The sequence below is a fragment of the Nocardia sp. NPDC049707 genome, from assembly GCF_040674855.1.
Classification (GTDB): Bacteria; Actinomycetota; Actinomycetes; order Mycobacteriales; family Mycobacteriaceae; genus Nocardia.
Window position 1 is genome coordinate 1 of the sequence record NZ_JBFANN010000019.1, and the last position, 54,849, is coordinate 54,849.

Annotated in this window: 61 protein-coding genes and 1 pseudogene (1 of these 62 only partly in view); 35 read left to right on the forward strand and 27 right to left on the reverse strand. The window is 65.2% G+C overall.

Annotation, left to right across the window (positions count from 1 at the left end):
* Positions 1-720 precede the first annotated feature (720 nt).
* Both AB0J29_RS18260 and AB0J29_RS18265 read left to right on the forward strand, forming a co-directional pair.
* Complete coding sequence (locus tag AB0J29_RS18260) at positions 721-1,416, forward strand: nuclease-related domain-containing protein (RefSeq protein ID WP_364786958.1); 696 nt, start codon at positions 721-723, stop codon at positions 1,414-1,416.
* Positions 1,417-1,885: 469 nt separating this feature from the next.
* Complete coding sequence (locus AB0J29_RS18265; protein WP_364786961.1) at positions 1,886-2,767, forward strand: aminoglycoside phosphotransferase family protein; 882 nt, start codon at positions 1,886-1,888, stop codon at positions 2,765-2,767.
* A 414-nt stretch (positions 2,768-3,181) separates the two neighbouring features.
* On the opposite strand, the gene AB0J29_RS18270 is transcribed toward AB0J29_RS18265, so the two are convergent.
* Entirely contained in the window at positions 3,182-4,537 is a 1,356-nt protein-coding gene (locus AB0J29_RS18270) for a DUF2252 domain-containing protein (protein WP_364786964.1), read from the reverse strand.
* 337 nt (positions 4,538-4,874) lie between these two features.
* Here AB0J29_RS18270 and AB0J29_RS18275 point away from each other — a divergent pair, with 337 nt between their 5' ends.
* Positions 4,875-5,237 (forward strand): IPT/TIG domain-containing protein, encoded by a 363-nt coding sequence (locus AB0J29_RS18275; protein WP_364786967.1) that lies wholly within the window; start codon positions 4,875-4,877, stop codon positions 5,235-5,237.
* Between the two features lie 102 nt (positions 5,238-5,339).
* On the opposite strand, the gene AB0J29_RS18280 is transcribed toward AB0J29_RS18275, so the two are convergent.
* Together AB0J29_RS18280 and AB0J29_RS18285 are read right to left on the reverse strand one after the other, a co-directional pair.
* Entirely contained in the window at positions 5,340-5,642 is a 303-nt protein-coding gene (locus AB0J29_RS18280) for a hypothetical protein (protein WP_364786970.1), read from the reverse strand.
* Positions 5,643-6,259: 617 nt separating this feature from the next.
* On the reverse strand, positions 6,260-6,445 hold the full coding sequence (locus tag AB0J29_RS18285; protein WP_364786973.1) for a hypothetical protein: 186 nt from the start codon (positions 6,443-6,445) through the stop codon (positions 6,260-6,262).
* A gap of 265 nt (positions 6,446-6,710) precedes the next feature.
* On the opposite strand from AB0J29_RS18285, the gene AB0J29_RS18290 reads away from it, so the two are divergent.
* The 6 genes from AB0J29_RS18290 to AB0J29_RS18315 all read left to right on the forward strand — a co-directional run bounded on the left by AB0J29_RS18290 (position 6,711) and on the right by AB0J29_RS18315 (position 10,928).
* Positions 6,711-7,601 (forward strand): helix-turn-helix transcriptional regulator, encoded by an 891-nt coding sequence (locus tag AB0J29_RS18290; protein WP_364786976.1) that lies wholly within the window; start codon positions 6,711-6,713, stop codon positions 7,599-7,601.
* Positions 7,598-7,804 carry a DUF397 domain-containing protein gene (locus tag AB0J29_RS18295; protein WP_364786979.1) on the forward strand — a complete coding sequence of 69 codons (207 nt, stop codon included), beginning with the start codon at positions 7,598-7,600 and terminating at the stop codon, positions 7,802-7,804. Before AB0J29_RS18290 ends, AB0J29_RS18295 begins: the two co-directional genes overlap by 4 nt.
* A 195-nt stretch (positions 7,805-7,999) precedes the next feature.
* Positions 8,000-8,164, forward strand: coding sequence for a hypothetical protein (locus AB0J29_RS18300; protein ID WP_364786982.1), 165 nt, complete (start codon positions 8,000-8,002; stop codon positions 8,162-8,164).
* Entirely contained in the window at positions 8,161-9,351 is a 1,191-nt protein-coding gene (locus AB0J29_RS18305) for a hypothetical protein (protein WP_364786985.1), read from the forward strand. The genes AB0J29_RS18300 and AB0J29_RS18305 overlap by 4 nt, the downstream gene beginning before the upstream one ends.
* A gap of 140 nt (positions 9,352-9,491) precedes the next feature.
* Complete coding sequence (locus AB0J29_RS18310) at positions 9,492-10,259, forward strand: ESX secretion-associated protein EspG (RefSeq protein WP_364786988.1); 768 nt, start codon at positions 9,492-9,494, stop codon at positions 10,257-10,259.
* 126 nt (positions 10,260-10,385) lie between these two features.
* On the forward strand, positions 10,386-10,928 hold the full coding sequence (locus tag AB0J29_RS18315) for an AAA family ATPase (protein ID WP_364786991.1): 543 nt from the start codon (positions 10,386-10,388) through the stop codon (positions 10,926-10,928).
* Positions 10,929-11,047: 119 nt separating this feature from the next.
* Here the strand turns inward: AB0J29_RS18315 and AB0J29_RS18320 are convergent, their stop codons facing one another.
* Positions 11,048-11,689, reverse strand: coding sequence for a TetR/AcrR family transcriptional regulator (locus AB0J29_RS18320; RefSeq protein ID WP_364786994.1), 642 nt, complete (start codon positions 11,687-11,689; stop codon positions 11,048-11,050).
* 126 nt (positions 11,690-11,815) lie between these two features.
* Here AB0J29_RS18320 and AB0J29_RS18325 point away from each other — a divergent pair, with 126 nt between their 5' ends.
* Positions 11,816-12,277: a cupin domain-containing protein gene (locus tag AB0J29_RS18325; protein ID WP_364786997.1), complete on the forward strand. Its 462-nt coding sequence runs from the start codon at positions 11,816-11,818 to the stop codon at positions 12,275-12,277.
* A gap of 221 nt (positions 12,278-12,498) precedes the next feature.
* Positions 12,499-13,428, forward strand: a complete 930-nt coding sequence (locus AB0J29_RS18330) for a MaoC family dehydratase N-terminal domain-containing protein (RefSeq protein ID WP_364787000.1) — start codon at positions 12,499-12,501, stop codon at positions 13,426-13,428.
* Between the two features lie 432 nt (positions 13,429-13,860).
* On the opposite strand, the gene AB0J29_RS18335 is transcribed toward AB0J29_RS18330, so the two are convergent.
* From AB0J29_RS18335 to AB0J29_RS18360, 6 genes and pseudogenes are all read right to left on the reverse strand, one after another.
* The gene (locus tag AB0J29_RS18335) at positions 13,861-15,087 is read right to left on the reverse strand and encodes an ABC transporter ATP-binding protein (RefSeq protein WP_364787003.1); all 1,227 of its coding nucleotides are present in this window, start codon (positions 15,085-15,087) and stop codon (positions 13,861-13,863) included.
* Positions 15,088-15,173: 86 nt separating this feature from the next.
* Positions 15,174-15,362 (reverse strand): annotated as a pseudogene (locus AB0J29_RS18340) (ATP-binding cassette domain-containing protein); the annotation flags it as partial.
* Positions 15,341-16,111, reverse strand: a complete 771-nt coding sequence (locus AB0J29_RS18345) for an energy-coupling factor transporter transmembrane component T (protein WP_364787006.1) — start codon at positions 16,109-16,111, stop codon at positions 15,341-15,343. The pseudogene AB0J29_RS18340 and the gene AB0J29_RS18345, both read right to left, overlap by 22 nt.
* Positions 16,108-16,734, reverse strand: a complete 627-nt coding sequence (locus AB0J29_RS18350) for an MptD family putative ECF transporter S component (RefSeq protein WP_364787009.1) — start codon at positions 16,732-16,734, stop codon at positions 16,108-16,110. Before AB0J29_RS18350 ends, AB0J29_RS18345 begins: the two co-directional genes overlap by 4 nt.
* Positions 16,727-18,442, reverse strand: a complete 1,716-nt coding sequence (locus tag AB0J29_RS18355; protein ID WP_364787011.1) for an ABC transporter ATP-binding protein — start codon at positions 18,440-18,442, stop codon at positions 16,727-16,729. The genes AB0J29_RS18350 and AB0J29_RS18355 overlap by 8 nt, the downstream gene beginning before the upstream one ends.
* Positions 18,439-20,226 carry an ABC transporter ATP-binding protein gene (locus tag AB0J29_RS18360; RefSeq protein WP_364787015.1) on the reverse strand — a complete coding sequence of 596 codons (1,788 nt, stop codon included), beginning with the start codon at positions 20,224-20,226 and terminating at the stop codon, positions 18,439-18,441. Before AB0J29_RS18360 ends, AB0J29_RS18355 begins: the two co-directional genes overlap by 4 nt.
* 162 nt (positions 20,227-20,388) lie before the next feature.
* Here AB0J29_RS18360 and AB0J29_RS18365 point away from each other — a divergent pair, with 162 nt between their 5' ends.
* Complete coding sequence (locus AB0J29_RS18365; protein ID WP_364787018.1) at positions 20,389-21,090, forward strand: TetR/AcrR family transcriptional regulator; 702 nt, start codon at positions 20,389-20,391, stop codon at positions 21,088-21,090.
* Positions 21,091-21,296: 206 nt separating this feature from the next.
* On the opposite strand, the gene AB0J29_RS18370 is transcribed toward AB0J29_RS18365, so the two are convergent.
* Positions 21,297-24,185 (reverse strand): aminotransferase class I/II-fold pyridoxal phosphate-dependent enzyme, encoded by a 2,889-nt coding sequence (locus AB0J29_RS18370; protein ID WP_364787021.1) that lies wholly within the window; start codon positions 24,183-24,185, stop codon positions 21,297-21,299.
* Between the two features lie 363 nt (positions 24,186-24,548).
* Between AB0J29_RS18370 and AB0J29_RS18375 the strand changes: the two genes are divergently transcribed.
* From AB0J29_RS18375 to AB0J29_RS18400, 6 genes are all read left to right on the forward strand, one after another.
* On the forward strand, positions 24,549-25,049 hold the full coding sequence (locus AB0J29_RS18375; protein ID WP_364787024.1) for a DUF6328 family protein: 501 nt from the start codon (positions 24,549-24,551) through the stop codon (positions 25,047-25,049).
* Between the two features lie 299 nt (positions 25,050-25,348).
* A complete protein-coding gene (locus tag AB0J29_RS18380) occupies positions 25,349-25,666 on the forward strand; it encodes an STAS domain-containing protein (protein WP_364787027.1) in 318 nt (105 codons plus the stop codon).
* Between the two features lie 109 nt (positions 25,667-25,775).
* The gene (locus tag AB0J29_RS18385) at positions 25,776-26,102 is read left to right on the forward strand and encodes an ANTAR domain-containing protein (protein ID WP_364787301.1); all 327 of its coding nucleotides are present in this window, start codon (positions 25,776-25,778) and stop codon (positions 26,100-26,102) included.
* A 115-nt stretch (positions 26,103-26,217) separates the two neighbouring features.
* Positions 26,218-26,649 carry an anti-sigma factor gene (locus AB0J29_RS18390; protein WP_364787031.1) on the forward strand — a complete coding sequence of 144 codons (432 nt, stop codon included), beginning with the start codon at positions 26,218-26,220 and terminating at the stop codon, positions 26,647-26,649.
* Entirely contained in the window at positions 26,639-27,424 is a 786-nt protein-coding gene (locus tag AB0J29_RS18395; protein ID WP_364787034.1) for an RNA polymerase sigma factor SigF, read from the forward strand. The genes AB0J29_RS18390 and AB0J29_RS18395 overlap by 11 nt, the downstream gene beginning before the upstream one ends.
* A 125-nt stretch (positions 27,425-27,549) precedes the next feature.
* Positions 27,550-27,948: a hypothetical protein gene (locus AB0J29_RS18400; protein WP_364787037.1), complete on the forward strand. Its 399-nt coding sequence runs from the start codon at positions 27,550-27,552 to the stop codon at positions 27,946-27,948.
* Positions 27,949-28,067: 119 nt separating this feature from the next.
* On the opposite strand, the gene AB0J29_RS18405 is transcribed toward AB0J29_RS18400, so the two are convergent.
* Positions 28,068-29,219, reverse strand: a complete 1,152-nt coding sequence (locus AB0J29_RS18405; protein WP_364787040.1) for an alpha/beta fold hydrolase — start codon at positions 29,217-29,219, stop codon at positions 28,068-28,070.
* Between AB0J29_RS18405 and AB0J29_RS18410 the strand changes: the two genes are divergently transcribed.
* The 7 genes from AB0J29_RS18410 to thpD all read left to right on the forward strand — a co-directional run bounded on the left by AB0J29_RS18410 (position 29,210) and on the right by thpD (position 34,800).
* Positions 29,210-29,680, forward strand: coding sequence for a MarR family transcriptional regulator (locus AB0J29_RS18410; protein WP_364787043.1), 471 nt, complete (start codon positions 29,210-29,212; stop codon positions 29,678-29,680). The genes AB0J29_RS18405 and AB0J29_RS18410 overlap by 10 nt on opposite strands.
* A gap of 262 nt (positions 29,681-29,942) precedes the next feature.
* The gene (locus AB0J29_RS18415) at positions 29,943-30,341 is read left to right on the forward strand and encodes a nitroreductase family deazaflavin-dependent oxidoreductase (RefSeq protein WP_364787046.1); all 399 of its coding nucleotides are present in this window, start codon (positions 29,943-29,945) and stop codon (positions 30,339-30,341) included.
* 467 nt (positions 30,342-30,808) lie between these two features.
* Positions 30,809-31,519 (forward strand): response regulator transcription factor, encoded by a 711-nt coding sequence (locus AB0J29_RS18420; protein ID WP_364787049.1) that lies wholly within the window; start codon positions 30,809-30,811, stop codon positions 31,517-31,519.
* Positions 31,520-31,666: 147 nt separating this feature from the next.
* Positions 31,667-32,251 carry a diaminobutyrate acetyltransferase gene (gene ectA / locus AB0J29_RS18425; protein ID WP_364787052.1) on the forward strand — a complete coding sequence of 195 codons (585 nt, stop codon included), beginning with the start codon at positions 31,667-31,669 and terminating at the stop codon, positions 32,249-32,251.
* Positions 32,248-33,516: a diaminobutyrate--2-oxoglutarate transaminase gene (gene ectB / locus AB0J29_RS18430; RefSeq protein ID WP_364787055.1), complete on the forward strand. Its 1,269-nt coding sequence runs from the start codon at positions 32,248-32,250 to the stop codon at positions 33,514-33,516. Before ectA ends, ectB begins: the two co-directional genes overlap by 4 nt.
* Position 33,517: 1 nt before the next feature.
* Positions 33,518-33,916 carry an ectoine synthase gene (locus AB0J29_RS18435; protein ID WP_364787058.1) on the forward strand — a complete coding sequence of 133 codons (399 nt, stop codon included), beginning with the start codon at positions 33,518-33,520 and terminating at the stop codon, positions 33,914-33,916.
* 8 nt (positions 33,917-33,924) lie between these two features.
* Entirely contained in the window at positions 33,925-34,800 is an 876-nt protein-coding gene (gene thpD / locus AB0J29_RS18440) for an ectoine hydroxylase (protein WP_364787061.1), read from the forward strand.
* A gap of 314 nt (positions 34,801-35,114) precedes the next feature.
* On the opposite strand, the gene AB0J29_RS18445 is transcribed toward thpD, so the two are convergent.
* Positions 35,115-36,011: an aldo/keto reductase gene (locus tag AB0J29_RS18445; protein ID WP_364787064.1), complete on the reverse strand. Its 897-nt coding sequence runs from the start codon at positions 36,009-36,011 to the stop codon at positions 35,115-35,117.
* Between the two features lie 58 nt (positions 36,012-36,069).
* On the opposite strand from AB0J29_RS18445, the gene AB0J29_RS18450 reads away from it, so the two are divergent.
* Complete coding sequence (locus AB0J29_RS18450) at positions 36,070-36,417, forward strand: MerR family transcriptional regulator (RefSeq protein ID WP_364787067.1); 348 nt, start codon at positions 36,070-36,072, stop codon at positions 36,415-36,417.
* A 158-nt stretch (positions 36,418-36,575) separates the two neighbouring features.
* Here AB0J29_RS18450 and erm read toward each other — a convergent pair whose 3' ends face one another.
* Together erm and AB0J29_RS18460 are read right to left on the reverse strand one after the other, a co-directional pair.
* Positions 36,576-37,376: a 23S ribosomal RNA methyltransferase Erm gene (erm, locus tag AB0J29_RS18455; protein ID WP_364787070.1), complete on the reverse strand. Its 801-nt coding sequence runs from the start codon at positions 37,374-37,376 to the stop codon at positions 36,576-36,578.
* Between the two features lie 428 nt (positions 37,377-37,804).
* The gene (locus tag AB0J29_RS18460) at positions 37,805-39,046 is read right to left on the reverse strand and encodes a tetratricopeptide repeat protein (RefSeq protein WP_364787073.1); all 1,242 of its coding nucleotides are present in this window, start codon (positions 39,044-39,046) and stop codon (positions 37,805-37,807) included.
* Positions 39,047-39,542: 496 nt separating this feature from the next.
* Between AB0J29_RS18460 and AB0J29_RS18465 the strand changes: the two genes are divergently transcribed.
* The 3 genes from AB0J29_RS18465 to AB0J29_RS18475 all read left to right on the forward strand — a co-directional run bounded on the left by AB0J29_RS18465 (position 39,543) and on the right by AB0J29_RS18475 (position 41,653).
* Positions 39,543-40,622: a dihydrodipicolinate reductase gene (locus tag AB0J29_RS18465; RefSeq protein ID WP_364787076.1), complete on the forward strand. Its 1,080-nt coding sequence runs from the start codon at positions 39,543-39,545 to the stop codon at positions 40,620-40,622.
* Positions 40,619-41,104 carry a carboxymuconolactone decarboxylase family protein gene (locus AB0J29_RS18470; protein ID WP_364787079.1) on the forward strand — a complete coding sequence of 162 codons (486 nt, stop codon included), beginning with the start codon at positions 40,619-40,621 and terminating at the stop codon, positions 41,102-41,104. The genes AB0J29_RS18465 and AB0J29_RS18470 overlap by 4 nt, the downstream gene beginning before the upstream one ends.
* A gap of 174 nt (positions 41,105-41,278) precedes the next feature.
* A complete protein-coding gene (locus AB0J29_RS18475) occupies positions 41,279-41,653 on the forward strand; it encodes a hypothetical protein (RefSeq protein WP_364787082.1) in 375 nt (124 codons plus the stop codon).
* Between the two features lie 294 nt (positions 41,654-41,947).
* Here the strand turns inward: AB0J29_RS18475 and AB0J29_RS18480 are convergent, their stop codons facing one another.
* The 3 genes from AB0J29_RS18480 to AB0J29_RS18490 all read right to left on the reverse strand — a co-directional run bounded on the left by AB0J29_RS18480 (position 41,948) and on the right by AB0J29_RS18490 (position 45,149).
* The gene (locus AB0J29_RS18480) at positions 41,948-43,240 is read right to left on the reverse strand and encodes an MFS transporter (protein WP_364787085.1); all 1,293 of its coding nucleotides are present in this window, start codon (positions 43,238-43,240) and stop codon (positions 41,948-41,950) included.
* Positions 43,230-43,886, reverse strand: a complete 657-nt coding sequence (locus AB0J29_RS18485) for a metalloregulator ArsR/SmtB family transcription factor (RefSeq protein WP_364787088.1) — start codon at positions 43,884-43,886, stop codon at positions 43,230-43,232. The genes AB0J29_RS18480 and AB0J29_RS18485 overlap by 11 nt, the downstream gene beginning before the upstream one ends.
* Before the next feature lie 576 nt (positions 43,887-44,462).
* Positions 44,463-45,149 carry a hypothetical protein gene (locus tag AB0J29_RS18490; protein ID WP_364787091.1) on the reverse strand — a complete coding sequence of 229 codons (687 nt, stop codon included), beginning with the start codon at positions 45,147-45,149 and terminating at the stop codon, positions 44,463-44,465.
* 98 nt (positions 45,150-45,247) lie between these two features.
* On the opposite strand from AB0J29_RS18490, the gene AB0J29_RS18495 reads away from it, so the two are divergent.
* Together AB0J29_RS18495 and AB0J29_RS18500 are read left to right on the forward strand one after the other, a co-directional pair.
* The gene (locus AB0J29_RS18495; RefSeq protein ID WP_364787094.1) at positions 45,248-45,523 is read left to right on the forward strand and encodes a metalloregulator ArsR/SmtB family transcription factor; all 276 of its coding nucleotides are present in this window, start codon (positions 45,248-45,250) and stop codon (positions 45,521-45,523) included.
* Between the two features lie 2 nt (positions 45,524-45,525).
* Positions 45,526-45,915: a VOC family protein gene (locus AB0J29_RS18500; RefSeq protein WP_364787304.1), complete on the forward strand. Its 390-nt coding sequence runs from the start codon at positions 45,526-45,528 to the stop codon at positions 45,913-45,915.
* A gap of 3 nt (positions 45,916-45,918) precedes the next feature.
* Here AB0J29_RS18500 and AB0J29_RS18505 read toward each other — a convergent pair whose 3' ends face one another.
* On the reverse strand, positions 45,919-46,848 hold the full coding sequence (locus AB0J29_RS18505; protein WP_364787097.1) for an LLM class flavin-dependent oxidoreductase: 930 nt from the start codon (positions 46,846-46,848) through the stop codon (positions 45,919-45,921).
* Between the two features lie 57 nt (positions 46,849-46,905).
* A complete protein-coding gene (locus AB0J29_RS18510; RefSeq protein ID WP_364787100.1) occupies positions 46,906-47,415 on the reverse strand; it encodes a GtrA family protein in 510 nt (169 codons plus the stop codon).
* A 179-nt stretch (positions 47,416-47,594) separates the two neighbouring features.
* On the opposite strand from AB0J29_RS18510, the gene AB0J29_RS18515 reads away from it, so the two are divergent.
* Positions 47,595-48,398: an aldose 1-epimerase gene (locus AB0J29_RS18515; RefSeq protein ID WP_364787103.1), complete on the forward strand. Its 804-nt coding sequence runs from the start codon at positions 47,595-47,597 to the stop codon at positions 48,396-48,398.
* Here the strand turns inward: AB0J29_RS18515 and AB0J29_RS18520 are convergent.
* Positions 48,387-49,154 carry a TetR/AcrR family transcriptional regulator gene (locus AB0J29_RS18520; protein WP_364787106.1) on the reverse strand — a complete coding sequence of 256 codons (768 nt, stop codon included), beginning with the start codon at positions 49,152-49,154 and terminating at the stop codon, positions 48,387-48,389. The two genes, AB0J29_RS18515 and AB0J29_RS18520, sit on opposite strands and share 12 nt — an antisense overlap.
* A 105-nt stretch (positions 49,155-49,259) precedes the next feature.
* Here AB0J29_RS18520 and AB0J29_RS18525 point away from each other — a divergent pair, with 105 nt between their 5' ends.
* Entirely contained in the window at positions 49,260-50,459 is a 1,200-nt protein-coding gene (locus AB0J29_RS18525; RefSeq protein WP_364787109.1) for a DUF418 domain-containing protein, read from the forward strand.
* A 307-nt stretch (positions 50,460-50,766) separates the two neighbouring features.
* Positions 50,767-51,348 carry a hypothetical protein gene (locus tag AB0J29_RS18530; RefSeq protein ID WP_364787112.1) on the forward strand — a complete coding sequence of 194 codons (582 nt, stop codon included), beginning with the start codon at positions 50,767-50,769 and terminating at the stop codon, positions 51,346-51,348.
* A 105-nt stretch (positions 51,349-51,453) separates the two neighbouring features.
* Here the strand turns inward: AB0J29_RS18530 and AB0J29_RS18535 are convergent, their stop codons facing one another.
* The 5 genes from AB0J29_RS18535 to AB0J29_RS18555 form a co-directional block, all read right to left on the reverse strand.
* Positions 51,454-51,765, reverse strand: a complete 312-nt coding sequence (locus tag AB0J29_RS18535; protein ID WP_364787115.1) for a hypothetical protein — start codon at positions 51,763-51,765, stop codon at positions 51,454-51,456.
* Between the two features lie 148 nt (positions 51,766-51,913).
* A complete protein-coding gene (locus AB0J29_RS18540) occupies positions 51,914-52,132 on the reverse strand; it encodes a hypothetical protein (protein WP_364787118.1) in 219 nt (72 codons plus the stop codon).
* A complete protein-coding gene (locus AB0J29_RS18545; protein WP_364787121.1) occupies positions 52,129-52,539 on the reverse strand; it encodes a hypothetical protein in 411 nt (136 codons plus the stop codon). Before AB0J29_RS18545 ends, AB0J29_RS18540 begins: the two co-directional genes overlap by 4 nt.
* Positions 52,524-52,793, reverse strand: a complete 270-nt coding sequence (locus tag AB0J29_RS18550; RefSeq protein WP_364787124.1) for a hypothetical protein — start codon at positions 52,791-52,793, stop codon at positions 52,524-52,526. Before AB0J29_RS18550 ends, AB0J29_RS18545 begins: the two co-directional genes overlap by 16 nt.
* Positions 52,790-53,113: a hypothetical protein gene (locus AB0J29_RS18555; protein WP_364787127.1), complete on the reverse strand. Its 324-nt coding sequence runs from the start codon at positions 53,111-53,113 to the stop codon at positions 52,790-52,792. Before AB0J29_RS18555 ends, AB0J29_RS18550 begins: the two co-directional genes overlap by 4 nt.
* Before the next feature lie 192 nt (positions 53,114-53,305).
* Here AB0J29_RS18555 and AB0J29_RS18560 point away from each other — a divergent pair, with 192 nt between their 5' ends.
* On the forward strand, positions 53,306-54,643 hold the full coding sequence (locus AB0J29_RS18560) for a hypothetical protein (protein ID WP_364787130.1): 1,338 nt from the start codon (positions 53,306-53,308) through the stop codon (positions 54,641-54,643).
* On the opposite strand, the gene AB0J29_RS18565 is transcribed toward AB0J29_RS18560, so the two are convergent.
* Positions 54,640-54,849, reverse strand: partial view of a 2'-5' RNA ligase family protein gene (locus tag AB0J29_RS18565; protein WP_364787133.1) — the 3' portion only. 498 nt of this gene lie beyond the right edge of the window; 210 of the gene's 708 nt are visible here — the last part of the coding sequence; its start codon lies beyond the right edge, outside the window; it ends in the stop codon at positions 54,640-54,642. The two genes, AB0J29_RS18560 and AB0J29_RS18565, sit on opposite strands and share 4 nt — an antisense overlap.

Here is a 54,849-nt window from a genome sequence, read left to right on the forward strand (position 1 = left end):
TCGATTACCTGAGAGGTAAACGACCCCGGCACCCGGCGGGGCAGGTTGTCCTACCGGCGAGCCCTGGAACTGTTCGAGCGCCACACCGCCGACTTCCCGCGGGAACCCTTCACGTTGCTTCAGCTTCGTCATTCGAAGCTCACGCACGCTGCCGAGGACGGGGCCTCGACGCCGATGCTGATGCGGATGAGCGGGCACACCTGGGGTTGGGCATGGATTTCGGCCAGTGTGAAGTGGGGTACCGACAGGATCGGCGCTGATCATGACAGCAGGCGTGACACTGTCACGGCTACGCGCCATGATCACAAACTTTTTTCGCGCTTGCGGCGGCGATAGTCGCGTTGCCGACAGGTCGGTGAGCAGTGACGAGCATCGGCGCGCAGGTCCCGCCCGCCTGGGTAGATCCACCATCCGCACCCGGGACAGCGGATCCCGACCTCGGGCTCCTGGGCGGCGACCAGGCGTGGGCCGGCGGCGAGTACCTGCTCGTACACCGCACCGAACCGTTTGCGGGCCCGGTAGGCGCGGGCGACGCAGGCCGGGAAGCAGTAGCGGCGCCGGGGATGAGCGTCGCGGGGAAGTGCCGTTCGGCAGCAAGGACACCGGCGGCGGGCTCGGTGGCGGCCCATACCTCCATTGTTCGTGAACCCTCCTCGCCGGGCGACAGTTTCGTTCGGATTCTGAAACATCAACGCGCAGAGAGTGGTTCGCGGGATACGCTTGAGTTTCGCGCGAGGTGGGGAGGTCGCTGTGCTGCTGTTGATCAACGACGGTTCGGAGCTCTCGCCCGCCGAGAAGCGGCTTGCGCAATGGGTGCAGTGGAGTCCCGGACAGCCGGGGGTGGCGTTGCTGAACATCGAGGTCCCCGACCGCGGCTACAGTCGCCAGCTCGACGCGCTGATCTGGACACCCCAGCGGTGTATCGCGGTGGAGGTCAAGGGATTCCGCACCCGCCAGGACGGAGTGCTCGTCGTGCCGCCGAACGGGCCGTGGCGGATGGACGACGGGCGGATCGCCGACATCTACGGCAACGACGTCGACCACAACCCGATGAACCAGGTACGCGCGAACACCCTGGCCGCGAAGAACTGGATCGGTGAGACAACCAGGCGCCGCTTCTACATCCACGGCCTGGTGCTCGTCATGCTGCTGCCCGGCCAGGACATACCGGCTCTGCGGGCGCAGAACACCCCGAATCTCACCGACATCGTCGTCGAAGACTTCGACGTGTTCCGCTACTACCTGCACTTGGACGCGAACGACCCCGCACGGTGGACCGCCGACCTGGTCGACAAGGTGATCACCAGACTCGGCCTATCCGGCCTCTACGGCGACGACCGCGACCAGTTGGCGGCAGCCCTCGGCGAAATTGGTGCCCGTCGCAGCCACTACGACACCAGCGACTCGCCCTTCTAACGACCAAGAGGGCCCGCTTATCGGAGGTCAGAATTCGAACATCCGTTCCCCGGAAATTCCACCGAACCGGCCCGTACTCTTGCCGCGTGACGTACGACCCGGACGAGAAACTCGAGCTCACCGACGATGGCTATCTGCCCAATAGCGCGGACGTCGACGGCATGATCAGCCCCGGAATCCTGAAGCTGGCCCGAGCCGCAAAGTAGAGTTCATGTGCTCGTGACCAGTTGAGGAGCCTCCGGATACGTGGTCGCCAGAGCTGCTGAGTTTTCATTGACTATGTCGGCTGATGTCGGCGGCATTGGTGGTCCAGTCTCCTGCGGTGGGGCGTTGCCATCGGATGGCGGCTTCGAGTTGATTCCGAGGGTGCGGGCGAGGCGTTGCGATACTAGAGCAGAAGGGCCTGAACGGACGCCGAGCCGGATATCGAAATGCACTGTGTCGGAAGGAAATCAGGAGATGGCAACTGATGTGGGAAACCGGTGAGCAGCAGGCCGCCGCGATGCTGCCACGGCTGGAACAGGAGCACGGCCTGCGGCTGCACCTGATTCGGCGATTCGAACGTGGCGACGAGGGCGCCTATCTGGTCGAGGATTCCGCGGGGCGCAGGCTCGTCCTCAAGCGGCGACCGTGGCACGAAGACGCCGCCGAGGCGAGCGGGCCGACAGCTCGCCGACTGGCACGTATGCGGCAGCGTGGCTGCCCCATACCGGAGGAAGTCGCGGCCGGGCGAGTCGGCGAATCCCTGTTCGAACTACAGGAATTCGCCGAGGGTAGCCCCGTCGACGAACTCACCGAAGACACGCTGCGGCAGCTGATCGATGTCGTGCGGACGCAGCGCGGTGCGGGCCTGGGCGCCGGCTGGGACTGGTGGGAGTTCCTCACCGACGGCCTATTGCGGGACCGTAGCCCGCTGTGCCGCCCGTCGGTGCTCGACGGATGCACGGGCCCGGCCGAGCGGCTGCTGACGCGACTACGCGAGCAGGCACTGGATGCCGCGGTGCCGCAGCAAATCCCGAATGATGTGGTGCACTTCGACTTCGGGCCCGCCAACCTCCTGACGGTCGACGGGCGGATCACTGCCGTACTGGATTGGCAGGCCTGCCGAGACGGCGACGCGAGCTACGATCTGGTCACCACCGACTGGGATCTCATGGCATGGCCCAAGGCCGAGTCCGAAATCGGCGAGCAGCTGCGGCACGAGATCGGCAGAACCACAGCCCCGGGTGCGACCCTCGTCTATGCCGCCCATACCGTTCTACGCAATCTCACCTGGTCCCATGGCACGGAGTGGGAGGGGCACATCGTGAGCAGCGGGCACGCCTTCCTCGATCGCTGGGCGACCGACTGAACGCAGAGCGGATTGGTCATCATCCCGGCACGTGGTTGGCCGGGATGTCCGCGAGCAGCTCCGCCAGTCCCGCGAGCACCCCATCAGGCCCCGAAACTACTTTGCGGCTCAGGCCAGCACTTGCAGCGCATCGATATTCATCGGCATCACGATAGGCCAGATCGCCACTGGTCCAATCGAATTCAATCCGATCGGAACCGGCGAAGCCCGCCGGCCACTGCCCCTTTGAACGCAGGCACCCCCTCGGCCGGTTGTGTGCCCGGAACCCACGACCAGCGCCGTCTGTGCGAGATGGGGTCTCGTCCGACGACGCCGGTCAAGCGGTATCCTCAATTCGAGGTTCCGTCGAGGCGTCACGCATATCCATGCCGATGAATTGTCCGGGTGACGGTCTGCGCAGCGGACCGCGTCGGATCACCAGCCGGGCGCGGTCTCGATCTGGCCGTTGGCTATGGCGGTGACCAGGTCGGCGTGGTCGGCGCGGGTTTGTCTCGCGTATGCACGCGCGAATTCCCCGATTCCGCGGGCAAAGGCACGGCCCTTACCGATGTAGGCGGTGATGGCCACCGGATCGCCGGTGCGCGCGTGGGCCTTTGCCAACGCATGCGCGCAAGACCCGGCGAATTCGGTCAGGTAGGGCGCGATCTGGCGACCATCCGGGATGATCTTCATGTCGCGGAACTGTCGTACGTAGTAGTCCTGCCCTTCCAATCGGGTCCACCCGGTGAACAGGTCGGTCGCCGACTGCATCAAGTGCTGGCCGAGCACTACGCGGTGCCCGTGGTTGTCCTGCGCGCTCGGTCCCAGGTGCGGCTCGTAGACCGCGGTTCCGGCCTGCTTGACCTGGAGGAACAACGGCGCTTCGCCGCTGCGGCCTTCTGCCAGTAGCAGATACACGCGCATGCCGACACTGCCGACACCGACGACCTGTCGCACCACATCCGACATTGTGAAGCGGCTGAGTAGCCGGGTGAGCTGTTCGGGAACTGAAGCGGTGTAGGTTTCGAACACCTGCCGGGCGATCTCGGCTTCGTCGCGGTTCTCGGGCCGGTCCAAATGCGCTCGGAAGGGCGGCTTCTCGGTGATCCGCCGCCGGCCGTCGCGGACTTCGGTCATCTTCTGGAATGCGCCTACGCTGGTGCGATTTTTGGCCTGTTTCGCGATCAGGGCGCGCACTTCTTTTTGGTCACGAGGAGCCAGCGAGGCCAACGGCGTGGCCGCGTCGATGCGGTCGTACCAGATGTCGAGTTCCGACATCTTTGCGTAGTCGCGCATATGTGTTCGGTATGAGGTGGTCGCGGCGGTGACGGCCGCGTCGGCCGTTTCGTCGGGCAGCGCGTTCTCCTGCGCGCACACCACCAGGCTCGCAGCCAGCCGTTTGACGTCCCACTCGAACGGACCAGGCAGCGTCTCGTCGAAATCGCGGAGGTCGAATGTCAGATTCCGTTCGGGCGAAGCCCACAGCCCGTAGTTGAGCACATGTGCGTCACCACACAACTGCACGGTCAATCCGGTGTTGGGCGACCGGGCGAGATCGGCCGCCATCACCGCCGCCGCGCCGCGCAAATAGGTCCACGGCGAGGCGCTCATCCGGCCGTAACGGATCGGCAGCAGATCCGGGTCCCGCTCCGCATGCTGGGATAACAGGATCTCCAGCGCGCTGCACGAACGGTGGGACGGATCCGATTCAGCTAGCGTGTGACGCGGCACGATCTCACGTGCTGCACGTCCGACCGCGACGCTCTCCTCGATTGTCGCGCTGCCTGGCATAGGTCCTCCTTCACACGGTTGGAGACGCCTGCGCGCCAGCGGGCGCGGATTACCAATCTTAGGCCGGGTCATATGGGTTCGGCTCGGATTGTCAGATCATCCGTTATATCCCGTCCCAAGAGATGTCACCGCCTTTGGGCGAAAACGCCGGCCGCAGACTTCATGGTCACGGATCGGGCCGCGTGCACGGATTCCGGCCCGGCCGGGTAGCGAAGCTGCTCTACTTGATTGCTGAAGATTAGCTATGCGTCGATTTCGGCACCGCGCAGCGCTACCCCGCAGTAGTAGGGCTTGGTGGCGGTCGCGCTCACAGTCAATTCGGAGGAGGGGTAGGACGATGGCTGTAATCACAGGGCTGAGTCCCAGCACAGTTAAGAACTGGGGCGGCACTCAGATCACCGTGACCGGGTCGGGTCTGCAAGGGGCCAGCGAGCTGTACTTCAGAGATATGAACGGCAAAAGATATGACGTGGTGGAGTACACGGTCAACAGTGATAGCCAGATCACCCTGACCAGTCCTGCGACAGGGAAGATCGGCAGGTTCGACCTCTATGTCATCGTCGACGGACGAGCGGCGACGAATCCGCTGGAGAACACCACGGTCTGGGATGGAGATCGCCTGGGGGCCACCGGAACGGCTGGCGGCACCGTGGTGGCGGCGCAAAACAATGCCAACCGGATTTGGATGGAAGATCGTTGACCGCTTCCTGAACCGGCACCGCAGGATGACCGCCGCGGGCATACGGACTACTTGAATACGAGCCTTTACCAGTGGCAACCCCGGTCCCATCCCTACCCTCGGCTACAGCGCGAGATCCTCCGTGTTCATCAGTGCGGCCCAGTAGTCATCGCGAAGCGCGTCCCACAGGTCGTCGTGCTTCGGGAGTAACTCCCGAGCGGCCGCCAGATCGGGATATGGATCGAACACAACCGTTCCGGGTCGCGCTGTCGAAAGCGATGTGCGCGCGGGCAGGTGATACGCAGTGAACGACTCGGCAGTGAATTGCACACGCAAGATGCGGGCCGAGATCCCTGCCAACTGCCATACGGCGACCTTGCGATCGTACTGGGTTCGGGTGGTCCGCAACCTGTCTCGGCGCATCACGCCCCCTCCTGGTTGGCACGCCCGATGCCGGGGGACTCGACACCCCGGCACCGGGACGACTCGGTGGGCACCGGCTGATCTGCCCACTCGCGGACCGCGTCCGCGAACAGCTCGACCACATCGGCTGGCGCCCCGCTGTGGGTGGCTGGTGGTCCGATGAACGGATCACGTTGCGGCAGTGGCGAATCGCGGTCTGTAGTCGGTGATTGGCGGCGGTTTGGCTCTTTGGCAGTCATCGGCCGGCCTGACCGGCGTTCGTCACGCCCACATCGGCGTGGAGTTTCCTCACTGCGTAGGCCAGCCACACCCTGTAAGAGAGGGGGGTGAGCAGGACGATCATCGCGGTGATCTGAGCAGGCATTGGACAGCACCCTTTTGGTTGTTCAGTAGTGGAGATCTGTTGTCAGGCAGACGATCTGGTGCCGGTGGGGGAGTCGGCTGCCGAATCGGTGGGGTGCGGATGTCCCATCTCGATCAGGCATGTCCAACAGCCGCGCAACATTTCACACGTCCGCACCGTGCAGTCGGCGTGCCTGTCGCGGGCGATCTCCCTATGCATCTGGGCCGGTGGCGTCGCGTGGTTCGGATACCGGCGCTGGACGGGATCGGCGGCCATATCAGAACCCGATGTGCGGAATATCGGCCGGAACGAATCGGCCGGCGTCGATGAGCCGCTTCTTCGCCTGCGCCTTGACCGGGCATATCGACGCCGGACAGTCCATGTGGCTCTGCATGATTACATGCGCGTATTCGATTGCCATCACAGGCAATTCGCTATGGTTTGTTTCCGGCAGGCCGTGCATGCGGATACTCCGAACGTGGGTGTGATGGTCTGGAATGCCCGGTGGGAAACCTGAACTGCCTGTGATACAAAGGGATTCGCTTAGGCATTAGGTGCTTCCCCGCTACCGGGGTGATGTAAGTACACACCCGACTTTCGGAAAAAGGCATCCCCAATCGCCCGCTTCCGTCGTAATATCGCCAAACTTTCTCCGCGGATACCGCCACGTGAGCGCCACCTGCTGACGGCTTCCAAAATTCCGGTCAATACCTAGTGAGGCTAACGATATGAGCGTTGCCGGCAGTACCCTTGCGCGTCGTGCCCTCGGTCGTGAACTGCGCCGATTGCGGACGGTCAAGGGCATGTATCAAGCCGAAGCGGCCAGGCTGGCCGAAACCTCCCCGCAATCGATCGGCCGCATCGAGGAAGGGCGATCGACTCGGATCACCAGCTTTCAGGTCAACGCTCTGTGTGATGCCTACGGGACCACCGATGAGGAACGGCGAATCCTGTTGGGGCTGGCTCAGGAGGTGCGGGCCGCGCGGGAACGCGGTGGGGGCTGGTGGCGTTCGTACGCCGATCAGATCACTGGGGATTTCGACCACTACCTGGCCTTGGAGGAGGCGGCCAGTCGCCTGACGGCGTGGAAGTTGGCTGTACTTCCGGGTCTGCTCCAGACCCCGGACTACCGCCGTGCGATAGCTTGGATCGAGTCTCCCGATCTGCCTTCTGAACTGATAGAGAAGAGAATTGAGTGGGCAATACGCAGGCAGAGACGCTTGGAGGATCCGGGGTTTACTGTCGAGATATTGCTGTCGGAAGCTGTTCTGCGCGAGGAGATGGGCGGTCCGGCGGTGATGAGTGAACAGTTAGGGCATCTGGCCGAAGTCGGTGCCCTGCCAAACGTTTCGATACGAGTTGTCCCGTTCAATGCCCGCAACCATCTCGGTGTGCTCGTCGGATCGTGCTCACTCATGGAGTTTCCGCGCTTGCCGCAGTCCAAGCTCACGGAACCGCCGATCGTCTACGTGGAGGAATACAGGGGTGACTTGTACCTGGAACGTGAAGCGGAGGTAGAACCTTATCGGACTGCGCTCGCCGAGATCGGACGTGTAGCGTTGGATGAGAGCAAGTCCAGGCGAAAGATCCTGGCTGTGGCGAAGGAGCACAGAGCGTGAGTGTCGATCTGTCCGGGGCGAAGTGGTACAAGAGCAGCCGCAGCAGCTCGACGAAAGACTGCGTGGAGGTTGCACATTTCGATGGGGGCATGGTCGGAGTACGGGACTCGAAGAACCCCACAGGCCCGGCTCTTGTGTTCAGTCCCGCCGAGTGGGATGCGTTCACGGCGGGTGTGCAGGGCGGGGAGTTCGAGCCGTCCTGAGTAGCTTGTGAGTGTGAAATCATAGGAACCCCAGGCGCTTCTGGGGTTCTCTTGATTCAACGTTCCTTCAGGACGGCAGCCGCGGTGAATGCTTTGCGCGCTGGTGACCTGGCCGGTACGGTCTAGACGAGCTTGCGGGGGCGGGGAAGCCGGTCCGACCCCAGGTCTGGGATGGCACCGGTGCGGGAGGACAAGATGGCCAGCTGGAGTGGTGTGGTCCGGGGTGTGGTTCTCGCTGAGCAGGATCAAGAATTCGCCGCTCGCTACAACGAGTTGAAGGCGAATGTCGAAGACAGCCAGATCGGCCACTTGACCCAACTCGGCGTGACAACACCCCCGGCCGTCGGTGCCTCGAAATGACCGATTCGAATGAGCCATCGAAAATTCCCGGCGGCGGTGAAAATGTCGACAGCTGGAATCACTGGAAGATCTACAACGCGTTCACTCCGCTGAATACAACCGAGGCGAACAACGGTTCCGGTGAGTATGCCCAGATCGCCACGCGATGGGCTTCGGCGGCGGAACTTTTCGCCAACCGGATCAATCATTCGAGTTCGGCGGCTTGGGACGGTGCTGCCGCGAAGAGTTCACGGGACGCGATCAGCAAATACGCCAAGAGCGCATTGGACTTGACGACCCCGTTGCAGAACCTCGCGGATCGGGTGTCTGCGGCGGCCAAGGGAGTCAACGACACCCAAAACGCCGCGGACAAACCACCGGACGGGGGATCGTGGTACAACCCGAAGAGTTGGAATCTGGGTATCTACCACGGCCCCAATTCTGCTGCGGTGCGCAACGATTGCGAGAGTACCGCCCGGGAAGCCATGCGCAGTCATTACGTCGATACATTTGTATCCGCGGATAAGCAGATTCCGGTGCTGCCAGTGCCGAACAGCCCGACCGATCCGTTGTACCAGCCGCCCGAAACCAACAACAACGGCTACACCCCGGGGACAACTGGAAACGGTGGCGGTAACCCGACGTCCGGAACCGGCGACCAGGGCAGTGGCGACCAGGGCACCGGCGACCAGAAGGAAGATTCGGAGCCCGCCACCGATCCGACGACGAGCGATTCGCAGGATCCGTCGTCGACTACTCCCACGAGTACCGATTCGTCGCCGCAGACCCCGTCGAGCACCTCGGCTACCCAGCCGAGTTCGGTGACCCCCACGACGAGCACTTCGACGACGCCGAGCAGCTACCCGGGCGGACCAGGCAGCAACAGCAGCTACCCGGGCGGACCCGGCAGCAACAGCAGCGGCCTGGGCGGTACCTCGGGCAAGCCCGGCAGCACCGTGTCCGGCACACCGAACGGTACCGGCACGACAGCCAACGTGGCACGTGCGGGGACCACCGGCACCGGCACCTTGGGCATGGCGGGAATGGGTGGAATGGGCGCTGGCCGTGGTCAATCCAAGGGTGACGACGAGTCCCATCAGCTCCCCGAGTGGCTTCGGAACATGGAGAACACCGAAGAGTTGCTCGGGCCCGCCCCGAAGACTATTCCCCGTGGTGTGATCGGCGGCGACCACGCCGAACCCGGATAGACACCACGTTGATCCCGGCCGCCAGTCGAAATATCGGCGGCCGAAGTGCATATTACCTGGATTTCGTTGGCCCGCTGCCTGTCCCGAGGTGCCCACACCGTACCCGGGGCGCTACCGGGCCGCCGCATGATGTTGATTGGATGACCACGATGGCCGAATGGAGTTGGGAACCAGACGATTTCGCGGCGCTATGGTACAGCGACGCGAACGACCGGTTCCCGCACCCGCTGCGCTATGTCAGCCGCTTGGCCACCAACGACGAGGTCGCCTTGCATCGGGCCGCCGTGCGCGCCCGCTACGATGTCGAAGAAATCGAGCAGATCAACCTCGCCCTGCACACGCTCACCACGTCCGAGCTGCGCATCGAAATCGCCGGTGACTCAACAGTTCTCGGCAATGGCGAATCCCGCGAATACCGTGTCCTCGGTGCCCGGACCCCCTATCACGCGGTGATGCTCACCCAGACCGCGGCGGGCAGTGTCGACAGCCCCATCCGCTGTCGGCTGTTCCGCACCGAACAACTGGCGGCACGCTTGGCCGCCATCCTGCCCTCGGTTCCTCCGGGCAGCGCCAAACCGGACACTTTCCATGTCGAGGACTTGCGTTCCGGCAACAACGGCCACGGCCATGGCCGCAACAGTCCGCTGGAACGCTTCGATCGTCTCACTCAGCACCGATCCGGCGCGGGCCTCGCCGGCCTGCTCACCGGATACCTGCACAGCCGCCCGGCTCCCTGGTACGCCATCGGATGGTTCGATACCGAAGGCGACGGCCGATACGTTCAGCAGCAAACCCGCGAACACATCACCGTCCGGCCCGCCACCACCCGCGATCTCACCAATTACTTCGAAACCTGGATCGATCTGGCCCTGAAGCGACTTCGCGGCGATGATCCCGACAACTGGTGACGCGATCGTCGCCGGATTCTCGCCATCCGCGGCGACCAGCCCTTCCCTGACAGCTTCAGGATTCCTGGGCAGATTCGGGGAACGTCGGCGGAAAATGAGTGGCGCTCGGGTGCGATCATGGTGGATATGGAATCCGCCGTCTATCTGATCACCGGTATCCAGGCCGCCGGGAAGTCCACGGTCGCTCAGGCATTGGCACAGCGGTTGCCGCGCTCGGCGCATGTGCGCGGAGATACGTTCCGGCGCTTCATCATCGGCGGCCGGGCGGAGATGAGTCCGGAACCGTCCGCGGAGGCAATGGACCAACTGCGGCTACGGCACACGCTGGCCGCGCAGACCGCCGATGCGTATGCCGCGGCCGGATTCACCGCGATCATCCAAGATGTCGTGCTCGGGGAGTTCCTGCCTTACACCGTCGACCGCATCCGGACCCGGCCGCGATACGTGGTGGTACTCGCGCCGAAACCGGCCGCGGTCGCGGCGCGCGAGGCAGGCCGGGACAAGGTTGCCTACGACGGATTCACCGTCGACAGCCTGGACGAGGTGCTGCGGACACAGACCCCGCGCATCGGATTGTGGTTGGACACTTCCGATCTCACCGTGGAGCAGACCGTCGACGAGATTCTCGCACAGGCCCGACCACTGGACAGCGAAGTCAGCGCTCGGTGACCGCACCCCGACATCCCGTAAGCGGATGATTCATCAGCGGCGTCACCTGATGAATGTCGTGGCGCACACGCGGTCCACCCGCGCTCAATAGATCCGTTCCTGCAGGTAGAACTCGTAGCTCATTTCGCGCGCTGATGCGGTGCGTGCGCTGTCGCACTTGGTTCGTTGCCGTGGAGCTTGCAGACGTCGTCGACGACGATCTCGATGTAGCTCGGGTCGATGGTTCGGTCGGCGAGGAGTCTGCGGAAGATCAGCGGACCGGCCAGCTGGTCGACGATGAGATCGATGTCGGCGCCAGGAGCAAGGTCGCCACGGGTCGAGGCGTTGGTGAGGATCGCCCGGAATCCGGCCGAACCAGCCTGGTACAGAGCCTTTTTCAGGTGCCCGAAGGCTGGGTCGAACGGGGCTCGATCGATGACGGCGCGCATGCCGAGTTCTCCGACCGGGTCGTGCAGCAGTTGCCGCAGACCATCCAGCTCGCGGCACAGGTCGGCACGCAAATCCCCGGTGGGCGCGGTGCGGACCTGTTCGATGCGCCCGGCGATCGCGTCGAACAGCAGGCTTGTCACCTCCGGCCAGTGCCGGTACAGCGTGGTCCGGCCGACGCCGCTGCGAGCCGCCACCGCGACATGCGTGACCCCACTCCAGCCCTGCTCTACGAGCAGCTCTCGCGCCGCCTCCAGAGCCGCTTCCCTGCTGCGCACCACACGCGGATCCGGCCCGCGGGCGGCACTCGTGCTCGGCCACTGTTCGTCGTTCACGGTATCGCCCCTCTCCGGACCATCTTTCGGAACATCTTGCACCACGCCAACTTATGGGGCATATTGTTCCACATCAGTGGAACAATATGTTCCGCAAGTATCTAGATCCTGAGAGGAAATCAGTTCATGTCCGATCGATTCCTGTTTCTCCCAGTAGGTGAAACACGGCCGGGGCGCATCCCGCTGCCGCCCGCATTCGCGGTGAAGGCCCGCACTGACGACACCGAGGGCAGATTCTCGTTGCTCGAAGTCACGGTGGCGCGGGACATTCCCCGGCACACCCACCATGTCGCAGACGAGTGCATATACGTCCTGGACGGCGAACTCGGTGTCGATTTCGACGACCACTCACTCACAGCGGCGAAGGGCACGTTCGTCCTATTGCCACACGGCATTCCGCACGCCCTGCGGTGCGCGTCGAATCCGCCGCCGCGCGTGGTGCAGATCTCCTCGCCCGGCGGTTGGGAATGCTACTTGGAGGACCTGTTCGAAGCCGGTTCGTCCGTGTTGACCGACGGCGCTCTGGACCCGGTCAAGATCAACCCCATCGCCGCCGAGCACGCCATACATTACGAGGAGACCGCATAGCTTGGCAGTGAGAGGTGTCCTCCCTGGATGACACAAGCGATTGACAACCCAGGGCGAGAAGACGACTACCAGGGATCAGGGGCGGGCGAGGTCCGCACATAAGTCACACATCCCGAACTTCGTTGGATTCTCGGCGATTTCGACATTGCGCACGCCCACAAGCTCATGGAAATGTCGGACTTCTTCGGCAAGATCGTCCTCTCCGTCTGAAGGCAGGTCACATGTACGGGTTCGTCGTGCACGGTTCCCACCTCATGCAGTTCGCGCGGGCGATCGGAGACACCGATTCCGCGTTCGAGGACGTCGGTCGCCTGTCCGCGACTGGCGCGGACGCGCTGGTGGCCCCGCCGACCTTCCTCATGGCGGCGGACCACTTCGACCCGACGTACTCGCGCAGGCCTCGGCCGGGTGCGTCGTGGATCGGATCGCGACCGCCCGGGGACGGCAACGCCGCGCCATCCGGCTTCCACATGGAGCAGCACTTCACGTTTCACCGCCCGGTGCGGGCCGGCGACGCCCTGACCGCAGACGCGCGACCCGGCGCGACGTGGGAGAAGTGCGGGCGTCGCGCGGGGACGCTCACGTTCAGCGAGATCCTCACGGACTACCGGGATTCCGGCGGCGACGTCGTCGCCACTGCGCGGTGGGTATCGGCGTTCGTGGAGCACAAGCCGCCGGCCGCGCAAGGCGGAGCCGTGGATGCCGGTCACGCTGTCCGGGAGGTGCCTGAGGATGTCTCCGCCGCAGGCGATCTCGCGGTCGGAAGCGCCTGGACCACGGTCCTCGTCGAGGACCTCATGCGTACCGCCATCGTCATGTATGCGGGCGCCTCCGGCGACTTCCATCCCCTCCACAGCGACGACGTCTACGCCCGCGAGCGCGGATTCTCGGGAGTGTTCGCGCACGGCATGCTCACGATGGGCATGACGGGACGCGCGATCACCGACCGATTTGGGCACGCGAACGTCCTCGGGTTCGGAGGCAGGTTCGGTTCGCAGGTGTGGCCGGGCGACACCCTCATAGCGCGGGTCGAGGTGGTCGACCTGCGGGAGGGCGCGAAGGGGCGCACCGTAGCCGAACTGGCCCTCCGGACCACGAATCAGCATGGGGTGCAGGTGTTCAACGGTACGGCCGAGGTGGGCGTCGACTGACCTCGATCTGGTCGCGCGGCCGCGCTTCGGTCGCAACCCTCTCTTCGGCTCACCAGCTTCTGCTGTTCGGCGACGCCCACACGGACGCCACGAGCTCGACCAGCACCACCACGGGTAGAGCTGTAGCCTCAGGATCGGTCGGTCCACAACCCCTGGCTGGCTGATGCTGCCAGATCTCCTTGTCCCGGCGGCATCTTCGGGGTCCCGGTCTGAAAGTCCAACGATGTTCGGCACAGCCACTGATCAGGCTGGACAGAGAGTCGGGTCTGGTCACTCGCATCAGCTGCGAGGAAGTCGGATCCGATGCGATCCTCCGGCGGGGCGTGTCAGCAGACGTTCGTTCGTGAGACGCCCTCTGGGGCAATGCGTTTCTGGTGGTCGAACCTGCAACGCATGCCGTGTCGGCGGCAACGTCAAGCGCTGAAGGACGATTCACCCTCGTGGCCGGATCGGGCGCAGGCGCAGTTCCTGATCTGCGGCGAGGGTGAGTAGTTCGGCGTCGTGGCTGATGAGGACGACCACCGCGCCACCTGTGGCGACGTCGCGCATGGTTTGCGTCATCGAATGCAGGTGGCGGCGGTCGATGCCCGAGCTGGGTTCGTCGAAGATGACGATGCGGCGGCCGCTGAGGCGGCTCGTGGCGACGACCAAGCGCTGCTGCTGGCCGCCGGAAAGCGATAGTGGGTGCCGGTCGCGGTAGCCATCGAGGTCCAGTTCGGCGAGCACAGTGTCGGCGCTGCTCGCATGCTCCGCAATCGCGCCGAGGCGCAGTTCGGCGGTGACGCTGTCGGTGAAAAGTTGCCGCTGCACGTCCTGCATGACGATCGCGGACGCACGCTGGCGCCGCGAGCGAGACAGTGGGTGGCCGTCGAGCAGTACCCGCCCGCCGTGCGGTTGCAGGCCGGCGAGGATCCGGGCCAGGGTGCTCTTGCCTGCACCGTTGGGGCCGGTGACGCCGGTGATGACACCGGCGGGCAGATGCGCCTTCGTAATGTCGAGTACGCGGTGCCCCCGAAAGGCGCACACAATATCCCGCAGTACGATCCCGCCGCCCGCGTCCGGTCCGGATAGTGTTGCGACCGGGGCGTTCTGGTCGACCGTACCCGCTGCCGTCCGGCCTACTCCTGACTCAACGCTGGGTCCGTACGCGAAAGCCGGTGTCATCGAGAGATCGGCGGGTGGATCGAGGCTGCGCAGGCCCGCCGCGCGCATCATCTCGTCGGTGAGTCCAGCGAATTCGGCTCTGGCCAATACCTTTTCGACGCGGCCATCGCGGAGGACGACGATCCGGTCGGCGAGTTCACGCAGATAGTACAGGCGGTGTTCGGCGATGACGAGGGTCACTCCGCGCTCCCGGATGCCACGCAGCACCGCGGTGAGTTCGGTGATGCCCTGTGGCGAGAGGTTGGAAGTCGGTTCGTCGAGTAGCAGCAGCGGCGGTTCATGAGCGACCGCGGCCGCGCACGCCACCCGCTGTTGCTGGCCGCCGGACAGCTCCCGCAGTCGGCTGCCGGCGAAATCGGCAAGGCCGAGGTCGGCGACGACCGCGCCGACCTGGTCACGGATGCGCTGCGGGTCGGCGCCGAAATTCTCCAGCGCGAAAGCCAATTCGGTGTCGACGGCGTCGGTGAAGAACTGGCGGCGCGGATGCTGCAGCACTGTTCCTTTCCTGTCAGATGTCCGATCTGCGCGAGATCGGTGATCGGTTTCCCGGCGACCCGGATCTCGCCCGCGAGGGTTCCCTCGTGAAAGTGTGGGATGAGACCGTTCATCAGGCGGAGCGCCGAACTTTTGCCGGATCCGCTCGGCCCGCACACCACAACCGTCTCACCGGGCGCGATGTGCAAATCCAGCCCGTCGAGCACGGCTGTGGCGCTGCCCTGATAGGTCCACCGGATATCCTTCAGCCGGATCATTGCCCGGCCCCCCACCATATCGTCGCCGCCGCAAGAATGACGGCCACGGCAGCGGCCATGGCATCGGCGCGGCCGAATCGTGGCGGATGCATCGACGTCGGGGGAGTTGGCGAGCCGAGCCCGCGCAGCAGCGCCGACGCCGAAAGATCCTCGGCGGCGCGCAGACTCGACGCCATGAGCGGCACCGTGAAATGCTCGATGCTCCGCACCGGATGCCGCAGCATCTTCCCCCAACCGCCGAGCCCGCGCAGCCGCATGGCATCGCGCACCGCCCGCGATTCGGCGATGATGGTGGGTAGGAATCGCAGGAGCACCGCACCGGAGACGGTAAATGCCCTGGGCACCCGTGCCGACCTCAGCGCGGCGGTGAGCCGGGTCGGCGAGATGGTCCGGATCAGGTGTGCTGCAATGCCGCCGACGGCCAACAGCCGCAACCCGTACGCGGCGACGACCCCGACGAGCCCGAGTACCGGCCACGCGGCAACCTGCGGCAGCAGATAGGCCACCGCTGCGGCGGCCCCCGCGGCCACGGGCAACCCGACCGCGCGCGTCCACGCACGCTCGGAAATCGCCAGCAGCACACCGGCGGTCACTGCTGCCGGAACGAACCGCACACCACCGGGTGCCGTTACGGCAATGCTCGCGGCCAGAAGCAGTACCACTGCGGTGCGCGGGTCCAGCGCCCACCGACTGCCGGATGCTTCCGCTGGCGCCGCGCCGATGCCACCTGCCCCGGCTCGACCCTGACGCGCAACGGTGCTCGTCATGCCAGCCCAGCCTTCCGGAAGTGCTTGTCCAACAATTGAACTCCCAACGCGCCACCGATCAGGCCGAATACCGGCGTGGCCAGGTCGAAGCCGAGCAGCACGGCCGGTGACAGCAAGGTGTCGAACTGCTTGATATAGCTCGCACCCATTTCCCGCATATACGAGCTGGACAGGAATTCGTCGCGGGCGTAGAACAACGGCAGGAACAGCCCGATGAACCAGGCGCTGAATGCGGCGTAGGCGAGCACGCTCGCGCGCGGCGAACGGTAGCGGCCCAGCCACAGCAGCCCTTCGGCGACCAGCGCCGCCGCCACCCCGACGGCGAAACCGATCGGCGGGCTCCCGATGAGGATCATGAAACCGGTCACGATGACGGCGAACACGGTGATCATGCCCGCGTGGCGCACCCTGGTGAGAAACAGCATGAAGGGCACGCCCCCCGCCACAATGCTCGCCGCGACCGATAGCAGTGTCACGACGGGATTGATGAATTCGAGCAGGTTGAATATGCCCACTGTCACGATGTAGAGCGCGCCGAACAGTCCGATGTTGATGAGGTCCCGCGGACTCATCCGGATATCGATTCGGCGATTGATGGATTCGGCGGTCACGGTGTCACTCACCCGTCGCAGGTGTCAGGGACATGGCCCAGAAGTCGGCGTAGCTGCCCGCGTTGCGCAAGAGTTGCTTGTGAGTGCCGGATTCGACGATACGGCCGTTGTCGAGGAAGACGATGCGGTCGGCGCGTTGGACGGTGCGCAGGCGGTGGGCGACCAATATCACGGTTCTGCCTTTCATAAGACGTTCGATGCCTTCATGGACGGCGATCTCGTTGATCGGGTCCAGGGCGGAGGTGACCTCGTCGAGTAAGACGATGGGGGCGTTCTTCAGCAGGGCTCGGGCGATCGAAACCCGTTGGCGTTCACCGCCGGAGAGCAGGGCGCCGCCCTCGCCCACGTTCGTCGCCCAGCCCGCGGGCAGGCGGTCGATCACCTCGTCCAGGCGTGCGGCGGTGGCGACGGCGCGGACCTCGTCGTCGGTGGCGTCGGGGCGGCCGAGGCGGACGTTGTCCTCGATGGTGCCGTCGAAGAGGTAGACCTCCTGGAAGACGATGGCGATCTGTTCCATGAGCACGCCGGAGTCGATCGCGCGCACATCCACGCCGCCGACGCGTACGCAACCGTCGTTCGCATCGTGGAACCGGGCGAGCAGCCGCAGCAGCGTGCTCTTGCCCGCACCCGACGGTCCGACGATGGCGACCTGCTGTCCTTCGGGCACGGTCAGCGACAGGTTGTCGAGCACAGTGCCGCCGTTGTGCACGTGGGTGACGGCTTCGAAATCCACACCGTGGTGCGCGGGCCGGATCGGCCGGCCCATCTGCGGTAGGGGCTCGGTGCGAAGGACCGCGTCCAGTTGCGCCAATACCGAGCGCGCGCCGCGGAGTTTGCCGCCGATGTCCGACAACGACAGCAGTGGGTCCGCACAGCGAGCCGCGAGCACCAGGATCGCCAAAACCTCTGCCGCGCTGATCTTCCCGCCGAGCGCCAGGTAGGCGGCCAGGGTCAGCACCACCGTGAACATGGCCTGCACCATGAGGGTCAAGCCAATGACGCTCGGCAACGCCGAGAGCGCGGAGCGGCGGGACGCGCGCTGGACCTCTCGCAACGCATCGTCGAGCAACCCGAAGCGTTCGCCGGTGCGGCCGCCGGCCCGCAGCACCGGCTGGGCCTGGAGATATTCGATGACACGCCCGGCGGCCTCGTTGTCGCGTTCGTGGCGCTGTGCGTCGGTCGCGGTCGTGGTGCTTCCGGCCCAGATCTGAATCGCGGCGACAACCGGCGCGGCGAGCAAGGCTGCCAGCCCCAGCTGCCAATTGAAGGCGAACATCACCGCAACGATTGTCAGGGGGGTAACGGCGGCGCTGATGAACGGCATCAGCAGATGGGCGATCACGCTGATCGCCTGCAGGACGCCGCGGCTGGCCAGGACGGATACCTCCCCGACGCGTCCGGAGCTGTACCAGCCGATGGGCAGCTGGGCCAGATGATCACCGAGGCGGTGATACATGCCGCGCAACAGAGTGGTCCCGACGCGGAAGCCGGAAAGATCGCTGCGGTAGCGCAGGCCCGCGTAGGCCGCGACCGCCGCTCCGAAGGCGATCAGCCAGGGCCGGGCGGCGCCGGCGTTCGCCCCGAACAGTGCCCGCAGCGCCGGAACCAGCAGCGCGTAGGACAGTCCCTCGGCGATCGCGGTAGTCGTCATGAGGGCGACGGTGCGGCGCACCGGCCCGGCGTACTCGGTACCGAGCACGCGCAACAGCATACGGATCATCGGATCTTTCCTTGCGGTGCGCCGCAATCGATGTCATCGGCGAGTGCGGATCGATGGGATTGCCAGAACGCGGCGAACTTTCCGTTTCGCGTCAGCAGTTCCGCGGGGGCGCCGGACTCGGCGATCGCGCCGTGCTCGAGCATCACCACGGTGTCGGCGTCGGCGATCGTCTCCAGACGATGGGCAATGACCAGGGTCGTCCTGGCACCCGCCAAGGTTGCCAGCGTCCGGCGCATGGCCTGTTCGGTTCGTGGGTCGGCGAAGGATGTCGCCTCGTCGAGAACCAGCACGGGCGTGTCGGCGAGCAGCGCACGGGCAATCGAAATCCGTTGCGCCTCACCGCCCGACAGTTCGGCGTCCACGCCGATCACGCTGTCGTAGCCACGTGGCAGTTCGAGAATCCGCTCGTGGATGTTCGCCAGTCGGGCCGCGCGTTCCACGTCGTCGCGGCCGGCGTGCGGCACCGCGAGGGCGATGTTGTCCGCGACCGAGGCGCGCAGCAGACGCACGTCCTGAAAGACGAAGGAGACGTTGCGGTACAGCTCCCTGGTATCGAGCTCGCGCAGGTCGACACCGCCGAGTATGACCGCGCCGTGTGTCGGGTCGAAGAACCGCGGCAAAAGTTGTACCAGCGTGGACTTCCCGCTGCCGGACGGCCCGACGATCGCGGTGACCGTGCCCGGCTCGAGCGTCAGATCGATCCCGCGCAGTACCTCGTGCTCGGGGTCGTAACCGAAGCGGACCTCGCGCAGTTCCACCCGGTGCCCCTGTGCCACGCGCGGCCGCGCGGGTTCCGGAAGTTGTTGCACCGCCAGCACGTCCAGGATGCGGCCGACCGCGCGGCGGGCCGCCTGCAGGTCGTCGAAGCCGTGGCCGAGCGCCGCCACCGGCGCGGTCAGGCCCAGTCCGAGTAGCAGGAAGGGCAGCAGGTCGGCAGGGGCCAGGCCGCCGTCACCGATCAGCGCCGCACCGCCGATCGACACCACCAGCAGCACGAACGGCGGCGACAGCGCCAGCTGCATGCCCGCGGCGACCGCTGAGACGCCGTGCACCCACCGGTGGAAAGAGGCTACGAAATCGTCTGCGGCGGTACGGAATCTGCCATCGGCGCGGTCGGATCCACCGAATGTCTTGACCACCGCGATGCCCTGCACGAACTCGACGACCGAGTTCGTGATCCGGCCCATGGCCGCATCGAATTCCTCCTGCTCGCGCACCCTGGTCGGCGTCATCATCAGCGGGACCAGCGCCACGGCCAGCACCACCGGTATCAGCGTGATCAGCGTCAGCCGCCAATCGACGGTGAACAGGTAGGCCAGCGACACCACTGGCACTACGAATGCGGAGATCAGCTCGCCGGGAGCATGGGCGATGAACGGGTGCACCGCGCTTACGTCCTCGTCCACCACCTTCGCCAGCTCACCGGTCCGGCGCCGGGAGAACCATCCGATCGGGACGTGTCCCAGCCGCGCGGCCAGTTGCCTACGGAACGACAGCTGCACCTGGCCGTCGAGGAGGTGGCCGATCCCCGACGACGCCGCCGTGAACAGCAACCGCACGAACAGTCCGGCTGCGCCGACGATCACGACGACCCAGACATGACCGTGATCAATCGGACCCGGAGGCAGCAAGGTACGCCCCAGTTCGACCACCGCCAGCAGCGGTGCCAACCCTGCGACGGCGCCGATGACCTGCAAGACGACCACCGCGGCGAAACTCCATCGGAAGGGTCGTAGCAACCCGGTAAAGCTCTGTCCCGCAACCGAATCGACATCCGATGGCACTGTTGACCGTTCCTTCGTTAGGGCAATGTCCGTCGTGGTCATTGCTCTCCCATCGTCGTGGCGATGGGCGACTTTTCGAACACGTTCCGAAAGTAGCAGTCGGGGACGAATATTGTCGAGTGCGAGAGTTGGCGCACCGCCGCCGCCGGGCATGATGGGACGATGCCCCGCTCGTCCGCACCGAACGGCCGTACCGGCCGACCGCCTCTGACCTCCCGTGCGCAGATCGTTGACGCGGCACGGCAACTCATCGACCGGGACGGTTGGGAGACGCTGACCATCCGTCGGCTGGCGGCGGAGATCGGTGTCGGAGCGACCACCCTGTACCACCACATACGGGACAAGGAGGACCTGCTGATCCTCCTTGTCAATCACCATGTCGAGCAGGTCGAACGCCCCAGGCTGCCCGCGGACCCACCCAACCGGATCGTCGTGGCTGCCACCGTGATGCACGACGTCCTCGCGGACTGGCCGTGGGCCGCCGAAGTTCTCACCGCCGACGGCTTTGTCGCCCGCCTCGACGCATCGGCACTGTGGATGGTCGAAGCCATCGTGGCCGCGGCCATCGACCACGGGTGCACGCCGGAGCAGGCGGTCGACATCTTCCGCAACATCTGGTACTACACCGTCGGCGAGATCCTGGTCCGCGCCCACTCCGCCGACAGACCTACCGGCACCGAGCTGCGCGCCCTCCCCGAGGCATTCTTCAGCGGCCACGACGCCTCCCTGGTGCCACAGCTGGTCGCCATAGGCGACCGGTGGCCCGCGCTCGCGTCCCGCGATATCTACCCCACGGGGCTCCGCGTGTTCGTCCACGGGCTCCTCGAGCAAGCCACGTCGGCAACTCCGAATCGCGCCGGGTGAACTCCTCACCTTCCGGATTGCGGAACCTGCATCGTTCGGCGGGGCGAGCACTGCGCTGGAATTGTGCGAGAACGGCGAACGGCAGCATGATCGCCCGCCCCGTGCGGGGGTATAGGGGTGGTGCTCATGAGGTCGATGACCTCGCCGATGCGGGGCACCGACAGCGGTTCGATGTTCACTCCAGCGCCGCCAGGTGAGCTCGTAGCTTATTTCGCGCGCTGGTGCGGTGCGTGTGCTGACGCGACTGCATCCGATCCACCGCGCAAGCTGATCCCGGGGTCCAGTACCTGGGTCGAAGACGAACGGCGCACACGGTCGGACGGCGCCGCAGCCGCCTCCGGCGCACGGTCGGACGCCGCGGCAGGTGCGAGCCGGCCCGCGGCCAGCCGTGTGAGCGCGGCCTCGGTGAAGACCGACAACCCGAGGTCGGGGTTGTATCCGTGGATTTCCTTGACGTCGAGCTCAGCCAGGAAATACAGGATCTCCCGCGAGAGCACCTGACCCGGGACCAGCACCGGGAAGCCGGGCGGGTAGGGGACGACGAAGGTGGTGGACACCAGGGTCTTGCCCTTGGCGAGCCGTCGCCCGGCGTCGCCGAGCAGGACGTGTTCGCGGTCGGACTCCTCATACCCGGCGTAGAAGGCCGATCGCATGTCGCCGAACGAGCTGGCGCCGTCGGGACGGAATACGCTGTCGAACTCGCTGAAGTCGGGCAGCGCCGGCAGCTCCTTGGTGATCTCGTCGACCCGGCGCTGTTGCAGGTCGTGATCGGCCTTACCGGCCGCGTTGTGGCTGCGCTCGAAGTCACTGGCTATCCGACGCAGCACGTCGAGCAGGTAGTGCACGCTCGACCAGGTGACGCCGATCGTGAAGATCAACAGCACACTGTTGATCGAGGTCTTGTTGATCTGGATACCGAACCGGTCCATCAGGATCTTCTCGCGGAACTCGAACCCATTCATGCCGGTCTTGCCGATGAACAGCGTGACCCGAGTCGGGTCGAGCACGAACTGATCGGAGCGCCACGCCTCGTTCCACTCCGCCAAACCACCCTGTCTGACCTGCCGGTACGAGCTGACTTCCGAGGGGCGGAACTCATCGGGCACCAGGTCGGCCTCGTCGAGGATACGGAACCACTTGCCGATCAGCCGGTCTTTGCGGACGCGGTGCCGGAAGACCAGCGCCATGTCGTAGACGTTGCGGACCAGCTGGAAGCCCTCGATGTCGACCTGCCGACGCGCCAGGTCCAACGACGCCAGCAGTTGCTGGTTCGGCGATGTGGAGGTGTGGGTCAAAAACGCCTCACCGAACGCCTCACGGACGAGAGCTTTGAAATCCTGATCGTGAATATGGATCATCGACGCCTGCCGAAGCGCTGACAGCGACTTGTGAGTGGAATGCGTCGCATACACGCGTACCCGCGCGCGCCTTGGATCGGGAAGCAGCCGGCGGTTGCTCCATTCGGCGCGGTCGACGTCGCGCATCGACGCACGCCACACGCGGTACTCCTCGGCATAGGAGGGCGATGACAATGTCGATTCGAGTTGCGCGGCGGCAATCATCGCGGTTCGCTGCCGTGCCCACGGCACCGCCGTCGCGAACGCGTACCACGCCTCGTCCCAGAGGAAGCAAATGTCCGGCTTGATCGCCAGAACCTCCTCCATCACGCGCCGGGGGTTGTAGACGATGCCGTCGAAGGTGCAGTTGGTGAGCAGCAGCATGCGCACTCGGTCCAGTTGTCCGGCCGCCTCGAGGTCCAGCAGCGCCTTCTTGATGGTGTGCAGGGACACCGCTCCGTAGATCGCGAACGGCTCGAGCGGGTAGGCGTCCAGATACATCGGGTACGCCCCGGCGAGCACCAGGCCGTAGTGGTGCGATTTATGGCAATTGCGGTCGATCAGGACGATATCGCCCGGCCGGGTCAGGGCCTGCACGACAATCTTGTTCGCGGTGGATGTTCCGTTGGTGACGAAGAACGTCTGATCGGCACACCATGTCCTGGCGGCTTTGTCCATCGCCGTCCTGATCGTGCCGTGCGGGTCCAGCAGCGAGTCCAGCCCACCGGAGGTGGACGACGTCTCGGCCATGAAGATGTTTCGGCCGTAGAATTCGCCCATATCCTGCAGCGACTTGGAGTTGAAGATGCTGGCGCCACGCGCGACGGGAAGGGCATGGAATTGGCCGACCGGTGCGGCCGCGTAGGCACGCAGGGCATCGAAAAACGGTGTGGCGAACCGGCTTCGGAAGCCGGCGAGCACCGTGCTGTACAGGTCGGTGACATCGTTGAGCCGATAGAACGTGCGGTCGTAGACGTCCGGCTCTTCTTCGGTCTCCGCGGCGATCGACTCGTCGGTGAGCAGATACAGGTCGATATGCGGCCGCAGCTGCCTGATCCACTCGCCGCATTCGACCCAAGTCTGGGTGCGGTCGGTCACGACCACGTCGTCGTTGGCGCCGAGCAACGTGGTCATCAACGGCACTCGGTCGCGGGAACGAAGCGGCAGGTCATGCCGGATGATCGCCGCCTGGATCTCGCCGTTCAACGCGACTGCGGTGATGGCGTCCTCGATGCTCGACACGACAAGCAGCTCGAACTGCACATCGTCGGATGGGTCGCGAAGCGCCCGCAGGCTCTGCGCCAGGCTCTCGGGCGCTTCGGGTGGGGTATCGTCGCCGAGCAGCACGGTGATGAACTGCTGCTGTTTGGCCCGCGCCACGAGTTCCTGATCGGCCAACGGCACGGAGGTGTCGAACTCAGCCGCACCGTCGCCGTACTCGGAGAGCAGGCGCACGGCCAGTGACACCTCCTCGGTGAGTCGCACGGTCGCCAGATCGGCGATATATCCGCGAAATGCCGCCAGTCTCGCCGCGCCTGGGTACAGCCAATACCGCTCGTAGGCGCCGAGACGATCGAGGAGGCGCCGCACCCGGGCGACTTCGCGGGTGGTGTCCAGCCCGGCACGGTTGACATCGGCAAGCCGACGGCACGCGTCATCGAGCAGATTCCATGTGTCGATACGCGAGTACGACGGGTTGGCTACCGCCGCCAGCGCGGAAACACTGAGCCCTTTCGGGCGCTCTCCGTCATGGTGCATGTCGTCTGTTTCGCCCCTCGATCGGTGGGCGAAGTGATCCGTCGAGTACGAATGGTCACCTGGATAATCATCCCTGCGAATATTCTGCCCCGCCGTCGAGCAAATTCCTAGCTTGCCGGAAGTCGTAACGACGGCCCCAAGGCCGCCGCACCGATGAGACCGCAGCCCACTCCACCGGTTGCGATGAATCGCCGAGCCTATCGGTGTCACGATCCGCATCCCCGCGCGTCGAACGCCGAATCAGCGGCGCCGCGATCAGTGGTGGCGGGGTGTATGCCCGCGCGGCGCGGGTACGCCGCTAACACGGAGAGCGATATCCAGGGGCAGCCGTGGTGACGATATCGAGAGGTGATGAGGCGACCCGTGACCTTCGATGATCAGGAATGGGATCGCACCGCCAGGCAGGAGACCGAAACCGAACGGCTGGACCGCAATTGGGCCAGTCTGGTGCAGGAACTGCGGGTCGTGCAGACGGGTGTGCAGTTCTTGATCAGCGCGCTGCTCATCCTCCCGTTCCAGGCCGGATTCACCACCTTGTCGCAGCCGATGCGATTGCTGTATCTGGGCACCGTCTCAGCGGCGATGGGGGCGACGGTGTTCCTGGTCGCGCCGGTGTCGTGGCACCGAATCCTGTTCCGGCGACATCGATTGGGCAATGTCGTGGCCGCGGCGCATCGCTGCGCGATCGCCGGAATCGCGCTGCTCGGACTCGCGCTGACGGGTGCGATGATTCTGGTGATGGACACCGTCGCGGGGACCATCGCCGGCGCGGTGGCGGGTGTGGCGGTCGCGACGCTGTTCGCGGTGGCATGGGTGGTGGCACCGTGGCGCTGGCGCCATGGCCGTCACGAATCCGGCGGTTGAATCGGAGCGAGCCAGCGTGCCAGACTAAGAACAGGTTGAGACTACAGCCGACCCTGAGTCCGACGGGAACACACACCACGCGGACTCGGCCAGCGGGAGTGTGTAGCGACACCTGACACAGCACGGCGTCTACCGACGCGTTCTACACACCGATATCGCACCCTCCCGCCGATTCGATCCTGCCGCGCAGGACCGGTATTCCCTCTGGGAGGTGTGATATGTCAGCCGCTCTTCAGCACCGATCAAACGGTCGGCACCCGGCCGGCGAACGACCCCGCAACCGGTTCTGGTCACAACGGGTGGACCGCCGTAAACAGTGTGTGGTGGTGCGTGCCGAGGGTGAACTCGACGCGTCCGCACTTCCGGAATTCCGCGCTCTGCTCGAACGGGCCGTCACGACCCGGTGCCATGCGGTTGTCCTCGATCTGCGTGCCACCAAATTCCTGAGCATCCGGGTCGCGGCCACGATCGGCGCGATCAAGCAGCACGCCGCGCACGGCGGTCCGGATCTGCGGATCGTCTCGGGTCGGCGGGAGATAGACCGGGTGCTCGCGATTACCGGAGTACGCGCCATATGCTGCGAGTTCCCGTCGATGCGCGCCGCGCTGGACACGTGATGAGGCCTTAAGTCCCTACTCGAGCCGATATCCGGGTAACGGGCATGATCACAATCCATACTTGCGCTGAGGATCGATCCTGCCCGAGGATGCGGTCGCGTTGGGCCGGGTGATAGGCACGGGCGCCGGGTATTACATCGATGTCGCCGTCGCGCTCGAGGAGCGCCAGCAGGAGTCCCTCGATGACGCGCCCGAACTGTATGCGGCGCGGGCGGTGATCGAGCACGCGAAGGGCGCGTTGATGCTCGACGGCATCAACGCCGAACAGGCGTTCCGAGTGCTGAGCTGGCGCTCGCAGGAGACCAACATCGAACTCCGGGACCTGGCCACCCGGTTGATCGCCGATCTCGGCGCGCTGACCGATTCGATGGCGGAACTGCGCACGCGGTTCGACCATCTGCTGTTGACTGCGCAGGAACGGATCGAGGCCGACTGAGTCGAATCCGCACTGGTCACGATGTTTCGATGGTGACCAGCCGGGTAAGTCGCGAATGGTCCCCGACTCGAAGGCAGGTTCGGCGTCGGCTCCGAGGAAAGAGGTGGTGATGGGCATGGGGGAGTGGAGTTCCCGGTCCGCGGCAGAGAAAACGACGACGATCGGGGTTCGCATCCCCGCCGAGTTGGAGCAGCTGACCATGCTCCGTGCGCTCGCCGAAACCGTCGCGCTCATCGCAGATTTCGCGATCGATGAAGTCGTCGATATCCGGCTCGCATTGGACGAGGTGGCCACATCGTTGATCCTGGAGGCGACGCCGGGCTCCACCTTGGACTGCGATTTCACCTATAACGACCACGAGATGTTCGTGCGCGTCGCCTCGGTCGCGGTATCGGAGAAGGTAGTCGGGCAGGCCGGATTCGGCTGGCATATCGTTCGCACTCTGACCCAGTCCATCGCGGCAGCGCAGGAGCCGTTCGACAGCGTGGCCTCCGGCTATCCGACCGTCGTGGACTTCAGCTGGGTGCGAGGTAGTGATGGCGGCTGACTCGAGAAGGCACCGCGACAGCTACGACAATATAGAGCCGCTCTTCGAAGAGATCGCCGCCATCGACCCGGCCGACCACCGTCGGAAACTGGTGCGCGAGGAGTTGATCGGCCGATGCCTGCCGCTGGCGGAGCATATTGCGCGCAAATTCTCCGGGCGCGGGGAGAACTTCGATGATCTGCTACAGGTGGCCCGCTTGGGGCTGGTGCAGGCCGTCGACCGCTTCGATGTGACGCGCGGTTCCTCGTTTCTGTCGTTCGCGGTGCCGACCATCATGGGCGAAGTGCGCCGGCATTTCCGAGACAACACCTGGGCGGTGCGGGTGCCGCGGCGCACCAAAGAGATCCAGCTCACTATCGGCCCCATCATCGAGGCGTTATCGCAGCGGATCGGTCGGCTGCCCAGGGCCCGCGAAATCGCCACGGAACTGAACGTGGACCTGGTCGAGGTCACCCAGGCGCTGATCGCGGGCAATGCCTATCAGTCGAGTTCGATCGACGCGGTGGTCGGCGATGACATCGAGAACGCCCCGCAACCGCTGCTGGACAGTCTCGGTGCGGATGAGCCCAGCTATCAGTATGTGGAGGACTACCTGGCGGTCCGACCGTTGATCGAAGAACTGCCCGACCGGGAGCGCGAGGTGCTGGTCATGCGCTTCTTCGAGTCCAAGACCCAGTCGCAGATCGCCGAACAACTCGGGGTTTCGCAGATGCACGTCTCCCGCATACTGTCCAGAACGCTCGGCAGGTTGCGCGACGCAGCCCTGCGTGACTGATAGGCGGGGGAATACGTTGGTGCGCAACACATTTCGGTGTGATCGGATCTGCTGTTTGCCCGGCGTTACGTGCGGGTACGCGAAGAGGAACCGGACTATTGATGCCGACGCGCAAGGAGGTCGTCATGAACGATCAGCGACGACAGGGCACCCGAGATCCGTACGCCGGACCGGAGGCTTCCATGTCGCTGAAGAAACCGCCGGAATCAGTCATTCCCGGCGAGGGCCCGCAGCAGCCTGGTCGCATCCGCGTCACCCGCGATCATGACGTGATCCGGCGCTGGGCGGAGCAGCGCGGCGCGCGCCCGGCCACCATGCCCGGCAGTGAGTACAACGGGCACCTCGGCGTCCTGCGCTTCGATTTCCCCGGATACGGCGGTGCGGTGTTGCGCGCGGTGGGCTGGGACGAATGGTTTGCCACCTTCGACGCGCGCCGGCTGACATTCCGCTATCAGGAGTGCCGGGCCGATGGGGCGCCGAGCAACTTCAACCGGCTGGAGCAGTCGCATCGGGACGAGTTGTGACACGGCCGAAATGTGTTGCATATCAGTTCAATTCGCACAAAACGAAACATCCACTGCCGCAGAGAGGTCGCGGCGCGTCGCCGAGAGCCGGGGCATCGTTGTCCGGAATCCGCGATCGTTCAGGTGCGGGGTGACACGCTGCCACGCCCAAGCGGCGAGCCCGCTTCCGCCGAGGCGCACGATGGTCGGTCGATCCGTGATGGGGTCGCCTCCACGTGGGCGATGAAGTCGGAAAGGTCTGCGATGAAGTCCGCATGGGCATCCAACGGGGCGACGTGGCCGCCGTTGGGGTGTTCGTACCAGGAGAGCAGGTTGTTCTCGCGTGCCGCGACCTCGCGCGAAGCGAAATCACCGGCGCCGAAAACGCTTACCGCCGTGGGCACCTGCGAACGGCGACCGTCCGCTGCGGCCCTGTTGTCGGCATAGATGCGCATGCTGCTGCCGATCGATTGTGTGGCCCAGTAGAAGGTCGCGTTGGCAAAGATGAAATCCTCGCCGAGCCCGAAACCGGCACCCAGCGATGCCTGCCACAGGTCGTATTTGTCGAGTTGCCACGCGAGCAGGCCGGCCGGCGAGTCGTGCAGCCCGATCGCGAGGGAGTCCGGTCTGCGAGCCTGGATATTGAGGTAGCCGGCTCCCTCGTCCGCGAACTCGCGAAGTCGCTGCCATGGGAGACCGCACTCGGGAGCGTCGGCGATGAACCCACCGAGTCCCGCGCTCACATGTAAGCCCGCCACATGCTCGGGGCAAGCACCCGCCATTGCCCGGGCGATCACCGATCCCCAGTCTTCTCCGTGCACGATGAAGCGTTCATGCCCGACGCCGACCATCGCTTCGGTGAGCATCATCGCGATAGTCGAAACCCCCATGCCGCCATCTCGTGGCATCGGGGCGCCGAAACCGGGGAGGATGGCGAGAACCACTTCGGACGCTACCTGCTGTAGCGGCTCGATGACGCGATGGAACGCAAGGAACGACGTCGGCCAGCCATGGAGAAGCAGAAGGGGCGTCGTGCCGTGTCCCGGAAAACGTACGAGCCGCACCTCCCCGAGCTCGGTCTCCACCCGCTGATGACAGCCCCAGGTACTGCTCGACTCCTGGCGCAACCAGTCGAGCCAAGCCGCAGCGTATGAACGCGTGCGAACTGCGGCGACACCCTCGACCACCGGAGTGGGTGGCCAACGCGTGCTACTCAACCGCCGCGCAAGATCCGACGCGTGTCCCGGCAAGTCGGGCAGCACCGAAGTCAGAAGTTGGTAACATGTTGTCATTCTCCGACCGTAAGGAAATTGACAGCATGTTGTCAAGTGGCGATGATGCGGATGCCGCCCTGCATGCCCTCTTCGAAGCCAACCGACTTCTGCGTGATGCCGGAGAACGCATAGCGAGTGCGGCGGGGCAAACCCATGCGCGTCGAATGGTGTTGCAGAGCGCAACGCAAGCGGCCACGGTGGCCGATATCGCGCGATCCTTGAGCCTCCAACGGCAGGGAGTGCAGCGGATAGCGGACGACCTGGTCGACGAAGGGCTGGCCAGGTACGAGGACAATCCGCGTCATAGACGATCGAAGCTGCTCGTTGCCACCGACGCCGGTTGCTCCATCCTTTCCGAGATTCGGAAAGCGCACAGCGACTGGCTCGAGGAACTCAGGGAGAGTGCCCCCGACCTCGACTGGTCATCCCTTCGCGGCGACCTCGAACACCTGATTTCCGCACTTCGAAACCGGAGATAGACGAAGCAAGAAGTTCGGTCTGACGACGTTCTGCCCCTGCGCCTTTCCGCTGAACGGCTAGTAGCACTGGAGGGCGCGGCCTCTGCGGATCGACATGGGTGAAAAAATGCCCACAGGCGCATTCACAACTTGACAAAACGGCAGCCCTGCCCTTGGCACCGAAATCGGCGCAGAGCCGAATAGTGGAAGGACCGCGATGACCCTGTCCGACGCCGTCGCCCACCTCGGGGGCCGCGCCTTGCGGACGAGATGGTTCGTCCGCATGCCGATCACCCTGTACCGGGTCGGCCTCGGCTTCCTGTTCGGCGCTCGGCTGCTGATGCTCGAACACGTCGGCTGCCGCACCGGAGCCCGCCGCTATGTCGTGCTGGAGGTCGTCGACCGACCCGCGCCCGGCGAGTATGTGATCGTGTCCGGCTTCGGCGGCCGCGCCCAGTGGTACCGCAACATCCAAGCCCATTCCAGCGTCCGCGTCTGGTGCGGCCCGCGCCGCGCCGCGCCGGCCACCGCCGTGCCCATGACCGAGGCCGAGGCGAAGGCCGCGCTCGACCGCTATGTCCGGAGCCACCCCAGTGCCTGGAAGAACCTGCGCGCCACCATCGAGCACGCCACCGGCGCCCCCGTCGACACCCTGCCCATGGTCCGCGTGCGCGTGAGCTGACCGGTCGACCCGACCGAGCCGAACATTACCGGCGTCCTGCTCGCCGCCGGGTGCGCCTGCCTGACCTGGGCAATCATCTGGGGTCTGTTCTCCATCCGATGACCTGTAGCCGAGTGGGTGAGGTCCACGCACCACGACCGGTTCGGTACATCGGAAGCCACCTACTGTCGGTGGCGCAACCAGTTCGGCTGGCTGATGACTGCCCCTAACCCCAGTCCCATCGGGGCGAGTTGCGACATGAGCAAAAATGTGTCGCATATCACGCTCAATTTGCACAAATTGGGTCTGCATGCACAGGGTGGAGTAGCCGGACGCTAACCGACTGTCCGTGATCTGCCGTTTACCGATTGGCCGATCCGGGTATTCGAGCAGTTGGCAAAGGTGCTCGAAGGCGGACTTTCGCGTCGGTTCAGGGTACGCGAGTCCCCGCGTCGCGTCGCGTCCGCGTGGCTGCAAGGGATGAGGGCTTGACCGCAAACCTGATGATCGTTGACGACGACGAAGTGGTACGTGGCGCACTGCGCACGGCCATGGAAGACGAGGGTTACGACGTTGCCGAGGCACACGAGGCCGAGGACGCGCTGACCTATCTGCGCAGCAATGGCGCTCCCGATGTGATGATCGTCGAGCTGATGCTCGGTGACATGGACGGCTTCGATTGCATCAGGGAGATCCGTCGCGAGCACGACGTGCCGATCATCGTGGTCAGCTCGCGCGATGACACCCATGATGTGGTGGCCGCGCTGGAGGCGGGGGCCGACGACTACGTCACCAAGCCGTTCGAGATCAAGGAGATTTCCGCGCGCATGCGGGCGCTGCGCCGCCGCGCGCGCCTGACCATGGAGCGCGAAGCGCCGCGCGAGGCGGTACTCGACGCGCACCTCGACGCACCACTGGTGCTGGATCGCGACGGTGGCGCGGTGCGGCGCGGCGAAGACGAAATCCGGCTCACCATCACCGAATTCAAATTGCTGTGCGAACTCGCGGAATCGCCCGGGCGGGTGCTCAGTCGCACCGTTCTGCTCGAAAGAGTATGGGAAGACGGCTTTTTCGGCGACGAGCGGATCGTCGATGTCCACATGCGCCGCCTGCGGACCAAAATCGAGCTGGACGCCTCCGATCCGCGCATCGTGGTAACTGTGCGTGGCCTCGGCTATCGACTGGATCTGCAGCGCTGAGCTGCGACCGGGCGGGCAGTGGCACCGAATATGACGCTGCCTGCGGTTGTGATCTTTTCGTAATACAACCGCAAAGAGTTCGACAGGTTCACCTCAAAGTTGCTTCGTAAGCCTGGATAAGTACTGCAGACCCGACCAGGGAGACGTATGTCGCTGCACACCTTGTCCACCACGACGATCGAACCTTCGGTCACCGAATACCCTTCGGCCGTACCGATTTCCAGGCCGCGCACGCAGCCGGTACTGCGCCCCCCGAGAGTCGGTGACGCGGCCCAGATCTGGCGAATCGCCAAGGATTCGCAGGTCCTCGACGCCAACTCCAGCTACGCCTACCTGCTGTGGTGTCGTGATTTCGCGAGCACCTCGGTGGTCGCCGAGGTCGGTGGCCGGGTCGTCGGGTTCGTGATCGGCTACCTGCGCCCGCAGGCGCCGGAGACGGTGTTCGTGTGGCAGGTCGCGGTCGATCACGATCAGCGGGGACAGGGCCTCGGCGCCGCGCTGCTGGACGCGCTGCTGAACAGCGCTGCCGATGCCGGTGTTTCCGCATTGGAGACCACGATCGCACCGGACAATCCGGCCTCGATCGCGATGTTCGCCTCGGTGGCGCGTCGCCGGTCGGCGCGGATGACCAAGCACCCGCTGTTCGATTCCGAACTCTTCCCGGACAGCCACGCTGCCGAGGACCTCTATCTGATCGCCCCTACGGCCCGAAAGCAGGAGGATCGCCGTTGATTACCGCCGAAACGACCATTTTCGAGGAGCTCGAATCCAATGTCCGCGGATATTGCCGGGCCTGGCCGACGGTGTTCACCACCGCGTCGGGCAGCTGGTTGCGTGCCGAGGACGGGAAGGAGTACCTCGACTTCTTCGCCGGCGCGGGTGCCTTGAACTACGGCCACAACAATCCGGTGCTCAAGCGGCCGCTGCTGGACTACATCGCCGGTGACGGGATCACCCACGGCCTCGATATGTCGACCGCGGCCAAGCGCAGACTGCTGGAAACCTTGCGCGACACCGTGTTCGCGCCGCGTGGCCTGGAATACAAGGTCCAATTCCCCGGGCCGACCGGCGCGAATGCCGTCGAAGCCGCGCTGAAGTTGGCCCGCAAGGTCACCGGACGCGAGACGATCATCAGCTTCACCAACGCGTTCCACGGCATGTCGCTGGGTGCGCTATCGGTGACCGGCAATGCCGCCAAGCGGGCCGGTGCCGGTGTGCCGCTGGTACATGCCGCGCATATGCCCTATGACGGCTACTTCGACAACACCACCGCCGATTTCCAATGGATGGAGCGGGTGCTCGACGACACCTCGTCCGGTTTCGACCGGCCCGCGGCGGTAATCGTGGAGACGGTGCAGGGTGAGGGAGGTGTGAATATCGCACGCCCGGAGTGGCTGCGGCATCTGTCCGAATTGTGCACCGCGCGTGGCATTTTGCTGATCGTCGATGATGTGCAGATGGGCTGCGGCCGGACCGGACCGTTCTTCTCGTTCGAGATCGCCGGTATCACCCCCGATATCGTGACGCTCTCGAAATCCATCGGCGGCTACGGTTTGCCGCTGGCGTTGGTGCTGTTCAAACCGGAACTCGATGTCTGGACTCCGGGCGAGCACAATGGCACCTTCCGCGGCAACAACCCGGCCTTCATCACCGCACAGGCCGCGCTCGAGCACTTCTGGTCCGACAGCACCCTGCAGGCCTCGACCGAGGCGAAGGGGCAGCGGATCGGCGCGGCCCTGACCCAGGCGGCCGAGTACTTCCCCGGCATTTCGGCGCGGGGTCGCGGACTGGTCCACGGCGTGGCCTTCGACGATCCCTCCCAGGCCGGCAAGGTCTGCCAGGTCGCCTTCGAGCATGGGCTGCTGGTGGAGACCTCCGGTTCGCTCGATGAAGTGGTGAAGTTGCTGCCGCCGTTGACGGTCACCGACGACGAGGTCGAGCATGGATTGCGGGTGCTGACCGGCGCGATCGGCACCGTCTGCGGAAAGGAGCGTTGAGATGATCGTGCGCAGCACCGCGGAGATCACCGGCACCGAACGCGATGTCGCGGGCCAGGGTTGGCGCAGTAAGCGCATCGTGCTGGGCGGCGACGGCGTCGGATTCTCCTTCCACGAGACCACCATCGAGGCCGGGACCGTACACGAGTTCCACTACCGGCATCACGTGGAGGCGGTGTGGCTCATCGAAGGTGAGGGGACACTGACCGATCTGGACCACGATGTCAGCTATGAGTTGACACCGGGCTCGATGTACCTGCTCGACGGGCACGAGCGCCACCGGTTGGAGGTGCGCACCGATATGCGGATGATGTGCGTGTTCACCCCGCCGGTCACCGGGCAGGAGGTTCACGACAGCGACGGCGTCTACCCACTTGTCGCGGTCCAGGTAAGCGGTTAGGAGGCGCAATGACGTTGGTGCGGACCGACGATCGCTACCCGACTCGGCTCGTCACGGCCGGCGAGCACCGGGACCGGACCGATCCCACGGTGTGGGGCGCGGTCGATTCCGAGGAGCTGGCCTCCTTCGATGCCAATGGTTTCGGGATCGTCGAAGAGCTGCTGGCGCCCGCCGAGGTCGCGGAGTTCAGTGCCGAAATCGACCGTCTCGCCGGTGATCCGGTGCTGCGGGGTGATGACCGGGTGATCGTGGAGAAGGCCTCGAACCGGGTGCGGTCGGTCTTCGAGGTGCATCGGCTCAGTGGCGCGATCGCCGACCTGGTTCGTGAATCCCGGGTGGCCGGATTGGCCAGACAGGTGCTCGGTTCGGATGTCTACATCCATCAGAGCCGAGTGAACTATATGCCCGGCTTCCGCGGCACCGGCTTCTACTGGCATTCGGATTTCGAGACCTGGCACGCCGAGGACGGTATGCCCGCACCGCGTGCGGTCAGCCTGTCCATCGCCCTGACCGACAACTACCCGATCAATGGCAGCCTCATGGTGATGCCGGGCTCGCACCGGACCTTCGTGCCGTGTACCGGCAGCACTCCGGCCGAGCATTATCGGGAGTCGTTGCAGGAACAAGAGATCGGCGTACCGACGCACGCCGATATCGAGGCGCTGGCGAACCGGTACGGCATCACCCAGTTCACCGGCAGCGCGGGATCGGCCCTGCTGTTCGATTCGAACATCATGCACGGTTCGTCGAACAACATCACGCCGTTCCCGCGCTCGAACATCTTCCTGGTGTTCAACAGCGTGGAGAACACGCTGCTCGAGCCGTTCGCCGCCCCGGGCCGGCGACCGGCGTATATCGCGAGCCGGGACTTCACGCCGGTGTAGTCCGATACGACGCAACCGGTCTCGGGCCGCCTCACCCGAGACCGGTTGCGCGCGTCGATAACCCGTTGTCGATGAAAATCCGCTCACTCGGTACGTCGAGCGCGCGGAGCTGCTCGGTGTGGATCTCGATGTCCTGTTCATCGGTGGAACAGCGGCAGTATCCGACGCGAAAGCACCCGCCTGGACTTGGCGCGATCGTCTGCGGCCTGACCGATCGGCCCAGCTCCTTCGCGCGTTCGATACCGACGAGGCCGGCGTCGAACGCGGTGGGCCGGGCGTGTGGCACAGGTCCCGCCACCAAGCGCGGCGGGCAATCAGGCTGCGTTCACGGGGTCGCCGATGGCAGTCAGGCGGGCGAACTGGTCATCGGACAGTGCGAATTCCAGCGCGCCCATGTTCTCTGCGAGGTGTGTGATCGAGGCGGTGCCCGGGATCGGGATCGTTGTCGGTGAGCGGTGCAGCAGCCAGGCGAGCGCGACTTGGGCGGGTGTCGCGCCGATCTGCGCGGCGATGGTGGCGACCGGGCTGTCCGGGCGCGCGTGTTCGCCCATGGCGATGGGGAAGTAGGGCACGAAGGCGATGCCGTGTTCCGCCGTGTAGTCCACGACGGCCTCATGCTGGCGGGCGAGCAGATTGTAGTGGTTCTGCACCGCCGCGATCGGAGTGATTTTCGCGGCGGTCTGGAGTTCGGGTACCGAGACTTCCGACAGACCGATGTGGCGCACCTTACCTTCCTGCTGGAGCTGATACAGGGTTCCGATCTGATCGGCGATCGGCACCGCGGGATCGATGCGATGCAGATAGAGCAGATCGATGCGGTCCACTCGCAACCGCCGCAGGCTCAGCTCGGTCTGCTGGCGCAGATATGCGGGGTGACCGAGCGGCACCCATTCTTCGGGTCCGGGTCGGGTGTTGCCGATTTTGGTGGCGACCACGAGATCGTCACGATAGGGGTGCAGTGCCTCGGCGATGAGTTTTTCGTTCCCGCCCAGCGCATAAGCGTCGGCGGTGTCGATGAGATTCACCCCTAGCTCGACAGCGCCGCGCAACACGGCGAGCGCCTCGGCGCGATCGGTCGGAGGCCGCCAGATATGCGCGGTGCCACCACCGCGGGATGTAGGGGTGTCGGTGAGCCGCATGGCGCCGTAGCCGATCCGACGTACCGGGAGATCGCCACCGAGGCTGAAGAATTCGCTTGCTGTTGCAGTCATGCCATCACTGTAAAATCTGACATGGATGTCAGAATCAAGCGAGCATGAGGCGGATCACATGAGAATCGGTGAGCTGTCCCGAACCACCGGCGTCAACCCACGGTTGCTGCGGTACTACGAGCAACAGGGCTTGCTCACCTCACAGCGCGCCGCCGGTGGCCATCGCCGCTTCAGCGAGGACGCCCCGGTTACGGTCGGTCACATCAGGGCCATGCTCGCCGCAGGACTGTCGACCCGAGTCATCCAGCAGGTGCTGCCCTGTGTGGAAGGGCCGGGTCCGCAGATCAATGCCTGCGTCGCTGATGTTCTGCAAGAACGGTTGCGCGATATCGGGGAGCAGATCACGACCCTGGAAAACGCACGTTCTGCCCTCACTGGCATGCTCGCCACCGTGACACAGTCGTAGCGCCCTGATACCAGGCCGGATCGTGACCCCGGTGCTGTGCGAACCGCCCGGCGACGGTCCGCAGCGACCGTCGCCGCCGGAACCGGAGCGGGGTGCGTCATCTGCGCATCGCAGCTCCGCCGATACCCGGATGGCGGCCGAGTTGGGCAACTGATTTGCTAGCTCAATGCCTGGTAGAGGGTGAGCCAGCGGTCGGGGGAGATGAGGCCGACCGGCTCGTCGAGGGCGATTCCGGCCATGGTGCAGGCCGCTCGGACCTTCGGAGCCGGAGCCGCCCGGCACAGTGTGGCCGCGAGGGAGCCGCCGAGGCCGGAGAAGCCGAATTCCACAAATTGGTGGTAGCCGCGGAGTTCCTGACGTGTGAGAAGTGGTTGTTCACGTCGGCGTAGTCGCAGGACAGCGGCGTCGACCCGCGGTATCGGATGGAAGCGGTAGCGATGGACTCTGATGCCCAATTCCATTGTGATGGTGGGCCATTGGGTGACAGTGAGTTTGGTCCAGCGCCCGTAGTCCCCCGCGTATTTGCGGGCGAACTCGCATTGGGTCAATAGTGTCGCCGAGGTGAGCTTCGGTGCGGTCAGACACCACCGCACGATATCGGTACTCGCAGCAAACGGGATATTGGCGACAACCGTGAATGGTTCGCGGGGTGGGGTGATTTCGCGAATATCGGCGTGGTGCACGTGAATTCGGCGGTCGTTTGCATACCGTGCGCGAAGTTTCTCGGCGTAATGGCGATCCTTTTCATAGGCGAGGACGCGGTGCGTGTTGTTCAAGAGATGACCGGTGAGCATGCCGTCGCCGGGGCCGATCTCCACGACGAGGTCATCGGCGCCGATACCGGCCGCGCGTACCAGCCTCCGCGCCCCATCGGTATCGGTGAGGAAGTTCTGCGATAGCTGTTTACGGGTGCTGCCGGAGCCGATTCGGGCATGCGGTAGCGAACGATTGCGGGACATGGGTGTCCTCCGAACAGAGTGGTCGAATCAGGAATGTGTGATTCGCCCGGACCCGTGCCGGAACACTATGGGGCGCAACCCATCCCAGTGCGGTCACGTAACGACCGAACTGGCGGAATCGATCAGACCGATCGGGAAACGGGAGCAGCGCAGTGCGCGGGCAGCGGCCGGGCCGCCGCGCGGAGCCGCACGTAGTACGCGCAGACCGCGCACGCTCCGTTCAAGCCAGGACTGCATCCCATATGGGCAAACTAGAGCACGCCGGAGTTGTGCGCGACTGATTTATCGCGCCCGTCGTCCGAGCCGGTGCGCGGCGAAAATCGAGGCGAACTTATCCGCGGTATCCGGTACACCGTCGCTCATCCTCTGCTCGGCTTCGCGCCGATGGCCGCCAGGGCTCAGCTGGCGGCGGCGAATCCCGCTGCCGCTCAGCCGAAATCGACCGATTGATCGTGTACGTCGGTCTGTTCCTCGGCTGCGCAGGCACGCCATGCCCTGGCTTCGTCGTGATTGCCCCGACGTTCGAGAAGGTCGGCGAGTCCGGTTATGGCGCGTGATTCGCGGCGCTCGGCCGCGGTGCGCCACCAGCGCTCGGCATCGCCGAGTTCACCGCGATTGAACAGGACGACGCCGAGGTCGTAGGCGGCGCCGGCGTGCCCGGCCTCGGCCGCCTGTGTCCACAGGCCGCACGCCTGTTCCTCCTCACCGCGTCCGAACATGGCGACGCCGAGATCGTAGAGGGCGGCGCGATAGCCGCGGTCGCCATCGTGGGTGCGTGGTTGCGGTTGCGCGGGCTTCATTGGCTCCGGGAGCCGGGCATGGTCGGAATCCGCTGCCGGTTCTGGCGTTACCGGCACCTGCTTTTCGATTGTCGGCGACGGCTCCGCCAACCGGGTACGCGCGGCCTGCAACGGTGTGGTCTGCTCTGCCTCCGGAAGCTCTGGGTGGGCGAAGGTCGTTCGCAGTGCTTCCGGGAAACGCGCCGTTTCGAGGTCAGGGGGTGTCGGCTGCGGCGGCTCGGGGAGTCGAGGCCGCTCAGGCGTAGTGGATACGGCTTGCTGCGGCTGAGTCGGTGGCGGCGGCTGCGCGGATCTGTCCTGTCGCGGTTCTGCGGGCCATGGCGGTTGGGGCGCGGCAGCCGGGTCCGGGACTGCGGCGGCCGACAAACTCGCGGTCTCCACCTCGACCACGAGGTTGGCGAAATTCGGTGGACCCTCGCCGACACTGCACCAGAGGATGATTCGGCCGTCAGGTGGTTGTTCGATGAGAATGCCGTAGTTGCCGGACCAGGATTTCTGTGCGCCGAACGCGTCGACCCAGACCGGCGTCAGCGAGAACAGCGCATTCGGATCGGTCGGGACCACATCGAAGGTGACGCCGGCGGCGAGAGCATCGCTCCACACGTCGACACCGGTCAGGCGTCTGCCATCGATACCGATATGCCCGTCGACCACCGACAGTCCGATCCCGTGTCCGCGCAGACCCGCGGGCGGTGCCGCGGACAGCAGCGTCATGGTGACCCTGATCGGCGCGGGCCCAACGTGTTCGGTGTACATCGGGTAGATCAGGCTGCCATTCCAGGTGATCGGGTCGGCGGATTGATAGCGGGCGGCCAGCGGTGGGTTGTCCGGCGAATTTTGGGCATACCAGTGCGAATACGGCTGATTCATATTGCGCCCCGACCTTTCACCGATGTTTCCTCGCCCCTGTCTGCACGGTCCGGCCGGTAACACCGTACCCGCCTCGGATGTGGTAGGCGTGTCAGTATCGGGTGCGCCGCGCGCGATTCACCCCGACCGTGACGTCGAAAAATTCCTCGCCCGTTGTGGTGCGGCAGCCAGTCTGTCGAGTTCGCGCCGCACGGTATCGGCACGTCCGGTCCGATAAATCGAACAGTACGGTCAGTCTGTCCAGGTACCGGCGACGGTCGGTGCGCAGTTCCGCCAATACCGGTGCCAGTTAGGGGAACTGGCCGGCGAGTGCCGGGAACGCCGGTGTGGTGTCGGGTCAGCGCGGCGCAGAATGCCGTGCAGTGCGCGCGAAGTTACGTTTCGCCGATTACCTGGTCCGCTCCAACAGGGTGAAATGCGAGCACGAATTCGCTAGTCGCACTGCGTAATTCCGAGAATAGCGGTCACCGAACCAAGCGCTTGCTACGCTCAGCCGATGATCCCCACAATTGTCTGGGGCACCGGCAATGTCGGCCGCGCGGCCATCCGCGCCGTCGACGCGCACCCGGCGCTGGAACTCACGGGCGTGCTCGTCCACAATCCGGATAAGGTCGGCCGCGACGCGGGTCGGCTCGCGGGACTCGACTACGATCTCGGCATCCCGGCAACCGCCGATATCGATTCGGCCCTCGCGGGCGGCCCTCGGGCCGTGGTGTACGCGGCTTCGGGCGATATCCGTCCCGATGACGCGCTCGCCGACATCGTCCGGGCCATCGAGTCCGGCGCGGTCGTGGTCACCCCGGCGCTGTACGCGCTCTACGATCCGTGCAGCGCTCCACCCGAAATGCGCGATCCGGTGCTCGCGGCCGTCGCGCGGGGCGGCGGGTCGCTGTTCGTCTCCGGTGTCGATCCCGGCTGGGGCAATGATGTGCTACCGCTGCTGATGAGCGGACTCGGCAGCACCGTTGATGTGATCCGGTGCCAGGAGATCTTCGACTACACCACCTACGACCAACCTGATTCGGTGCGCTATCTGGTCGGTATGGGCCAGCCGATGGACTATCTGCCGCCGATGGTCGCGCCGGGCGTCCCGACCATGGTGTGGGGCGGCCAGATTCGGTTGATGGCGCGGGCACTGGGCGTCGAACTCGAGGAGATCAGCGAAACCCTGGACCGGCGCGCGCTCGACGCCACGGTGAGCACCGAGCGGATGGGGGAGTTCGCGGCGGGTACGCAGGGCGCGTTGCGCTTCGAGGTGCAGGGGATCGTCGCGGGCGAGGCACGCATCATCATCGAGCACGTCACCCGGATCCACCGGTCCTGCGCACCGGACTGGCCGATGCCACCGGACGGCGAGGGCGCGCACCGCGTGCTCATCGAGGGCCACCCGCGCATCGAAATCACCATCGAGGCCGCCGACGAGGACGGAAACCGTTCCGCGGGCGGCAATGCCACCGCGGTCGGCCGACTGGTGAATGCCATCGACTGGCTCGTCGACGCCGAACCCGGACTCTATGACGCCCTTGATGTCCCACTGCGTCCCGCAGTCGGCAAGCTCGGAAGGAAACACACATGATCATCGACATACCCGAGGGCAAGGACCCGATCGGTTACGTATGGGGCGAGATGGTGCCCGGAATCGGCCTTGCCGCCTCGAACTTCTCGCTGTCGGTGTATTCGCATTCCACCCTCGGACTGCGCGAATTCGAGGCGGCGCGACTGAAGATCGCGCAGGTCAACGGCTGCATCTTCTGCCTGGATTGGCGCACCGAACGCGACGGTCAGAAGGTGGAGCCGGAGTTCGCGGACGCGGTCACCAACTGGCGCACCACCGAGCTTTTCGACGAACGCACCCGGCTGGCCGCCGAATACGCCGAGCGCTACGCCACCGATCACCACAATCTCGATGACGAGTTCTGGGATCGGATGCGGGCGCACTACAGCCAGACCGAAATCGTCGAATTGAGTATGAGCATCGGGTCGTGGTTGGCCTTCGGGCGGCTCAACCATGTGCTCGGGCTGGACGCGGTGTGTGTACTGCCCGGACATTCGTCGTAGGCGAATGACTTCGGCCCAGAGACAAACAGGTTTCTGGGCCGGGTATGGCGACCGCCTCGGGATCGCCGAACAGCGCATCCCGCTTGCGGGCATCGAACCGGTTCCCGAAATCGGGACCTGCGGTGGTGGCGTTGTGTAGCCTTGCCGCACAACATGTCTGGGAGGGGTGTGGCCATGGATCCGATCACCGTTATTGTCACTGCTTTGATCGCCGGTGCCGCGGCAGGCGGCCAGGAAGCGGCCTCCGCCGCTGTGCGCGATGCCTACCTAGCAATCCGCAGCCGCATCAGCCGGGGCGGCGGTGACGCGGAGGCTACCGTCGCGATCGAGGCCAATGAGGCCGAGCCGGGCGGCGATGTCGCCGCCATCGAGGCGGCGGTGACGCGGGCCCTCGTCGTCGATGATGTCGAACTGCGGGCTTGGGCAGCCCGGCTGTTGGCGGCTGTGCCGTCCGCGCACGTCGACCGCGCGCAGAGCCGGATCGATCTGAGCTACGCCAAGGGCGTGCAAGTCGGTGACGACAACACCCAGCACAACACCTTCCACTGAGCCGTCGTGATGAGCGACAGGCCCGGTGCTTGCGCACGCGCGCGCCCCGACCTGGCGTGGCCGGTAGTGCCCGCACGGTTGGTGACCGCGAGGAGCGGGTAGTGAAGGTTTTGCCATGGGGGTAGGTGACGAGGATGAATCCGACGTCCCCACCGAGCGCGCCGTCGACGCGCGTCACGCCCGAGGTGTGCAGATCGGTGACCGCAACACCCAGTTCATCTACAACTACCGGGGAACGTGGAGCGATACCGCACCCGCACGATGCAGGCCGCGAAAAGACTGTGTGCCTGCGGATTACGAGGATAGCGGCGCGCGGTCGCGGCGGGTCCACCACAGCACCGGCAGCAGTGCCAGCGACAGGAATCCGCCGCACAGAGCCAGGGTGGCGTAGTCGGTGGCCGAGACGACCACCCCGGACACCGCACCGCCACCGGCGCCGGCCAGGGCGACCGCGACGTCGATACCGCCCTGGACACGAGGCCGGTTGCGGGGTTCGGTCGCATCTACCACCAGCGCGGTTCCGGCGATCAGCCCGAAGTTCCAACCCAGCCCCAACAGCGCCAACGCCACGATCAACCCCACCAGTGAATCTCCGGGTGCCGCCGCAGCGGTGATCCCGGCGGCCATCAGCGTCGTACCGGCCGCGACCGCCATCGGGATGCGCCCGATCCGGTCGACCAGCGCGCCGGTGGCCAGCGACGGCAAATACATGGCTCCGATGTGGACGCCGATCACCAGCCCGACCTGCCCGAGGCCGTGATGGTGGGCGCGCATATGCACAGGCGTCATCGTCATGATCGCGACCATCGAGACCTGCGTCAGCACCATCACCGCCGCTCCCACCCACGCCCCTGCCCCCGGCGGCGGGACCGCACTCCCCACTGTGGGTGCTCGCTCGACCGCCGAATCCGCCTGTTCGATGGTGGTGTTCTCGGCGCGGCGGGCGATCAGCAGCGGGTCCGGGCGCAAAAGCAGCCACAGCACCGCCCCGGCGGCCAGGTACGCGATTCCGGCCAGCAGGAACGGTCCTGCCAGCGCCGGGATCCCGAGCGTGGCGGCGAGCCGTCCGAGGGGTTGCACGAGGTTCGGTCCGGCGACCGCGCCCAAGGTGGTCGACACCATGGCGACGCTGATCGCGCGGCCTCGCTCGGTCGGGCGCGCGAGATCGGTTGCGGCGTAACGTGCTTGGAGATTGGTGGCGGTGCCCGCGCCGTAGACCAGCAGTGCTGCGAACAAGACCACGATGTTGTCGGCGACCGCGGCGGCCACCACTCCGAGCGCGCCCAGCCCGCCGACGGCGAATCCCGCGCCGAGCCCGATCCGGCGGCCGAAACGCTGCGAAGCCCGGCCCACCAGCAGCGCCGCCGCGGCCGAACCGAGGGTGTACAGCGCCGCCGGCGCACCGGCCACGTCGTCACCGCCGAGCATCTGCTGGGCCAGCAACGCGCCTACCGTCACCCCGGCCGCCAGCCCCGCACCGCCGAGGACCTGACTAGCCATCACCACGATCAGGGTGCGGCGCTGCAGCCGCGCCCGCGCACCCTGATCGGTGACGGGCGAGGAGGCGACGGCGGCATCAAACGACATCGAGCGCAACCTCTCCGCTGACGCGCCACTCCATGATTCCCTCGTCCATCGCGGTCGCCTCGATCCCGCGCTCGCACAGCCAGGCGGCGGCCTCGCGGGCCAGCCGGCAGAACTCGCCCCGACAGTAGATCAGCACTCCGGTGCCGGCCGGGATCGCCTGGTAGCGGTCGGGCAGTTCATCCAGCGGGATCGATATCGCGCCCGGCACGTGACCGGCCTCGAACTCGATACGCGGGCGCACATCGACCACCGTCATGCCCTCGGTCATCACCGGCACTCCCGCAGCCACACCGCGCGGGTCGGCGGCGGCCATGTAGGTGTTGACCGCCTCACGCAATCCGGGCGAATGACGCAACGCCACCTTCTTCGCCGCTACATACAATTCGGCGACGTCGTCGTCGGTGAGGCGGTAGTAGATCGTGGTGCCCGCCCGGCGGGTGGCCACCAGCCCAGCGTGCTTGAGGGTCTGCAGATTCGACGAAACCGTCGTCACCGTGATCCCGGTCATCCGTGCCAGCGCATCCACCGAATGCTCACCCTGCGCCAGCAACTCGATCAACTCCAGTCGCCGGCCACTGCTCATAGCCTTGACCACGTTCGCAAACGCGTCGAAGACCATCGCCTTCCCGCTATTCGATGATTCCACGGAATAGGAGAGTAGCAGTGGATCGTGTGCACACAACCCGACCGCTCGACTCGCTACCCGACACTCCTCGGTCTGCGGCGAGACTCTATTGGCCGTCGCCGAGTGCCGGTCTGTAATTCATGTTCAGTTTGATCTGCCCCGCAAGGGAAGGAGGTGGGACCAGAACAGCGGGGTAAGGCCACGTTCGTCCTCGGCGGTGACCACGCCGTCCCAGTCGGGGTCGGCGAGGATGTCGTGGATCATCAGCGTGTTGCCGTGGACTAGGACGGCCTGGCAGATAGGCAGGCATAGGGCAGATAATTTCCCGAGCCGACCTGCCGCGCACGCATCATCGCACCAGGACGACTCGGATTCTGGGCAGACAGTGGTCGACTATCTGCTATGAATCCCAAGCACCGGATCGGGCGGATTTACTCCTCGATTCCGAGTCCGAAGCCCGCGCCCTCGGCGTCGCGATGCGATCGATCGAATTACGCAGGTGCGTGACCGCATCCATGACACGGCCGAGGATGCGACCGAGGACGATACCGACCGGCGAACAGCCGCTGTACGAATTGGCCAGTGGCGCCGACTTTTTCAGTCCGCTGGCGACCAATCGATGGTGTCCAGGCGTTCCCACTCGTCGCAGGCCCAGTCCCAGATGAGTTGGGCGACGATCGCGCCGTCGGTCACCGTGGCGCGGAGGCGTTGGTCGCGGACCGGGTGGTGGATTTCGACGGTGTAGTCGGTGCCGGAGTTGCGATGGGCCTGGATGAAATTCTTTGCGTCGTTTCGCTTTGTGGCAATCAGGAATGGCTTTGCGGCCAACAGATGGAGTTGGCGGGCCCAGTCGAAAATCTCGCGCTGGGTGAGTGAGGAATATGTGCGTTCACCGCCGATATCGATCGAGGCGTGGCGGCGAACTGCGGGGCTGGTCAACGTGTTCGTTCGCGCATCGTAGATTTCATAGGCCAAACCCGCGATGAGGGCTTCGATGAGTTCGCGTACCCGGGGCGCGGTGCGGTCGATGGCGGAGCCGCGTGCCCTGCGGCGATCCACGCTGTCGGCGGCGGTGACCCGCACCGCATCTCCGGCCGCCTCGATCCGCAGCCTGGCATGCCGAGCTGCGGCCGGAATTCGGCTGTTCCAGCCGTGTAGTCCGGCGATGACGGTCTGGTAGAGGTGGTCATCCGCGGGTTGTCCGCGCCTGGATCGAAAATAAGAAAGTACGTCCCCCGGCGATGCCGCCGCGCCCGCGGGTAGCACCACGAACTCATAGCTCATCAACCCAATTTAACTCGGCCCCCGACACATTCGCGCGCCTTGTTTTCGATTCCGAACTTCACTTGACAGGCAAGTGGTTACTTGCCTATCGTCAGGGCGTGAACGGCGATGTCTTCAAGGCGCTGGCCGATCCCACGCGTCGGGCGATCCTCGACGAACTGGCCGATCGCGACGGTCAGACATTGTTCGAGCTCTGCGCGCGGCTCACGATGGGCCACCAGCTCACCTCGAGCAGGCAGGCGATATCACAGCATCTGGATGTGCTGGCGGCAGCCGGTCTGGTGACTACACGCCGGGACGGCCGGTACAAGTTCCACCATCTGAATCGAGAACCATTGCGGCGGCTTACCCACCGCTGGCTCAAGGAGGACTGATGATCCGCATCAATATCACGAGTGTTCTGGTCGACGATCAGGACAAGGCCTTGCGCTTCTACACCGAGGTGCTCGGCTTCGTGAAGAAGACCGAAGTTCCGCTCGGCGAGGCGCGCTGGCTGACCGTCGTCTCACAACAGGAACCCGACGGCGTCGAACTGCTGTTGGAGCCCGATGGGCATCCAGCGGTCCGGCCGTTCAAGCAGGCGCTGGTCGAGGACGGAATTCCGTTCACCTCGTTCGCGGTGGACGATCTGTACGCCGAGTACGAGCGGCTGCGCGGGCTCGGCGTGCAATTCACTCAGGAGCCCCTCGAGCAGGGCCCGGTGGTCACCGCGGTGCTCGATGACACCTGCGGCAACCTGATCCAGATCGCCCAGATGAAGGGCTGAGGCTCAAGCCGTTTGGCGGACGTGCAGTAGCGCGTCGGCGAGGAGATCCAGTTGGCGGTGGGCCTGCAGTGAGCCGATGCGCAGCACCAGATGCTGCGCACCCGCATCGAGGTATCGCCCGAGCCAATGGACGCATTCGTCGGCGGAACCACCGAAATAGGCTTGGATCGTGGACATTTCGTCCAGGGATCGGCGGTAGTACCGACGGACGTAGCCATCGAGTTCGGTGCGCGCGGCGGTCGAGTCCGAGTTGATATTGATGGTGGCATAGAGGGCGGGGGTGATGTCGCGGGTCGTCTTTTCGCGCAGGGTGTGCCACGCGCGGGCGTAGGCGTCCGGGTCAGGTAGGAACGGCAGCCAGCCGTCGTACTGGCGGGCCACCCGTTCGAGCACTCGCGGTGTGTCGCTGCCCGCCAGCCACAGCGGGGGCCCGGCCGGGCTCGCGGCGGGGAGCGTGCGGGTGAGGTCGTCCAGCTGCCAGTAGCGGCCGTCGAATTCGGTTCCGCCGGACCAACTCCGGCGCCAGATGGCCACCGTTTCATCCAGTCGCCCGACGCGTTGGTCGAAAGGCACACCGACGGTAGCGAACTCGTCCCGGCTCTCGGGTAGTGGGAATCCGGCGCCGAGTCCGAGGATCAACCGGCCATTGCTGAGTTGGTCGACGGTGGCGGCGGTGTGGGCGCCCAGCAGGGGATGACGCAATGTCGCGGTGAGTGCCGCGGTGCCGACTCGGACACGTGCGGTGGTCGCGGCGACGGCGGCGAGCAGCGGCAGCGGATCGACTCGGGTTCGCGCCAGCGGGGAATCGCCGATCCACACCGAATCGAAACCGGCATCCTCAGCGGCTCGCGCGAACCGGACCAATCCGGCAGCATCGTGTTCGCCGGTCATCGAGGTTTCGCGGCTGGGGAGCAGCAGGCCGATGTGTGTCATACCGGCGATCTTCGGCCCGGTTGCCGATTCGAGGCAATTACCTCGCAGGTAAGTGACCTACCGCGGTTCGAGTTCGGATTGGACGAGATCGTCGGGAAAGGCATACCGCCGAAACGCCCAATACCGGAACGCCATGGCGAGCAGCACACCCAGAATCTGGCCGGTGATGAAGTTCGACACGGCCTGGGTGACCGGACTGACGTGCGGCACCCGGATATCGAGTACGTACAGCGCAACCGCCTGCGGCAATAGCGTGACACCGATCCCGAGCGCGCTGATGGCGAAGAACAGCGCCGCCTCGTGGTGCCGCTCCCGACCGCCCCTGGTCCGGAACGACCACTCCCGATTGAGCACATATGACACGATCGTCGCGATCAGCACCCCGAGCACGCGTGCGGTGAGCGGCTTCTCCCCGAGCACCGTCAACTTCAGCGCATAGACGATCCCGGTGTCGATGAACCAGGTGATCCCACCCACCACCGCGAACTTCAGCAGTTCACGCCGCTGGATCAGATACGACCGGTACGGATCCGGGATCCGGTCGAGCGCAACCTGGACGAAGGACACGCCCCGCACAATATCCAGCAAAATCTGCCACCTCACGTTTCCGGCCACCGATGCCGCCCTAACCCAAGCATGCCCGTACCGGTCGCACCAGGTAAGCGACCTTCAGTGCTTTGTTGGTCCGGACCAGGCTGCTCATGGCAGTGTGTTTTACCTGACCCTTAGTCGGAGGACGAGCCCAAATGGTCGATGCTGGCAATTCCAGTGTTGTGCTGACCGTCGGAAAGGCGCAGGTCAGCATCGATCCGGACAATGGCGGGCGGCTGACCGGTTTTCGGGTCGGTGAGCTGGAGCTATTGCGGCAGGGAGCGCGGTACGGTGCATTTCCGATGGCGCCCTGGTGTGGGCGAATGGGATTTGGGCAGTTCCGATATGGTGGCACGTTGCATCAGATGCCGATCAACGCGGATCCACACGCCATCCACGGCACGGCCCGCGACCGGGCCTGGCACGTCCTCAGCACCACGGCCTCCACCGCCGCCCTGAGCTGCGAACTCACCGACCCGTGGCCGTATCACGGGCGAGTCACCCAGGAAATCCAGCTCACCGAGCATGCTGTCACCCTCACCATGCGGGTCGAAACAGCGGGCGAGCCGTTTCCGGCGCAGGTCGGTTGGCATCCGTGGTTTCGGCGAAATCTGGTCTCCGGCAAGGACATCCAGCTCAATTTCAGCCCCGCATGGCAGGAAGAACGCGGCCCCGACTATCTCCCGACCGGACGCCGCACTACCCCGCAACCCGGCCCCTGGGACGACTGTTTCGCGATGCCCGATGGCACCGCCGTCACCCTGACCTGGCCGCATGCCCTGGAATTGACCATCACCAGTCCCGCCGAGTGGGTCGTCATCTTCGACCAGCAACCCGAAGCCGCCTGCGTCGAGCCACAATCCGGTCCGCCCAACGGCATCAACACCCACCCCCGGCCGGTCACCGCGAGTGACCCCTTGGAACTATCCACCACGTGGGCCTGGCGTCTACTCGACTGAGTCCGATGCGTGATCGATCTCGGCGGCCACACCGTTGAGGATCAACTCCAGCGCGAATACGAAATCATCCTCGGCCACGTCGGTATCCGCGTCCGGCGGCGTTTCGAACAGTGGACTGGCAAGCAGTGCGGCCGCCTCGGGAAAGCGGTCCGGATCGACGAGCTTCGCCAGGGTGCGGCGGTAGTTCCGATTGACCTGCGCTTCGTCGAGTCCGGTGCCGCGCAGTGCCTCGGTGACGTCCTGGGTGAGCAGACTCGCTTGTCGCACATGTCCGCTCACCAGCATCAGGATGCCCGCCTTGGTCGCCCAGGGGAGTCCGGTGTCGGCGAGTGCGCGCAGTGCGGCATCCATCCAGCCGATCATGTTCGGACCGCGGGGCGGCCCGGAGATCGGTATCTGCGGCAGCCACGGATGCTCGGCGTAGACCGCGCGCATCGCGTGCGCCCACTGGCGTAAACCGGCCCGCCAGTCGATGGGCGCGATTCCGAGATCCGGTGCCGGTCCGGTGGCGAAATCGACCATCAGCTCGAAGAGTTCGTCCTTGGAACCGACGTGGCGGTACAGCGCCATTTTCGTGAAACCCAGTGTCTGCGCGACCTTCAGTAGCGTGACCGCGCCGAGCCCGGAGTGATCGGCGAGATCCACCGCGGCGCGCACGACCCGGTCGACGTCGAGTTCCGCCGGTCGGCCGAGCCGCGCGGGCGCCGGGAGTCGCCAGAGCCTGCCCAGGTCGGCGGGCACCGCCTCGTCGGTCATGGCTCTGTACCTCCTCGGATCGCGGATGCTTCGGTAGATACTAGCCCGATAGATAGTATATATTGGATAGTATCCCTTGGATACTATTGGAGAAGGTGGCGCGTTATGACCGATCAACTGGTCGCCTCCAGATCACGAGTGCACGACGTCGACGCCCTGCGCGGATTCGCCCTCTTGGGCATCTTCATCGTCAACATCACCTTCATGGCCTCGGGTTATCCCGGCAATCTGGTGATCGACCCCGCGTACACCTCCATCCTCGACGATGCCGTGCGCGCATTGTCCGATGTGTTCGTCGATATGAAGTTCTATCTGCTGTTCTCATTCCTGTTCGGCTATAGCTTCACCCTGCAGATGGAGTCGGCCGCCGCGGCGCGAGCCGCCTTCGAACCACGGATGCTGCGCCGCATCGGGGGCCTGTTCGTCCTCGGTGTGCTGCACATCGTGTTCCTGTACGCGGGCGATGTGCTCACCACCTACGCGGTGGCGTGCATGGTCCTGTTCTGGATGCGGCGGGTCAGCGACCGCACCGCGCTGCGTGTCGCGGCGATTCTGTACGGCTTGGTCGTGGCGAGCCTGCTGCTCGGCGCGGTGGTCATGGATGCGTCGGCCCTGCTGCCCTCGACCGTCGAGGCACAGGCCCATGCCGAGCGTGCCACGCAGGCCATGCTCGGCGGCTGGGGCGAGATCATCGGTGCGCACCTCGATGGACTCGGACTCCTTGTCCTGCAATCCCTTACGTTGCAGGGCCCGACCGCGCTCGCCATGTTCCTACTCGGCACGGTCGCGGGCCGCCGCAAACTGCTCGCCGACGTACATGGCGACGAACCCATCCTGCGCCGAATCCAGCTCATCGGCTTCCCCATCGGCCTCGCGGGCAGCATCCTGTTCACCATCGGCGGCGGCGTCGGCCACGTACTCGCGGTGGCGATCAGCGTGGCCACCGCCCCATTCCTCGCCGCCGTCTACATCGCAACCCTGCTCCGCGCAATGCACAGTCCCCGCACTTCCTTTATCCGCACAGCCCTCGCCCCCGCAGGCCGCATAGCCCTCACCAACTACCTCGCCCAATCAGCAATCGGCCTCCTGATCTTCACCGGCATCGGCCTCGCCGCCGCGGGCACTTTCTCCCCGCTCGCCACCATGTCCACCGCCCTGCTCGTTTTCATCGTTCAACTAGCCTTCAGCGCAATCTGGCTGCACTGGTTCCGTTACGGCCCCGCCGAATGGATCCTGCGCTGGATCACCAACGCCCACCGGCCGACCTGGCGCGCAACCCGCCTGAACAGCAATCCCAGCGAGTGACGAATGCTGCAAGAATGCCGGGATGACGCAACGAGCGAGCGCCCTGCACAAGCTCCTAGTGCCGGTCAACGGGCTGCCCGGTTCAGGTAACTCGACATCGGCACCGCTGCTCGCCCGCGAACTGGCCGCGCAACTGCTCGCCAACGACACAGTGAAAGAGGCCTTGGCGGAAGGTTTTCCGGCCCGACGCGGCGCGGGGGTAGTGGTGCCAGCTAGATCGCCCAGACGTGCTCGAGCTTCGTCTTCTCTCGCTCGGTGTAGCGCTGCACACACGGCGGATCGTCAATCTTCAGCGTTCAATAGCACCATGACGATCGAGATCACCGAGGCGGCGGATCCCACCCTCGAATGGCTGACCGCGCAGGTCGGCGCCGGTGCCCTGTGGCGTCCGGCCGAGCTGCCCGAGCGGCTGGAGCACGCCGAGTCGCGGGCCTTCTTCACTGAGGTGGGGTTCCCGGCAGTGGCGGTGGACGGCGAGTGGTTCAACTCGGCGGACCTGCCGACGAAGGGCATGTGGGAGGCCGACCCGGACGAGCTGTTCGGCCGCCGCTACCCCGACGACGACTCCCCACCCGTGAAGTACGCCTACGGCCTCGGTGAGTTCTACGGGGAGATGACCCTGATGCTGGACGGTGAGACCGGCGTGATTCAGGTCTACGCGCCGAGCGGCTGGGATCACGGCGAGGGCGACCAGGGCGTCGCGTTCGCCTCGGTGCGGGAGGCGGCAGGGGCGGTGGCGTTGATGGCGGGTCTCGCCGCGCGGCTGGAGGGTCTGGACTCCGACGCGGCCGCGCGGGAGCTGATTGCCGCGATCCGCGCCCACGAGTGGGCGGGGTCGGCATATTGGGCCTGGGTGTTGGAGCGTCTGGAAGAGGACTACCTGGACTGAGGAAGACAACGACCGCGCGCGTCGACCAACCTCCGCCTACGACGAGGTGCGGTCGTCGGTGGCGTGTTCGGCTGCCATGTTCCCGGACCCGATTCGTCAAACCGCTCAAGTCATTCCGGGATGCCGTCGTATGCAGCATTCACCCACGAACCTGACCAATTGATCGGCCCGCTCTCGGTTCTCGGGTGCAATGAATCCATCCCAATCGCCGAAGAGTTCTTTCGTGGCTTCGAGGATCCGAGTCAACACCGGAGGCTTCCACCACGTATCGGTCGAATAGTCCGCGATACCAGGAATCGTGTCGGTCAGGAACTTACTTACCTCCGATTCCATGCGCTCTGGCGCAACCCAATCAAGAAAGCCCTGAGTCTTGTCATCGAATTCGATATCGAAACCGATCTGTTCGTCATTCCCCACGGCGATACCTCCGTATGGTCGTCGTTGCCCGTTCGGTGTCACTGTCGCACCACCGTTCGACACGGGTGCTTGGTCGGAGCACCCGCGCGTCGATCAGAACCGTTCCCGGCTACGGACAGCCGGGAACGGTGTTGTGACGGACACGGCGTCACAACAGCTCGGTGATCTGCCGGACCTTCTCGGCCAGGTCCGCGTCCCACTCGCCGGGTATCCGAGCGACTTTCACGAACTCGCGGGTCATGGCGTCCTCGGCGCGGCAGCGTGGAAGGCACTGGGGCGGGCAGCCGTAGTGCACGCTCATCGCGCGGACAGCGTCGTCACCGGTGAGTACACCGGGGTCGACGCGGCAGTCGTCGACGCCGGTCATGACAGCCAGCCCGGTCGGTTGTCGACCCACACGACAGGCCGGGGGATGGTGCCGTCGCCGATGCACGCCCACCGGGTGGAGGTGGGCATGCCGTGGTAGCGGGCGCGGATGGTGGCGGTGTCGGCGAAGTAGCGTGTCTGCGGTCGCCCGAACGGCTTTCGGTCCGGGTCCCATGCTTGGATGCACGCCAGCGACCAGCCGCCGTGGTCGCCGATGTCGATATCGGGTGTGGGTACCCACACGGAGGTGCCGTGCCGCCAGGCGGACAGCTTCGTTACTGGTACTCCGGTCATAAGCGCGAATTGGGTGAGGCCGAAGTAGCGGCGGATTCCGGCGTCGCGGGAGTCCGGCCGGTACGCGGCGGCGGTGGGCATCCGGCTGGCGGGCAGTCTCAACGTTCGCCCCACTCACGGACTGCGTTAGCGACGCGCTCAATGAATTCGGCCGGCAGGTCCAGCGGATGTGGCGGTCCGACGAACGCAGTCCGTTCCGGCAGCTGGGTGTCGACCGCGGAGGTGGCGTCGATGTCGATGAACACCGCCCAGAGCGCTGGAGTGGTGGTCTCGAGTTCAGGCAGCTCGACGGCGTCGAACTCGTCGACGAACCCATCGTCGTCGACCAACCCGAACTGCCCGTCGCTGAACTGGATCAGGCCGCTCATCGGACGTGCCGCTCGCTAGCCGGGACGATCCGCCCTGCCTCTACCAACGTCGTGTACGCCATGCGTTTCGCGGCACAGCGTTCGATGGTGCAATCGATGCGTTCTTGCATGATCCAGTGCGCCTCGTCGATCGCGTACGGATATCCGGGCGCGCGGTGGCATGTGTCCTCACCAGCCACTCGTTGCAGGATCTCGCCTGCGGGTGCCGCTCGCTCCGGCGCGGCTCTGCCGCCAAATGACTGCACCAGGGCATAGGTCGCGATCCTCACCATGACGAGGACCGCGGCCACGGCGGTGGCGACTTTGAGTTCTGCGGGCATTCCGATTACCCCTAAGTGATGTCCGTGTGGAATGGAAAGCACTCGGCGCCGAGGATGCTTGGGCTCGCGGGTCTGCTCTGCGGGAGTGAGCTATCGCGAGCGCTCCGTCAGGGGACGAAACTTGGGCTGCTGATCGGCTCGCCGCCGGGTGCACACAAACCATCCCTCCGGTCACGCTCGCGTTGAAGCCACATGACCGCTACGGAACCTCTACGCTTCATGAATGGGCTGGTGAGGGCGGGGGTCGATTCGATGATCGTGACCAGTTGGACAGGTCGTGAGGTCAAGGTGATGCGACTTGCGGTACTTCGCGTCACCCAGAAGGAACTTGCTGAGATCCTCGGCTTCACCGAGGCGGTTGTCCGGAAGTGGGAAGGGCGCAAGGAGTCCATCACGCTGTCCGGCCAGTACGCCGCAGCCATGGACACCGTGCTGGAGCGTCTCGACCAAGCGCAGCTGGCGAGGTTCGAGGCTGCGCTTTCTGGATCCGGCAGCGTGTCAGCGCAACTGACCGTATCGACAGCCGGCAGGAGCACTGATTTCGACAGCCCAGCAGTAATTGCACAGCGGGTTCAACGCCTCACCGAGGTCGATGCGGACGACGAGGTCCTCGATATCTTGTCGCTTGCGGTCGACGACATACTCGACCGGTATGAATTGGAAGGACCGCGGCGGCTGGCACCCGAAGCTGTTTCCGCCCGTGCGCACGTCGAGACTATCTTGCAGCAACGGCGGCATCCCGATCAGCTTCGCCGCCTCTATCAAATTGCAGGACAATTATCGGGAGTACTCGCCTACATGGCGGTTAACCGGGGACGGTTCGGGCACGCGAAAATGTACTGCCGCGAGGCATTCGCGACGGCCGCCCGGGTGGACGACATAGATCTTCAGGCTTGGGTAAAGGGCACCGAGAGCTTCTGTGCCTACTACCAAGGGGATTTCGCTGCTGCTGTTCGACTGGCTTACGAGGGGCTCGACCTGTCCAGCCGTGGGCCACAATCGATTCGGCTGTATTCGAATGGCTTGGCACGCGCCATGGGCAAGCTCGGGGACGCCCATGGAGTTACTAGTGCAATCGAGCAGGCTAATGAGATTGCCGCGGCGCTTGACACTGGGCCTGGCCTTACCCCTGCCCTTACCTTCGCGCCGTACGGCGAAGCTCGATTGCTTGCCAACGCAGCGACAGCATGTCTTTCGGGTGGCCAGTACCAGCGTGCTCTCGAATACGGTTACCAGGTCGAGGATCGGGTCAACGCCGCCGACTCCGTGTGGAGTCATTCTCTGGTCCGGCTCGACGTCGCCGCCGCATTGCTTCGTCAGCCGAACCGGGATGTCGAGCAGGCGGCGCAGCTCGGCGTCGAGGCCCTGGCTCAGTCGACGGATCGGCCAATCAGGTCGGTGTGGCAGCGGGCGCATGATCTCGGTGAACTCATGGAAACGGTGCCATCGAGCGGATCAGCTGGCTATCTCGACGAGCTGCACGAATGGGCTCCCGCCGCCCGGGAGTTCGCGGCACCGGAGGATCGCTAAGTACCCAACGACAGAACCGTGCGGTCTTGCCATTGGTACTGCCGCCCATTGCGCCGCAGTTCTACGAGGTCGATCTTGTCGACGCTGACCTTCGCGGTCGGCAGGCGACGCAACGCCGCGACCGCGGAGACCAGGTCTGCGGAGTGCTGCGGCCGGTTGATGTACCCGATGCCAAGGTGAGGACGGAATTCCGAGGTCATCGCCAG

What these genes read in the sequence shown, in the direction of transcription:
- AB0J29_RS18265 (WP_364786961.1), top strand. Translation starts at nt 1,886, where the DNA reads ATGTGGGAAACCGGTGAGCAGCAGGCCGCCGCGATGCTGCCACGGCTG.
- AB0J29_RS18270 (WP_364786964.1), bottom strand. Translation starts at nt 4,537, where the DNA reads ATGCCAGGCAGCGCGACAATCGAGGAGAGCGTCGCGGTCGGACGTGCA.
- AB0J29_RS18275 (WP_364786967.1), top strand. Translation starts at nt 4,875, where the DNA reads ATGGCTGTAATCACAGGGCTGAGTCCCAGCACAGTTAAGAACTGGGGC.
- AB0J29_RS18285 (WP_364786973.1), bottom strand. Translation starts at nt 6,445, where the DNA reads ATGCACGGCCTGCCGGAAACAAACCATAGCGAATTGCCTGTGATGGCA.
- AB0J29_RS18290 (WP_364786976.1), top strand. Translation starts at nt 6,711, where the DNA reads ATGAGCGTTGCCGGCAGTACCCTTGCGCGTCGTGCCCTCGGTCGTGAA.
- AB0J29_RS18300 (WP_364786982.1), top strand. Translation starts at nt 8,000, where the DNA reads ATGGCCAGCTGGAGTGGTGTGGTCCGGGGTGTGGTTCTCGCTGAGCAG.
- AB0J29_RS18305 (WP_364786985.1), top strand. Translation starts at nt 8,161, where the DNA reads ATGACCGATTCGAATGAGCCATCGAAAATTCCCGGCGGCGGTGAAAAT.
- AB0J29_RS18310 (WP_364786988.1), top strand. Translation starts at nt 9,492, where the DNA reads ATGACCACGATGGCCGAATGGAGTTGGGAACCAGACGATTTCGCGGCG.
- AB0J29_RS18315 (WP_364786991.1), top strand. Translation starts at nt 10,386, where the DNA reads ATGGAATCCGCCGTCTATCTGATCACCGGTATCCAGGCCGCCGGGAAG.
- AB0J29_RS18325 (WP_364786997.1), top strand. Translation starts at nt 11,816, where the DNA reads ATGTCCGATCGATTCCTGTTTCTCCCAGTAGGTGAAACACGGCCGGGG.
- AB0J29_RS18330 (WP_364787000.1), top strand. Translation starts at nt 12,499, where the DNA reads ATGTACGGGTTCGTCGTGCACGGTTCCCACCTCATGCAGTTCGCGCGG.
- AB0J29_RS18345 (WP_364787006.1), bottom strand. Translation starts at nt 16,111, where the DNA reads ATGACGAGCACCGTTGCGCGTCAGGGTCGAGCCGGGGCAGGTGGCATC.
- AB0J29_RS18355 (WP_364787011.1), bottom strand. Translation starts at nt 18,442, where the DNA reads ATGATCCGTATGCTGTTGCGCGTGCTCGGTACCGAGTACGCCGGGCCG.
- AB0J29_RS18365 (WP_364787018.1), top strand. Translation starts at nt 20,389, where the DNA reads ATGCCCCGCTCGTCCGCACCGAACGGCCGTACCGGCCGACCGCCTCTG.
- AB0J29_RS18370 (WP_364787021.1), bottom strand. Translation starts at nt 24,185, where the DNA reads ATGCACCATGACGGAGAGCGCCCGAAAGGGCTCAGTGTTTCCGCGCTG.
- AB0J29_RS18390 (WP_364787031.1), top strand. Translation starts at nt 26,218, where the DNA reads ATGGGGGAGTGGAGTTCCCGGTCCGCGGCAGAGAAAACGACGACGATC.
- AB0J29_RS18395 (WP_364787034.1), top strand. Translation starts at nt 26,639, where the DNA reads ATGGCGGCTGACTCGAGAAGGCACCGCGACAGCTACGACAATATAGAG.
- AB0J29_RS18400 (WP_364787037.1), top strand. Translation starts at nt 27,550, where the DNA reads ATGAACGATCAGCGACGACAGGGCACCCGAGATCCGTACGCCGGACCG.
- AB0J29_RS18410 (WP_364787043.1), top strand. Translation starts at nt 29,210, where the DNA reads ATGTTGTCATTCTCCGACCGTAAGGAAATTGACAGCATGTTGTCAAGT.
- AB0J29_RS18405 (WP_364787040.1), bottom strand. Translation starts at nt 29,219, where the DNA reads ATGACAACATGTTACCAACTTCTGACTTCGGTGCTGCCCGACTTGCCG.
- AB0J29_RS18415 (WP_364787046.1), top strand. Translation starts at nt 29,943, where the DNA reads ATGCCGATCACCCTGTACCGGGTCGGCCTCGGCTTCCTGTTCGGCGCT.
- ectA (WP_364787052.1), top strand. Translation starts at nt 31,667, where the DNA reads ATGTCGCTGCACACCTTGTCCACCACGACGATCGAACCTTCGGTCACC.
- AB0J29_RS18435 (WP_364787058.1), top strand. Translation starts at nt 33,518, where the DNA reads ATGATCGTGCGCAGCACCGCGGAGATCACCGGCACCGAACGCGATGTC.
- thpD (WP_364787061.1), top strand. Translation starts at nt 33,925, where the DNA reads ATGACGTTGGTGCGGACCGACGATCGCTACCCGACTCGGCTCGTCACG.
- AB0J29_RS18445 (WP_364787064.1), bottom strand. Translation starts at nt 36,011, where the DNA reads ATGACTGCAACAGCAAGCGAATTCTTCAGCCTCGGTGGCGATCTCCCG.
- AB0J29_RS18450 (WP_364787067.1), top strand. Translation starts at nt 36,070, where the DNA reads ATGAGAATCGGTGAGCTGTCCCGAACCACCGGCGTCAACCCACGGTTG.
- erm (WP_364787070.1), bottom strand. Translation starts at nt 37,376, where the DNA reads ATGTCCCGCAATCGTTCGCTACCGCATGCCCGAATCGGCTCCGGCAGC.
- AB0J29_RS18460 (WP_364787073.1), bottom strand. Translation starts at nt 39,046, where the DNA reads ATGAATCAGCCGTATTCGCACTGGTATGCCCAAAATTCGCCGGACAAC.
- AB0J29_RS18465 (WP_364787076.1), top strand. Translation starts at nt 39,543, where the DNA reads ATGATCCCCACAATTGTCTGGGGCACCGGCAATGTCGGCCGCGCGGCC.
- AB0J29_RS18470 (WP_364787079.1), top strand. Translation starts at nt 40,619, where the DNA reads ATGATCATCGACATACCCGAGGGCAAGGACCCGATCGGTTACGTATGG.
- AB0J29_RS18475 (WP_364787082.1), top strand. Translation starts at nt 41,279, where the DNA reads ATGGATCCGATCACCGTTATTGTCACTGCTTTGATCGCCGGTGCCGCG.
- AB0J29_RS18480 (WP_364787085.1), bottom strand. Translation starts at nt 43,240, where the DNA reads ATGTCGTTTGATGCCGCCGTCGCCTCCTCGCCCGTCACCGATCAGGGT.
- AB0J29_RS18490 (WP_364787091.1), bottom strand. Translation starts at nt 45,149, where the DNA reads ATGAGCTATGAGTTCGTGGTGCTACCCGCGGGCGCGGCGGCATCGCCG.
- AB0J29_RS18505 (WP_364787097.1), bottom strand. Translation starts at nt 46,848, where the DNA reads ATGACACACATCGGCCTGCTGCTCCCCAGCCGCGAAACCTCGATGACC.
- AB0J29_RS18515 (WP_364787103.1), top strand. Translation starts at nt 47,595, where the DNA reads ATGGTCGATGCTGGCAATTCCAGTGTTGTGCTGACCGTCGGAAAGGCG.
- AB0J29_RS18520 (WP_364787106.1), bottom strand. Translation starts at nt 49,154, where the DNA reads ATGACCGACGAGGCGGTGCCCGCCGACCTGGGCAGGCTCTGGCGACTC.
- AB0J29_RS18525 (WP_364787109.1), top strand. Translation starts at nt 49,260, where the DNA reads ATGACCGATCAACTGGTCGCCTCCAGATCACGAGTGCACGACGTCGAC.
- AB0J29_RS18530 (WP_364787112.1), top strand. Translation starts at nt 50,767, where the DNA reads ATGACGATCGAGATCACCGAGGCGGCGGATCCCACCCTCGAATGGCTG.
- AB0J29_RS18540 (WP_364787118.1), bottom strand. Translation starts at nt 52,132, where the DNA reads ATGACCGGCGTCGACGACTGCCGCGTCGACCCCGGTGTACTCACCGGT.
- AB0J29_RS18550 (WP_364787124.1), bottom strand. Translation starts at nt 52,793, where the DNA reads ATGAGCGGCCTGATCCAGTTCAGCGACGGGCAGTTCGGGTTGGTCGAC.
- AB0J29_RS18555 (WP_364787127.1), bottom strand. Translation starts at nt 53,113, where the DNA reads ATGCCCGCAGAACTCAAAGTCGCCACCGCCGTGGCCGCGGTCCTCGTC.
- AB0J29_RS18560 (WP_364787130.1), top strand. Translation starts at nt 53,306, where the DNA reads ATGACCGCTACGGAACCTCTACGCTTCATGAATGGGCTGGTGAGGGCG.